Origin of the sequence: Nonomuraea sp. NPDC026600, assembly GCF_040638335.1 — a bacterium.
In the GTDB taxonomy this organism is placed as follows: domain Bacteria; phylum Actinomycetota; class Actinomycetes; order Streptosporangiales; family Streptosporangiaceae; genus Nonomuraea.
Genome location: NZ_JBEZYD010000007.1, coordinates 1 through 56161, shown reverse-complemented (window position 1 = coordinate 56161; position 56161 = coordinate 1). Strand labels below are relative to the sequence as shown.

The following is a 56161-nucleotide window of genomic DNA, read 5'->3' as shown; positions in this document are numbered from 1 at the left end:
CGATGAGGCGCGCAATTTCCTGATGGAGTCACGTCATGTCCAGACACTGGTGGGCACGTGCTGGGATGGCCGGCGGCCCCGGCGCGGGAGGGCGGTGTTCGAGTGGTCGCTGGTGAGGACGACGCGTTGATGACCGCGGACCACCCCCGTCCGCCCGATCCCACCGAGGCCGGCAGCGCCGCGGACTTCGTCCGGTCGCTGGTCCGGCTGAAGCAGTGGGCGGGCGAGCCATCCTTGAGCAGGCTGCGCTCTCTCGGCGGCCAGACGGTGACCTCGGATGGCGTCACGATCGACGCGTTGCCCAAGAGCACGACCTCGCAGGTGCTCCGGCAGACCGACAGGCTGCCGCGGTGGGATTTCGTGAAGGCCTTCGTCACCGCCTGCCTGCGTTACCGCGACTATCCGAGCGAGCTGGTTCCCGCTGAGCTCGAACGCTGGCGGGTGGCCAGGACCGCCTTGACCGAGCCGGTCGCTCGTACAGAGACCCTGGCGGAGGCGCCTGTGGCGGAGGCGTCCGCGGCGGATGCGTCTGTGGCGGTCACAGGGACCGAGGCTCACGTCGAGACCACCGGGAGGGACCCGGCCGTCGAACTCCTGGCGCGGCGCGTGGCCCGGGAGGAGGACAGGGCGCGTAAAGGGCTGCTCGGCGGCTACAGCATCGCGCCGGTCTCGTTCGCGGCGCACGCGGACCCGATCCGCCACGACGACGCCACCGGCGAGGTGAAGGACGACCTGCACTCGATCGGGACGTTCTTCAGCGGGCTGCACCCGCAGCGCCTGCTGGTCGTGGGCGAGTCAGGAGCGGGCAAGACGGTGCTCGCCATCGAACTGGTGCTGCGACTGCTGGAGCCCCTCCTGACCAGCGGCGGACGACCCGATCACCGGCAACTGGTGCCGGTACGCCTGAACGCCGCACGATGGACCTTGGGCAGCCCGTTCGAACCATGGCTGGCCGAACAACTGGTGCGGGACTTCGGACTCGCGGCCAAGGACGCGGAGCGGCTGGTGCGGGACCGCCAGGTGCTGCCGGTGCTGGACGGGCTGGACGAACTGGACCCCGAGCCGTCCACGGGACCGCCCCGCCGGGCGATCGGCCTGCTGGCCGCGCTCAACCGGTACAGCGACCTTTCCGGACGGCGACCGGGGGCGGTCGTCGTGACCTGCCGAGCCGACCGCTACACCGAGCTGTCCGAAGCCCGCGCCGGGCTCGACGACGCCACCCGGATCCATCTGCATGACCTGACCATCGAACAGATCAATGCGTACCTGCGCACCCGCTGGCCGGACGGCCATCCCTGCGACACGTACCGCGACGGCATCCATGCGGCCCTGTCCGGGACGTCGGGGACGGCCATCCGCACCGCCCTGGCCACACCGTGGCGGCTGTTGCTGACCGTCACCGCCGTGGAGTCCGGCGCCGATCCGGCCGAGCTGCTCCGCGCCGGCCCGGACCCCGACCCGCGGGTGGCGGCGGCGCGGATCGCCCGGAGGCTGCTCGACGCGTACGTCCCGGCGGCGACCGGACTGACCCCACGCACCGCCCCCGGCACGCCGTACCGTCCCGAACAGGTGCGGTCCTGGCTGGAGAACCTGGCCTCTCACCTGCGCTGGCAGGCCGCCTACACCGCCGAGACGGATCGGCCGCCGCCCGGTCTGACGCCGATCGACATCGTCCCGCACCTGCTGTGGCCGATCGGTGGCCGGCGGCTGGTCCGGGCGTTGCACTGTCTGTTCTGCGTGATCTTCGCCGTCATCGCCATGCTGGCGTTCTGGGCGGGGTCGGCGGTCGACCGGCCCGGTGACCCGCGCGACTGGCTCGACGTGGGGGAGGGGCTCACCTTGGCGCTCATGGCGGGCTGGGTGGGCATCGCCACCGGCCTGTCGCTGTCGCCGTGGCCGGCCGCCGCCGGTGGGCGGGCCAACGTTCCGCACCGGCGGCGCATGATCGGTGGTCTGCTCGGTGCCCTGGCGGGCGGCCCGATCGGCGTGCTCTGCGGCCTGGCCGGGTACGTGCTGACCGGCGGCAAGGTCTTCGACCCCGGGTTCGCCGTCGCCGCGGGGGCGGCTGGGGGTGGGGTGTTCGGGGCGGTCCTCGGATTGACCGCCGCCGCGCGGCGGGGGGCCGAGCGCATGTCCATATCCGAGGCGGTCCGTGCCGAGCCGGTCATCCTGCTGGGTTTCGGACTGTGCGGCGCCCTCACCGGACTGCCGCCGCTGCGCCTGGCCGGCGCCGGCCCGCTACCACTGGCCGCGGAGATCGCGGGGGCCTTCGCTCTGGCCTTCGCGCTCGGGGTCGTCTTCAAGATCGCCACGGGTGGCTGGAGCAAGGACGCGGAGCTGGCCCACCCGCGAGAGGCCCTGCGCCGCAACCCGATGATCGGAGTGGCCTTCGGCCTCACCGGCGGCGTCGCCGCCTTTCTCGTGTTCGTCATGAACCAGGGAGTCGTGGAGTCGCTGGCGTGCGCGCTCATCGGCGGGGTGACCTTCGGCCTCGCCTTCGGCGCGATCGCCTGGGCCCGCACCATGATCGGCCTGGTCGTCTCGGCCGCGCGTGGTGTGCTTCCGCTGCGGTTGTGGGCCTTTCTGGACTGGGCGTGCGAGGCACGGTTGCTGCGCGTCAGCGGCGCCACCTACCAGTTCCGGCACCGCGAACTCCAGGACTTCCTGGCCCCGCCGGAGGACGACTGAGACCGCTGTCCTTCCGGCGCGGCCGTGATCTCCATGCGGTCCCGGATCGCCGATCCGGGACCGCACTCGTTTCAGCGCAGGTAAGAGGCGCCGTTGAGGTCGAGCACCGTGCCGCTGACGAACTCCGCCTCGGCCGAGGCGAGATAGCGCACCGCCGCCGCCACCTCCTCCGGCTGGGCGATCCGGCCGAACGGGCTCTGCGCCTCGACGCCGGCCCGGCTCTCCTCGGTCAGGATGGCGGCCGCCATGTCGGTCTCGACGAACCCCGGCGCCACCGAGGAGACCGCGATGCGATGCGGGGCGAGCGCGATGGCCAGCGACTGGCCCATCGCGGTCAGGCCGGCCTTGGCGGCGGCGTATCCCGGCGCCTGCGGCTCACCCCGGTAGGCGCCGCGGGAGGCGACGTTGACGATGCGTCCGCCACGGCCGCGCTCCACCATGTGCCGGGCCACGCACCACGAGACGTTCGCGGCACCGATCAGGTCCACGTCGACGGTCCTGCGCCAGGTCCGTTGCCAGGAGGCGTAGTCCATGGTCAGCGGATCGTGGAAGAGGTAGACGGCGGCGTTGTTCACGAGCACGTCGATGCCGTCGAGGGCGTCGATCGCCGCCGAGACGAACGCGGCGACGGCGTCCGGATCCGCTATGTCCCCCTGGACGATGGCGTGGCCGTCGCCGTCGAGCGCCGATCTGGTCTCCTCCGCCTCGTCAAGGGAGTTCCGGTGGTGGATCGCGATCCGGTCGCCTCCGGCGGCGAAGATCTTGGCGACCTCGCGGCCGATCCCACGCGACGATCCGGTCACGAGTACGCCTCGGCTGTTCACGATTGACCTCTTTCACCCACAAGCTGCTGTCTGCCCTGCAGATTAGGGGCATGCCTCGGGCTGCTTCGCAGCGGTCCCGGCGGGCGGCACAACGCCCCCGTTTTCTCGGAGGCGTTGTGCCGTGAGCGACTGCCCCCAGGACGTAGGGGCGAGCCCTGAGGCCGGAGGGTCAGCAGCTGGCGAGCATGCTGCTGAGCGCCGTCTTCTCCGCGCTGTCGAGGCTCAGGCTGTAGTACCACTTGACCTGGATCCAGGATCGGGCGTAGCGGCAGATCTCGGCGGTGCGCGGCGGCTGCCACTCGGCCGGGTCCTTGTCGCTCTTGGACTGGTTGACGTTGTCCGTTTTACCGATCGCCCTCGGTTCTATCTATGTTTTGACCTGCTGGTTCACGTCGCGGACGTGTGTGTCGTGTGTTTGCAGCCAGTTGTCGGCGTACGGGCTCAACTGCGGAGCCACGTACAAGTAAACGGGGTCTGAGGAACATCGGAACCGATGATCGACAGTTCGCACGTGCGGGCGCTCAAGGGCGGCCCAAAAACTGGTCCGAGCCCGGTCGACCGCGCCAAGACGGGCTCGAAGCACCATGTCATCGCCGACGGCAACGGCATCCCGCTGGCCGTCAGTCTCACCGGCGGCAACCGCAACGACGTCACCCCTTGCCGCACTGGTTTCGCCGCCTACGCATCCGCTGGGAAGTCCGCGACGACATCCACGAGGCCTTCATGACTTTGGCCGCCGCGATCATCTGCCGGCGACGCCTGGTCCGCTGATCTCTTTGTAAGGACCTATAGAGCCACGCATCGCCCGGCCCAGCACCCAAAACAAGATGACCCCCTCAGTGCCTGTGCTGGCGCGAGAGGTCAGTGATAGCTGGTGCCGAATATTGAGATGCTGACGCATAAGTGGCTCTGCTACCGTCATTCTCATGCTTGATCCGGAGTTCCCGATTCTCGGGACGGAACCTCTCGCGGTGGAGCTGGCCAACACCCTCTACGGCATGGGGAACCAACAGATCGACTTCTTGCGGCATCCGCAGTGGATCGACCAATGGTTCGCGCTGGTGGCCGGGCAGCACACGATCGCGGGGGCATCGGTCGCGATGGGCGATGAAGCCGAGCGCGTCCGAAAGTTACGCGACGGCGTGCACTCCTTGCTGTCGACGGCCATCGACCGGCGAGCCCCTGAGGCGGTGATGGTCGAACGGGTCAACGGCTTCGCGGCGGCCTCGCCGACCTACCTGCAGCTGGAGTGGGCCGGCGCTGATGAGCCGGTTTCACGGTGGCGGGACACCACCGCCGACAGCACCGCGGCGCTCGGCCGTATCGCCACCTGCTGCATCGAAGTGCTGGCCGGGCCTTCGGCGGGCAACCTACGACGCTGCCAAGGCCCGGGCTGCTCGCTGATCTTCGTGAAGAACCACTCACGTCGGAAGTGGTGCCACCCCTCATGCGGCCACCGAGACCGGCAGGCCCGCTACTACCGTCGCCATCTCACCCCTGGAGCGTCCTGATGATCACATGGCGTCGACTCGACGAGCAAGACTTCCCGCTCCTGCAGCAGTGGCTGGAACAACCGCATGTGGCTCGCTGGTGGAATCACCAGACCTCGCTGGAGGCGGTGGCGCGCGACTTCGGTGGCATCGCCAAAGGAGAGGAACCGGGGGAGAATCTACTAGTTTTCCTCGACAGCCGACCGCTCGGCCTGGTCCAGCGATCGCTCCTGGCCGACTATCCGGAGTATCAGGCCAAACTGGAAGCCATCGTCGCCGTTCCCGAAGGCGCCATCACCATCGACTACCTGATCGGCGATCCGCAGCAGGTCGGCCAGGGCATCGGAACGGCGATGATCCGCTCGATCATCGAGCGAACCTGGGAAGAACTCCCGGCCGCCACCTGCGTTCTGGTCCCCGTCTCGGCGGCCAACCGCGCATCCTGGAGGGCACTGGAGAAGGCCGGGCTACGTCGGGTCGCAGAAGGCGACCTCGAGCCAGACAACCCCATCGACGACCGAACCCACTACCTGTATCAAGTCGATCGAGCAACGCAGCCGGACTGACCAGGACACCGCTCCCACAGGCGGTCAGACACGAAGCAGGAAGCTACGCGCCCTTCCACAGGATGAACTCGGGCGATCACAGCCGTCGCCGGGCCATCACATCATTTTGTTAGGAGCCCTAAGCCCTGTCCGGGCAGGTCATCGCTGTGCAGCCTTGCGACGGCCCTGCTCTCGAAGGATCGACCGCAGATACCAGCTGCGGCACTCGGCCCTGACCCACGCGGCCGAGGACGGTGCCAACACCTCCACCCTGCTGGCCTACTCCGGGCATACCTCGGTCGCCTCGCTGGCTCGCTATGCCCGGGTCTCGCGCGCTGGCAGGTCGAGCGCGACCCCCCGCGCAAGCGGTGAAGCCGGCGGTATCGACGGAGGCCAGGAGTCGTGTCCAGAGAGTGCGCCGTCGCCCAAACACAAGATCATTGAGGTGGTGTCGCCTCGTGCTCAAGCGCTGTGGTTTTGACGGCCTGCTCACTTACTCGGGTCGGCCTACTGGTGGGGCCGACCCGAGCAGCAGTGAACTTTGTGGTACATAACGCGCGTTACCGTCGCTACGGGCGGGGCGGCTGTAGCGCGGTTCTGGCTGGGATGACCGAGGCGGCGACGGCGAGCAGGAGGCAGATGCCGATGACCGCGCCGATGATCGGCCAGGGAAGGATCATGCCGACGGTCATGCCGATCATATTGGTCAGCCCCGTGGTGATGCCGACCAGCGCCGTCACGGCCACCGCGATGCCGAGCAGCGCGCCGATCGCGACCACCAGGGTCGACTCCAGGGCGACGGTCCGCAGCACCTGGCCGGTGGTCGCGCCCGACAGCCGCAGCACGCGCAGATCGGTTGCCCGGTTGGCGGTGGCCATCAGCAGCGTGTTGGCGATGGAGATGGCGCTGTAGCCCACCGACAGCCCGACCAGGATGAGCACGAAGACCCAGACCAGCTCGTCTTCATGTTCCTCGATGCCGGCCATCCGGTCGGTGACCTTCTCGATGACGGCTCCGGTGTCCGCCGGGACAGCAGTGGGGATGGGGAGGTAGACGGGCTCGGTCAGTGCTGATGGATCGTGGTCGCGTACAGTCTGGCGGGTCAGCAGGATGTCGGCCGGGGCCTCCTTGAGGACCGCGACCACGGTGAGCCGCAGGCTCTGTCCGTCCTCGAACGCCACCGGCGCGGCGGTGCCGACGCGCCAGCCGCGCTCGCGAGCGGCCCACTCGGCCACGGCCATCGTCTGGCCGCCTTGTAGGTTCTGCAGGTCTCCGGCGATCACGTCCGCCTTGGTCCGGCCTGCCACGCCTGCCGCGCTGAAGGGTCTGTCGCCTGTGTAGACGGTGGTCGGCAGCGTGGAGGAGGAGCCGTGCGCGGCCGAGACCACGGCGTCAGTGAGGCCCGGTGTGTCCTGCGGCGCGAGCACCCACTCCGCCTGGACGGCAGCGGCACGGCGCAGCCCGTTGGCCCCGACGTTGGTTTCCACCATTCCGGTGACCAGCACCGCGAAACCGACCGTGACCAGCACCGGCGCCGCTGTCGAGGCGGTGCGCCGCACAGCGGTCAGTGCGCTCTGGCGCACCAGCATGCCGATCGCTCCGCTGCGAACCGGCCACGACACGGCGCGCACGAGCGGCGGTATGACCGCGGGCGCGAGCAGCGAGAGCCCGACGATCAGCGTCCCCGCCGCGTAGAAGGAGTACTGGATCACGCTGTCGGACTCACCGGCGATGAAGACACCGAGCACCACTCCCACGAGGGTGAACAGCGCTCCGAACACCCACCGGCCGGCCGTCATCGGGCGTTCGTCCACCACGGCCTCGCGCAACGCCTCCAGCGGCACCACCTTCGCGGCCCGTCGCGAAGCCGCCCATACCCCGAGCTGGGCCACCACCAGCCCGGCGGCGAAGCATGCCAGCATCGGCCACAGCCGGGCCTCCACAGCAAAACTCCGCGGTTGGAATCCCAGATCGACGAGGGTCTGGCCGAAGCCGGGAGCGCACACCGTACCGACAGCGACCCCGGCCGCGGCGGCTGACACGCCGATCACCAGCGCCTCGCCGTGCATCAGGGCGCGCATCTGGCGCGGGGTCGCGCCCACCGTCCGTAGCAGCCCCAGTTCCCTGCGCCGCTGCACGACGCCGAACGCGAAGGTGGAGGCCACGATGAACACAGCCGTGAACGCCACCAGGATCGCCATGCCGCTGAGGATCTGGTAGCCGAACCACCGTGTCTGAACGTCTGCCACAGGTTCGGTCGCCGATCGGGCCTCACCGCTCAGGACCAGCCCCTTGGCGCCGACGACGGCTCGGGCCGCACGCTCGATCGCCGCGACGTCTGCACCGGCTTCGGCCACCAGCCCGATGACCCGCACCCCGCCGGTCCGCGCCTGGGCGAAGTAGTAGCCGGGGCTCGCGACCGTGCCGGACACCGAGTAGGACGCCGGTCCGGTGGCGGTGAGCACCGTCACCTGCCGGCCGGGTGCCAGCCCGAGCGCGCGGCTCACGACGACCTCATCGGGGCCGGCCGGGGGCTTGCCGGCGGCCAGCCGGTACGGTGCGAGCGCGGCGCTGGGCCACAGGTATCCCTGGGTGTCACCCGCGACGGGTTTGCCGCCGATGACCGCCTGGGCGTAGAAGGTCCGGTCGGGTACGGCCGCCGCCACCCTCGGGATCCGGCCGAGTCGCTCGGCCAGGGACCGGGCCTGCTCCGGTGGCCAGGGCTTGTCCGGGTAGAACAAGCCGTTGGCCTCTCCGCCGGTGGAGGGTGTCTTGACCAGGACGGCGGCCCCTGCGTACCGGGCGGGAACCTGAGGTTGGGCGGAGGCGAAGACGAGTCCCGTCATGGACAGGATGCCGACCGCCAGACCGAGCGCGAGGAAGGTGCCGGCCAGGCTGCCCCAGCGGCCGCGCGCCAGATCCCAGGCCAGGGCGAGTGAACCGCCACCGCGCCACCGGCGGCCTGTCGCGCCCTGGACCCGCCGCGCTGATACTTGTTTTTGGGCCCGCTTCAGCATGCCGCTGCCTCCAGGCTCGCCATCCGCGCCGCGATGGTCTCCGCGCCGGGGCTTCCGGTGAGCTCGTCCACCACCCGGCCGTCGGCCAGGAACAGCACCCGGTGGGCGTACGCGGCTGCGACCGGATCGTGCGTCACCATGATCACGGTCTGATTCTGGTGTTCCACGATCCCGCGCAGCAGCTTCAGCACGGATCGGGAGGTCGTGGTGTCCAGGGCGCCGGTCGGCTCGTCGGCGAAGATCACCGCGGGTTTGGTGACGAGAGCACGGGCGATCGCCACGCGCTGCTGCTGGCCGCCGGACAGCTCACTGGGCCGGTGCCTGGCCCGCTCGGCCAGCCCGACCTCGGCCAGCGCCGCACGCACCTGCTCCACGCCGGGCCGGCGCCCCGCCAGGCGGAGGGGGAGGGCGACGTTCTGCTCCGCGGTTAGGGCGGAGACCAGGTTGAAGGACTGGAAGACGAACCCGACCCGCGCGCGGCGCAGCAGCGTCAGCTCGTTCTCCGTCAGCGCGCCGAGGTCCGTGCCATCGATGATGACTTTGCCGTCGTTGGGCCGGTCCAGCCCGGCGGCGCAGTGCAGCAGCGTGGACTTTCCCGAGCCAGACGGGCCCATCACCGCGGTGAAGGTGCCCGGCGCGAATCCGGTGGTCACGGCGTCCAGCGCTGCCACCGCTTGGTCGCCGGAGCCGTACACCCTGCTCACCGACCACAACTGGACCATATCTGTCGATGTCATGCCTCGATCCAACCGGCGCGGAGATCTTGGCACATTGGTGCTGAGGCGAGAAACGCCGGTAGACCCAGCACTACCTCCGGTCCAGGACGCTCCGGGTGACCAGCCCCGGGAGACACGCTAAATGCGGCGTCACTGTCGAGTCCACGCAGCCAATCCGTGGCTGAATTGCGAGGTGGCTGGCCTGTCAGCCGTTTATCTCATCGCCATGGACATCGCCGGGGTCTCCCAAGGGCCGCAGGCCTCCGGGCAGGTCGGGCAGGGCGAAGGAGTAACAGCCCAGCACGTTCTTATCTGGACAATCGCTTGGGATGACCTTGGAGTCTCTCCTCTTTGACGCGTCTTCGTCGCATACGTTGACCCACATCCCTGCTGCCGCAAGGCGTGGAGGCCGAGATGCGGGTCATCAAGGAGCGAGACGGCGGGATCGTCCGCCGGGTGCGACTGGTCGACGATGAGGGAGAGCTGGTGGGGCCGGTCTGCCGGTTCCTGGATCACCTCCGGAACAGGGAGTTCTCGCCGAACACCCTGACCGCGTACGGATACGACCTGAAGTACCTGCTCACCTTCCTCGATCGGGAGGGCTTGGACTGGCAGGACTTCCGGGCGCCGCACATGCTGGCTTTGCTGGCGTTTCTGCGGCGGGGGCGAGCGCGCTTAGGAAGGCGCGCGAAGCTTCGTCGGCCGACCGCATGTTCTGCCCGGTGATCAGAGAGCCGTGGACCACGACGTGCGAGGTGAATTCGGCCGCCTCCTCGAACTCGGCGCCCAGTTTCATGAGTCGCTCCTGCAACAAGAACGGCACGAGAGCGTCGCGTTCGAGTGCGGCCTCCTCCTGGTTCGTCAGTGCCGTCACCTTCCGACCCTCGACAAGTGGTCGGCCGCTCACCGGATCGACCCCGCACAATGCGGCGACACCGTGGCACACCGCGGCGACGGGCTTGCCCGCGTTCAGCGCCGCGGCGATGAGGCCACCGATCACGGGATTATCGGGGAAGTCCCACATCCCGCCATGGCCACCTGCGAAAAAGAGGCCGTCGTAGTCAGTCGTTGCCGCGTTCCGCAGGGGCAGCGACGCATGCAGTAGCGCTCGCGCGTAGACATCCTTGTTCAACCTCCGCAAAGCCACCGTCTCGACGCCCTCGCCGAAGCTCAAAGGATCGACCGGCGGGTCGCCACCAAGTGGTGATGCGACGACGACCTCGACGCCAGCCTCCTTCAGTGCGTAGTACGGCGACGCGAACGTCTGCAACCCCACGCCCGTTGCCTGCCCTGTCGAGCCCAGTTGCCCGTGAGACGTCAGGATGACGAGAACTTGTGACACCTGACGATCTCCTTCCGTGCTGCAAAGAGCACGATTACCAGTCGAGCGCTTCATGAGAGTGGCTCAGTCTTCGGCTTGTTGATAACGAATCTGCAACGTGTCCAGATAAATGTTCACGTGGGCGTGGATGAAAGGCGACAGGCGGGCCACATCCGCATCGTTCACGGTGAACCCCTGTGCCCGTAGTTTGGAAACCCCGCTCCTGAGCCTCCGCCCGCCTACTCGTACGCACCTCTGCACTTCAAGAAGTACGCCGACACCGGGGGACTGTACGGTTAACTGGACACACCCGACACCACCACCCCCCAATCCGAACCGGCCTCCGGTCAGAGGAAGTCTCTCCAGAAGGGGACGACTGTCGGCGGAGTCCAGTTTGGTTCGATGTCGAGGCTGGCTCCGCCGAACTCCTGCCGAATGTAGTCGAAGAGGTCGGTGCCGTAGTAGATGATGTCTGTTTGGTGCATCGACAAGACTGGGTGTCCGTAGGATCCTCGCCCGGCTGGCAAGTATCGGTGGCTGAAGATGGGGACCATGCGCGGGACTTCGCTGAGTTTCAGGCGGGCTGCACTAATTGCTTCGGCTTGGTCGTTTGGCCGTTCGCCTCAAGTGTGGTGCCAGTAGCCGTGCTTGACGTCGAAGAGAGCGCCATCCACCGGCCAGTTCAGCCTTTTGCGCAGTTCATCAGGGTCACCATTGCGCCAGTCGGGCCAGGGTGTTTCGCTCTGGAACACTCCCGGCTCGGGCGGAGGGGAGCCGGTCGGCAGCCCTGCGGCGAGGAACGCTCGGTGATCGTCGGAGAATTCGAAGCCATACTGGTGCTCAATGCGGGCGAACTCCGCGTCGGTCAGCCCTGGCTCGATCGGCCAGAGTCCCGTCTGGGCCAGCCGGTGAGCTGCGTGTGTGCCGAGCGCGGAACCTGCGGTGCTGATCACTCGGGAATCGTAGCCGGGTCTTCGAGCAGCCGAGCTTCAAGATCCGCGATGCGTTTGTCGAGGAAGCGGTTGTTGGAACGGGAGGCTGCGAGCTTCTCCTCAAGATTCCGGTTCTTCTGGGAGAGGTCGCTGACCTGTCGCTTCAGGTCGGCGTTCTGGGTGGCGATGCGTTGCGCGGCTTGTTCGGTGTAATCGGCTTCGAGGTCGCGGATCTGGCCCAGAAGCAGACCGATCCGGTCTCGTTGAGTGCCGATCTCTCGGTGCGCCATGCTGAGAGCATCTTCGGCGTTGAGGGCGCGTTCCCTCCAGGAAGCTTCGATTTGGGCGTCGCGGCTTGCTCGGTCTTGGCCGCGCTGATCGCCAGCGGTGGCGAGCGCGGTCTCCATGAGCGTTCTGGCATCAGGGTTTTGATAGAGGAAGGAGCGAGATACATCAGCTCGGCGGGCAACGGCTGGGTAGGTGATCGGGGTGCGTTCGCGCTGCATGATCCGCAGGGCTTCTTTGATCGCCATGAGCTTGGTCTGGATGTGCTGCTGGCGGGCCTGATTAGCGGCGCGGGTCCTTGTGCTGGGGGTCACGGGGTGTCCTGTCGGGTGCCGATGGCGGCTAGGTCGGTGGTGCGGAAGCCGGTGCTCCAGAGCCGGTGGAAGTAGTCCTGAGGGCGGCGCAAGTCGAGGGCGAGGGCGTCTTCGAGGAGACCGAGGCCGGCGAGGGCTTGCTCGAGGCCTTCGATGGCGCGGCGGGTGGGTTCGAACTGCTGGTGAAGCCAATCGGCCATCTCGTCGGTGGGCGCGCGTTCGGCGAGTGAGTGCCACTGGTCGCGTTTGCGCCGCCAATAGAGCAGGTCAGCGCCGGTCATGACGAACTTGTCGCAGTTCTCGCAGTCGAGCTTCCAGGGACATACGCCGCCGTCGACGACGACCTGGAAGGTGCAGATGCCGCCGTCGGTCGGAGTGCTGCGCCGGTTCAGGTCGATGACGAGCGCCTGTGCTTGCTCGGGCGGGAGCAGGGTTACCCCTTCGGAGAGGAGTTCTCCCGGAAGGCCAGCGCCGGGCCCGGAGACCCAGACGTGCTGCAGGACGTCGTCGATCTCTGAAAGGGCGACTTTGGCGTAGTGCTCGGTCATCCGCTCCGAGACATGGCCGAGGAAGCGCTTGATGTGGTGCAGGCCGGCGCCTGCGGCGAGCAGCTTGGTCGCGAGCGTGTGCCGGGCTTGGTGCGGGACAACTTGTCTGCCGAGATCCAGTTCAGCGACCCAGTCTCTGAAGGTCTGGTTGAACCAGTTGGCGGAGACCGCCCGTTCGCCGCGCGGGTTGCGGGCGTTGGAGGAGAAGAGTGCCAGCCGCGGCCGCTCCTGTGGCATCGGTGCTCTGCCGAACCGTCTCACGAACAGGGCGGTGGTCTGCTGCTGCCGCTCTAGGACCCTTTGGTGGGCGTATTCGGGGATGCGAATGGCCTCGTCGTAGTTCCCGACCTTGGTCTGGTCGTGCCAGAGCAGCGGGACTCGGTTCACTCTGCGCACGCAGTCGAGCCGTAGTTCGCGGACTTCGCTGGCCCGGCGCCCGGTGGCCACGATCAGCGTCCACATGTCCCGCATGCCGCGGTCGGCAGGATCGTGAGTATCGAGCTTCGCCAAGTTGACGGGGTCGGCCAGTGCCTCTGCGATGTCGTCACTAAAGGGGCTGCGTGTGCGAGGGGTGGTCTTCACACCGCTCGGGAATGCCCTGATGAAGCTCCGCTTCAGCCCGCGCGAGTCGCATTGGTCTTGATCAAGCACCCAGCGGAAGAGCTTCCTGAGGTCATCGAGGATGCGTTTCTGCGTGACCTCGGTCATCGTGGTGGGCTTCTTCTGGCTGGCGGTCGCCAGGGAGGTAAGGCGGTCTCGGGAGCGTCGGCGCATATCGGCTATGAATCGGTGAACGTCGTCTTCCTCTAGTAGCCGAGGGTCAAGGCCCCGGTTCTCGGCCGCCATATCGAGGAAGGCTGCGAGTTCTTGGCACGCTCGGCGAAGTGTGTGGAAGAAGGTCGCGGCGCGGGTGGAGCTCGGGGACCGAAGTGTGTCAGCGAAATAGTCCCAGAGGAGGTCACGAAGCCATCGCTGCGGCAGCATCGTCAGATCGAGTTCTGGGGCAAGGCGCGTGGGGCGCCGGCCGAAATGATCGAGCTGGAGGTAGCCCGCTTCGCGGGTGTCCGCGGGGGTGACGTAGATGATCCGTAGTTCCCGGCGGATTCCCTCTATCATCTGCTGGTGGTCGCGCCGGGTGATCCTCGCCGTGTCGAGCTGGTCAAGGGACCTGGCCGATCGGCATTCGGCGATGACGCCCTGAACGACCTGGAGATGCCAGTTGCTGCGGTCGCTCCGGCGGGCATGGCTGAACAGGCTCCACCGCAGCTCGGCCTGCATCAGCGGATGCATTCCCCGCAGGTTGAGGACACCGAGGCGGGTCGGCGGGGGTGTGGTGCGGCACCAAGTTCGAAAGGCTGTCTCATCGTCAAACTGAACCGGGGTCTTGAGCCCGTACCGGTCGAAGTTCCAGAACCATTTGGCGGGCAGCTCTGCCGCGCCCGGTCGCCCCATTCGATGGTAGAGACCGTAGTGATCTTCACAAAGGCCGAGCGGGTTGAAGGCGAGATCATCGCAGGAGGCCACCAGGCAGTTCCCGTAGGAGGGGAGCGGTTTTTGGCGGGAGATCCACTCGTCGAAGTCGGTGTCGGCGGTGCTGGAGCGCTTGGCGCTCGCCCAGTTGTTACTGTGCCGGAAACACAGCCGCCGCTGGCGTCGTTGAGCTGGCCGGGCGCACTGCTCGACCAGGCAGTTCCCCGGTGAGGTAAGCACCAGCGCTTCGCGTGGTAGTGCGGTCTGTAGAAACTTCTCCAGTTGTCCGCCCTGCTCGGCAAGGGCAGCCCACTCTTGCCCGTGCGCCGAACACAGCCCCTTGCCGATCTCGGAGACTCGCTGGCAGTCGGCCACCCGGCAGCCCCAACCGTAGTCCGGGTGGTTCGGCGGGATATGGATGACGTCGTCGCGCAGCAGCGGCTCGAAATCTGGGCCGTTGATCAGGGCCGTGAGCAGTTCCAGCCGGTCTCGGGACTCCCTCGCGGGGTTCAGGACCGGCAACAACGGCGATGAGAAGGTCATCTCTCGCCCCAGACCGTCTGCAGCGCCGCGGTGAGGGCCGGGTCGTGGATGTCGATGTGCGCGTAGATGTCAGCGACTGTCGCGGTCGATGCCCAGCCTCCGGCGTCCCGGGCGATGAGCAGATTGCCGTCCGCGGCGTCCAGGACGTTCGTGGCGAACTGGTGCCGGCACTGGTGCGGCGTGATGTGCCCCAAGCCGGCCCGCCTACTCATGCGGGCGAACATGCCGCGGGCGGCGTCCGCGGTCCAGGGGTCGCCTCGACCCAGCCCGGTCAACTGGACCAGCAGCATCCCATGATCCGCGGCCGTTGGATATTCGCTGGTCATGTAGTCGAAGTAGGTGTGGATCATCGCTGGGCTCACGCGTTTGATCAGCCCGCCCGTGATGACACCGTCCTCGAGCGCCCAGGGGTACTTGGTCTTCGCACTGGCCTGATTGCGGTTCCCGCGGCGATGGCAGATGTGAGTATGCGGCACTCGGGCTTGGGCGCAAGCAGCGCGTTCACGCAGATGCAGGTCGGCCAGGTGCAGACCACAAAGCTCGCCGATCCGAAACCCACCGTCCAGCAGCCAAGTGACCACCATCCGATCCCGGGCCGTGGTCGCGTTCGCCAGCAAGGCATCACGGGCACCGTCCGGCAGGAGCTTCGGATGACGCCGCCGGCGAACCTTCGGCGCCAGCGGGTTGGCCGGTGCCGACCTCTTCACATGCCCAAGCAGTGCCCGGTTCCGGTCAGCACGGCTTGGAAGACGGGTCAGCGCCAACTGGCGACCGAGCTCTGCGTTGCTTCCCAGCACTGCTAGGTCCAGATAGAAGCCCTTCAAGCAGGCGGCCGCAGTCTTCAACGTCTCGTGCCCGTACGGACGCTTGCCGATCCTCCAGGGCACTCCGAGCGGCCCGTTGACCTGCGCACCGACGAGCCCCATATATCGCTCAAGATCGCGCAGCTGGACCGACCCCAAGTCCAGAGCCTCGCGCTCCAACCATCTCAGGTGATCCACCAGCAGATAAGCGTAGGTCCGTTGCGTGCCCGATCCATCGTGCTTCTGCAGAAACCTGTCGGCCTCCCCGTACACCGCCCCGTCCGGCCACAGGATCGTCCACGACCGCCACCCACCCCGCCGCATCAGAACCTGAACCCGCAGATCCCCGATAACCCGTCGATGCCCCATGCAACCTCTCGCCTCACACGTTCCGTACGCCAAACGCCACAGTGGTTACTGAGGGTGATGGCCTTCTCGCAGGCTGTTCTACGAACGTGGCATACGCCCGACAGGGCGGTGGGAAAAGTCCGTCACGGCCCACAGTTCGGGGCCGCCCAGGTCGTTGGCGTACGTCTGCCGCTGGGCGGTCGTCCATGCCCATGCCCCCGAGGCCCATGCCTCGGCCAGGGGGACCATGTGGTCGATGTCCACGTCGGAGGCGGCGGTCCAGGTCGCGCCGTCGTAGGGGCTGTACCAGCTGCCGGAGACGGCCGCGCAGGCGGAGTTGGTCACCACGTTGGTGCCGTCCCGCTTGAGGACCTCTTCGCGGGTGTTGCAGGTCCCGCTCTGGGTGATCCAGTGCGGGAACAGGTCGCGGTCGTACGTACTGCTGTGGGATTCGGCGGCCACGGTCAGGGTCGCGAGCCGGGAGGCCGCGGTGGCGGCGGACGGGATGTTCGGCGGGATCGCCGCGGCCGGCTGCGTGGTGATGGCCAGGGTCAGGACGGTCGCGCAGGTGATGCTGAAGGAAGCCGATAACGCACGCTTGAGGTGCATGAGGGGTGGCCCTTCTGCCGCCGTCCTCGGACGGGAGCAACTGCCTCGTCGGGGGCGAGGAGGGCGGGCACCTTGACGGTGACAGCGTCCGGTTGGTCCATAAATGGTGAGGTTTGCCGAGCGACAAAGCGGGCGTTGGTCTATTCCTGACACTGGCCGTCATGGCGCCGCCGCCAGGCGCGTCAACGTGCGCGGCTGCTTGCGCCGGACTTCCGGTTTCTGCCTGAAAGTTTTCGCTGAAGTATTGCAAGCGCCCGAAACGCGGATGTAACGTCACGCGGCAACAGGCCACATCTCCTCATCCCCCCAGGAGTTCGATCATGGCCCACCTCGACCGACGCCGATTTCTCCAGCTCAGTGCCCTGGCCGCCGGTGGGGCCGCGATGTCCGCCTGCGGTGGTGGAGGCGCCGCCCCGGCGGCCGCTCCGGCGGGCCCGACCGGTACGGCCGCCACGGGCAACGTCACCGTCTGGAGCTGGCAGGGCCCGGCCGCGATGATGAAGGAGCTCGTGCCCGGCTTCCAGAAGCAGTTCCCCGGCATCAAGGTCGACGTTCAGGACATCGGCAATCCGGCCATCTGGGACAAGATCACCACCGGGATGGCCGCGGGCGGTCAGGGGCTCGGTGACGTCCTGCACATCGGCGTCGACTATCTGCCCGCCTACATCGAGAAGTTCCCCGGCGGCCTGGCCGACCTCGTGCCGCTCGGCGCCGACCGGCACAAGGCGGAGTTCGCCCAGGGGATGTGGGAGACCGTCAGCCGCGACGGCAAGGTCTACGCGCTGCCATGGGAGGCCAACTCGGCCGGTTTCTACTACCGGGCCGACCTGTTCGAGAAGGCCGGGATCGACGGGGAGGCGCTGCGGAGCTGGGACGAGGTCATCGAGGCCGGGGTCGAGCTCAAGAACAAGGCCGGCGTCCAGTTGCTCGGCATCGACAAGCCCGCCTCCCAGGCCGACTCCGCCAACTTCTTCCAGATGCTGCTCCAGCTCCAGGACACCTTCTACTTCGACATGCAGGGCAACATCACGCTCGACACGCCGCAGGCGGTCACCGCGATGACGATCATCAAGCGGCTCAACGACGCCGGTCTGGTCGCCGACATGTCGGGCGGCTGGAACACGATGATCAGCTCGCTCAAGAGCGGCGAGGTGGCGGTCCAGTCCATGCCCACCTGGTTCGGCGGTGTCGTCGAGGAGAACGTGCCCGAGCAGAAGGGCAAGTGGAAGGTCCGCCTCCCGCCCGCCGTCACGTCGGGCGGCAAGGTGTCGGCGACGGTCAACTCCACGCACCTGGCCGTGGCGGGCACCAGCAAGGTCAGGGAGGCCGCGTACGCGTTCGCCGAGTTCGTGCTCACCCGGCCGGAGAGCCAGGTCGCGATCTACCGCGGCAAAGGCATCGCACCCGCCCTCATGTCGGCCTACGACGACCCGGTCTTCCACGAGACGTCCGCGTTCTTCAGCGGCCAGAAGAAGGGCGAGGTCTTCCTCGACGCGCTCAAGCGGCCCTCCTACGTGACCAACTACTCCGCCGACTACCCCCGCGCGCTCAAGGCCGTCACGGACGCCCAGACCAAGGTGCTGCTCAAGGGCGCCGACCCGGCCACCGTGCTCAAGGAGGCCGCCGACCTGATCGCCCAGCAGACCGGGCGCAAGGTGCTGCGATGACGGCCGTCACTGAGCGGGTGGCCACCGTTCCGCCGGGCCATCGCGTGCCCGCCCGCGGGTGGCAGGGGAGGAGGCTCGCGCCCTACCTGTTCGTGCTGCCGGCGCTGGCCCTGTTCGCGACGTTCAAGCTGTACCCGATCGTGTGGTCGTTCTGGCTGAGCCTGTTCAGGACGGATGGCGCGCTGCAGACCTTCGCGGGAGCGGCGAACTACGAGCGCCTGGCCGCCGACCCGCTGTTCTGGACCGCGCTGCGCAACACCGGGGTCATCCTGCTCGTCCAGGTGCCGATCATGCTGGCGCTGGCGATCGGGCTGGCGGTGGCGCTCAACTCGCGGCTGCTGAGGTTGAAGGGGTTCATCAGGCTCGGGTTCTTCATGCCGATGGTCACCGGTCTGGTCGCGTACGGGCTGCTCTTCGCGGTGCTGCTGAACCCGCAGTTCGGCCTGGTCAACTGGGTGCTCGGGCTGATCGGCCTCTCTCCGGTCCCGTGGCTGACCGACACGCTGTGGGCCCGCATCGCCATCGGCCTCGCGCTGACCTGGCACTACACGGGCTACAACGCGGTGATCTACCTGTCCAGGCTGCAGGCGCTGCCGCAGGACCACTACGACGCGGCCGCCGTGGACGGAGCCGGTGCCTGGAACAGGTTCCGGCACGTCACGCTGCCGGGACTGCGCCCGGTCATCCTGCTCACGCTCATCCTGTCCACGATCGGCACGCTCCAGCTCTTCGACGAGCCGTACGTCATGACCAACGGCGGCCCCGACAACAGCACGCTGACCGTGGGCCTGTACCTGTACAACAACGGCTTCAAGTACTTCGACTTCGGCTACGCCTCGGCCATCGCCTACGCTCTCGCCGTGATCATCGGGCTGCTCGGCATCGCGCAGTTCCGCTTCCTGGGAGACCGGTCGTGACCCGCCGGGTGATGCTCACGTCGTCACTGCTGATCACGGTCACCGTGGTCCTCGCGCCCTTCTACTGGCTGGTCGTCGCCAGTACGCACAGCACGGCCGAGGTGTTCGGCAACCCGCCGCCGCTGCTGCCCGGCGGGCACGTGCTGGACAACCTGGCCACGCTGGAGTCGACCGTCGGCTTCAGCAGGGTCGTGCTCAACTCCACCCTGATCGCCACCGTCTACACGCTGCTCGCGGGGCTCGTGTGCACCATGGCCGGGTACGGCTTCGCGAAGTACCGCTTCCGCGGCAGGGAGCTGTTGTTCGGGCTGCTCATGCTGGGCCTGGTCATCCCCAGTCAGGTGACGCTGGTGCCGCTGTTCAAGATGATGCTGGCGCTCGACTGGCTCAACACCTACCAGGCGATCATCCTGCCCAACCTGGCCCTGCCGTTCGGGATCTTCCTGATGCGGCAGTCGATGTCGGCGCTGCCCGACGAGCTGCTCTCGGCCGGGCGCGTCGACGGCTGCGGCGAGCTGCGGCTGTTCTGGCGGGTGGTGCTGCCGCCGATGCGGCCCGCGCTCGCGGCGCTCGGCATCTACCTCTTCCTCTACCAGTGGAACGACTTCGTCTGGCCGCTCATCGCGCTGCGCACGCGTGACGCCTACACGATCCCGCTGGCCATCGCGTCCATGCAGGGCGCCAACGAGACCGACTACGGCGCGATCCTCGCGGGCACCGCCGTCGCCGCGATCCCGATGGCGATCCTGTTCCTGCTGCTGCAACGCCATTTCATCTCCGGACTTCTCGCGGGAGCTGTGAAAGAGTGAGCGTCACGACCGCCGGGCTCGCGCCCGCGCCCACCGAGCCCCTGCTCGACGACGTACGGCTGGCCGTCCTGACGCACACCCCGGGCGCCACGGTCCGTCACGAGTGGTCGGCCGATGCGCTGGAGATCCACTCCGACGGCGACCTGGAGATCAGGCTGTCGGTCCCGCTCGGCGACGCGGCCGGCTTCTGGCACCCCGACGCCCAGTGGGCCCGCACGATCGTCGCCGACTGGGCGGGGCTCGCGCGGGTCTCGCTGGTGAGCGGCGCCGTGGCCGGCTGCCTGTACGACAGCGGCGGCGCGTCCATGCTGGCCTTCGCCGCACTGGACCCGGTGCCCGAGACCACCATGCGCTACGGGGTGTCCGAGGAGAACAAGACGTTCGTGGTCCACCTGCGCGTGCCCGCGGGACGCTCGCCGTACCGGATGGCCTTCGCCCGCACCTCGCCGACCGTCGCGACGGCGCTGCGCGAGCTGCGTGGCGCGCTGGGAACCGGGCCGGTCACGGTGCCGGAGGGGGCGCGGGTGCCGGTCTACTCGACCTGGTACGGCTTCACCCAGGCGGTCGAGGCGCCGGCCGTGGAGGCGGAGGCACGGCTGGCGGCCGAGCTGGGTTGCGGGACGATCATCCTGGACGACGGGTGGCAGGAGCTGGGCAACCGGCGCGGCTACCACGGCGTGGGTGACTGGCGCCCCGATCTAACGAAATTTCCGGACTTCGCGGGGCATGTCATCCGAGTCCGTGAGATGGGGCTGAACTACGTCGCCTGGGTGGCCCCGCTGCTGCTCGGCCTGGAGGCCGAGTGCTTCCCCGCACTCGCCGCCTACGCCCCCGAGACCGGGGGAGTGCCCGGCGCGCATGTGCTCGACCCGCGCATCCCCGAGGTCCGCGAGCACGTCGTGCGGACCTGCGTCAGGCTCGTCCGGGAGTACGGGCTGGACGGGCTGAAGATCGACTTCCTGGACAGGGCGATGGCCTACGCGGGCACGCCCTCGCCGGGCGACGTCGCCGACGTGGGCACCGCCATGCGGGCCCTGCTGACCGAGCTGGTCGCGGAGGTCGAGGCGGTGCGGCCCGGCGCGCTGATCGAGCTCCGCCAGCCGTATGTGGGGCCGGGCATGACGCCGTTCGGCAACATGCTCCGCGCCAACGACTGCCCGGCCGACTCGGTGGCCAACCGGGTGCGGACCATCGACATCGGGCTCCTGGCCGGGTCCGGCGCCGTACACGCGGACATGCTCATGTGGGACCCCGCCGCGCCTGCGCGAGCCGCCGCCCGCCAGTTGATCGGCGCGCTGCACTCGGTGCCGCAGATCTCGGCGCGGCTGGGCGAGCTGAGCGGCGAGCACCGCCGGATGGTGGCGTTCTGGTTGCGGCGCTGGCGGGAGCTGCGGCCGGTGCTGCTGGACGGTCAGGTCGAGCCCGGCCGCCCGGACGAGCTCTACCCGGTCGTGAGCGCCTCGCTCGGCGACCGGTGCGTGATCAGCGTGACCGCCGACCGGGTGGTCACGGTCGACGCCGCCCGGCACGCCAAGATCACCGTGGTCAACGGCACCGCGTCGGACCGGCTCGTGCTGGAGGTCGGCGGCGGGGCCTTCGATGTGGCCGCGGTCTTCCGTGCGGACGGCTCCAGGGTGGACGACTCAGCGGCGGACGGCTCTAGGATCGAGCCGTCGGACCGGCGGCTGGGGCCGGGCCTGTGCGTGCTCGGCGTTCCGCCCTCGGGGCAGGCTGATCTGGAGGTGACGCGGTGAAGATCGGCATCACCGAGGTGGCGGCCATGGCCGAGGTGAGCGAGGCCACGGTCAGCCGGGTCGTCAACCGGCGCGCCGGGGTGTCGGCGAAGACCCGCGAGGCGGTGGAGCGGGCCATGGCCGAGCTGGGCTACGAGCGCTCCACCCGCGGCCAGCTCGTCGCGGTGATCACGCCATGGCTGTCCAACCCGTTCTTCACCGATGTGGCCGAGCTCATCGAGGCCGCGCTGGCACCGCACGGGCTCAGGGGAGTGATCTGCCCGGCTCTGCCCGGCGGCATCCAGGAGCGCGAGTTCGTCGCCGCGCTGGCCGAGCACGGCGTGGCCGCGGTGGTGTTCCTGTCGGCCAGCAACACGCTCGACGACGCCGATCCCGAGACCTGCGACGTGCTGGCCGCGCGGCGCATCCCGTTCGTCGGGGTCAACGGCGGGTTCGACGGGCACGAGATGCCGGTGCTGTCCACCGACGATCGCATGTCGGCCGAGCTGGCCGTCGACCACCTCTGGACGCTGGGCCACCGCAGGATCGGGCTGGCCTCGGGTCCCGCCGGCAACCGGCCGGCCGACCGGCGGGTGGCGGGGTTCCGGGCCGCACTGGAGCGCCGGGGCGTCGAGGACACCGGCTCGCTGGTGGTCAGGCAGCACTACACGGTCGAGGGCGGCCAGTCGGCGACGGCCGAGTTGCTCGGGCGCGGCGTGACGGCGGTCGTGGCGGCCAGCGACTTCATGGCGCTCGGCGCGATCAGGGCGGTGCGCAGGGAGGGGCTCCAGGTGCCCGGTGACGTGTCCGTCGTGGGGCACGACGGGTCGATGATCATGGAGTTCGTGGATCCGCCGCTGACCACCGTACGCCAGCCGATCGACCGGCTGGCCAAGGAGGTGGCGCGGAGCGTCATCGCGCTGGTGGGCAACCGCGAGGTGCCCAAGGGCGAGCTGCTGTTCACTCCGGAGCTGGTGGTGCGGGGGTCCACCGCGCCACCGCGCCGCTGAAATCATTTGTCCTGATATTTCGTCTTTTTGCGGCCTGTTAGTTCATCCGATCATCGGGAGAATCCATGAAGTGGAAGGCCTTATCCGTCGCCATCGGCTCCTCGTTGCTCGCCTCAGTGGCCCTGACCCCCGCGGTCGCGGACCCCGCAAGGGGGCCGCTGATCGTCGTGAACCCCGGCTTCGAGCAGGACGCCGCGGGCTGGACGTTCACCGAGGGCACCGGCGTGGCCACCAACCGGCCGCACGGCGGAGCCAAGCTCGTCTACCTCGACTCCGGCGCAGGCAAGAGCATCAGCCAGACCGTCACCGCGCCCGCGGCGGGCAGCTACTCGATCTCGGCCTGGATCGCCACCGGCGGCGCGGCGGGCACGTTCACCGTCAGGCGCAACGGCGCCGACGCGGGCACCGTCACCCTGCCCAGCCGCTCGACCTACACCCGCTACACGATCTCCGACGTGGCGGCCGCCGAAGGCGACCGCATCGAGATCGTCTTCGGGTCCGGCTCGGGCTGGGTGAACGCCGACGACGTCATGGTCTCGCCGGGGGCCACCGCCGACCCGCGCGTCACCTCCTCCAACGCCGAGATCGTCGAGCTGTTCGCGTGGGCCAAGGCCAAGGCCGGCGGCTGGGTGCACCAGGACGGCGTCCCCGGCCTGCTCAACGTGGACGAGCGGGTGCCCGGCGGCACCGGCGAGGGTGTCTACGCCGCCACCTACTGGGCCGGATACGCCCATCGCACCGGCTACTACTCGCGCGACTTCGCCCACCAGCTGGCCGGAGCCCACATCCTGGGCCTGGACCAGGAGAACAAGAACATGCTCCGGTCCTTCGCCGCCTCGGCGACGGAGGAGCACAAGTACTACCCGGTCTGGGCGCTGAACTTCGACGCCAAGACCTACCTGGCCATCGACTACCGCTCGCCCACCAACTTCGTCCGCGAGGTGCCCGCCACGTTCGAACTGGTGGAGAAGGCCAACCAGGCGTTCAGATGGACCGGCGACCGGGCCTACCTCGACGACCCGGTGTTCTGGTCCTACTACCAGCGGGCGACCGACGACTTCGTCACCCTGCACGACGGCCAGCTCCCCAACGGTTCCGTCAAGGTCGCCGAGGGCACGGGCAAGGGCATCTTCCAGGGCGCGGCCAGCTACAACGAGGTCAGCGGCGAGCCGCTGGCCGAGGCCGGCGACGCGATCGGCGCCCAGTACCAGGCGTACAAGGCCCTGGCCGATCTCGCCCTCGACAGACTCGACCTCAAGACCTCGCTCAAGGCGGCCAAGCAGGCCCGCGACCTCAAGGCGTACTTCAACCAGACCTGGAGCGTGAAGCCGGGCTCCGATGAGTTCGTCCGCGCGTACACGGTCGACGGGACCCCGCTGACCGGCTTCGGCAAGGAGAACAGCTGGTTCATGCCGATGAAGGGCATCATCGACGCCGGGCCGCGCAACGACGCCTACCTCGACTTCGTCGACGCCGAGGCGAGCGGCGCGGGCCGGCCGCGCAACATCGAGGCGATCACGTACCTGCCCGACACGTTCTTCAGGCACAACCGTGACGAGACCGCCTGGAAGTGGATGAGGTACGTCTACGAGCAGCGCGAGACCAGGCACGTCAACAGCCGCCAGGGGCTGAACGGCGACTACCCGGAGGTGCCGTTCACCCTGGTCGGCCAGACCGTCGAGGGGCTCATGGGCATCCAGCCGGACGCGCCGCGGCACACCGTCGCCACGCAGTCGCGGCTGCCCGCCGACATCGGCTGGCTCCAGGTGGCCGACGTGCCCGTGGGCGACGGCACGGTGACCGTACGGCACGACGGGCACACGTCCACGACGTTCATCAACGGGTCGCGTACGCCGCGCCTCTGGGAGGCCCGCTTCGAGGGCGGGCGTCCGTGGCTCGAGGTCAACGGCCACCGCGTCCCGGGCCTGCCCAAGGTGATCGACGGCATCAGGTACACCGTCGCCCTGGTCCCGGTGCCCGGCGGCCACACCGCCACCGTCAAGATCGTGAGCTGAAGCCCGTCTCTCCGGTCATCAGAGTGCCGCAGCCGTCGACCCCCGTACGATCAGCTCGGTGGCGAGTTCGACGTGGTGAGAGTCGATCTTCTCGCCGGCCGCCAGGCGCAGCGCCGTACGCACGGCGACGCCGCCCATCTCGCGCAGCGGCTGGCGGACGGTGGTCAGCGGCGGCGAGGCCATCCGGGCGAGCTGGGTGTCGTCGAAGCCCGCCACGCTGAGGTCCTCCGGGATGCGCAGGCCCCGCGCCCGGGCGGCCTCCATGACCCCGAGGGCCGTCTCGTCGCTGCCCCCGAAGATCGCCGTCGGCACCTGGGCCAGGTCGAGCAGAGCCGCGCCGTTGACCACGCCGTCCTGGTAGCGGAAGTGCCCTGTCCGTACGTAGCCGGGGGGCACGGGCACCCCCGCGGCCTCCATGGCGGCGCGGTAGCCGTGCATGCGGGCCTGGTTGCAGGCCGCGGTCGCCGGGCCGCCGACATAGGCGATGCGCCGGTGCCCCAGAGAGAGCAGATGCTGCGTCGCGGCGAGGCCGCCGGCGAAGTTGGTGGAGCCGATGCTGGTCACGCGGGTGCGCGGCAGGTTCAGCGGGTCGATCAGGACCAGCGGCAGGCGTGCCCGGGACAGGGCGGCGAGCTGCGCGGAGGTCAGTTCGCTGGTCACGGCGATCAGCGCCCCCCGCCCGGCGGCGATCAGGTCGCGGGCCCACGCGGCGGTACGGTCCTCACCTCTCCGGATGCTGAGGACGATCCCGACGCCGACCTCGGCCCCGGCTTCGACCGCGCCTTGGATGATCTCGGTGGAGTACGCGGTGAAGTCCGCGTCGAACTGCACTTCGATCGTGGCGCTCCCGGTCGCCTCGACGCGGCGCGGTGCCGGAGCGACGTAGGCGTGCTGCTGCAGCAGTGACTGCACCAGGGAACGGGTCGCCGGCGCGACGTCGCTGCGGCCGTTGAGCACCTTGGAGACGGTCGCGACGGACACGCCGGCCGAGGCCGCGACGGTGGCCAGCGTGGCCCGCCTAGGACTGGCCGGCATCTCGGCCCCCCTGCTCGCCCGTAGCCTCGCCCGTTGCAGGGCCCACCTCCACGGGCGTGACGAGCCGCCGGCCGCGGCCGACGATCCGCAGCGGGCCGGTCAGCCGTACGACGGCGCGGCACGGCAGGTCGGCCGCGGACGTGCCGACGAGCACCTCGACGTCCCCGGGCTCGACGATCCGCCGCAGGTCACGGCCGGTGAAGGCGGTACGGTCCGCGTGTACGCGGAAGCGCACGTCCGTGCTCGTACCGGGCTCCAACCGCACCCGCGCGAACCCGGCCAGCTGCCGCACCGGCCGGGTGACCTGAGCGAGAACGTCGTGCAGATACAACTGGACGACCTCCTCGCCCGCCCTGCCGCCGGTGTTCCGGACGCGGACCGACACGGTGAACTCGCCGTCGGTGGGCACCTCGGCGTCGCTGACGCGCAGCTCGCCGACCTCGAAGGAGGTGTACGAGGTGCCGTACCCGAACGGGAACAGCGGAGTCGGGTCGAGATTGCTGATGCCGTGACTGTTCGCGCCCAGCGGCGGCTGCAGGTAGGTGCCCGGCTGCCCGCCCGGCCCGCGGGGTATCTGCATGGGGAGCTTGCCGCCCGGCTGGACCCGGCCGGAGAGCACGCCGGCGATCGCCGCCGCACCTTCCTCGCCGGGCATGAACGCCTGAACGAGCGCGGCGGCCCCAGCGTGCACCTCACCCAGTGCGTACGGGCGGCCCGAGACGACGACCACGACGACCGGCGTCCCCGTGGCGGCGAGGCCGGCCAGCAGGTCCTCCTGCACCCCGGGCAGCCGGAGATCCTCGGCGTCGCAGCCCTCGCCCGAGGTCCCGTGCCCGAACAGGCCCGCCAGGTCGCCCACGACGGCGATGCACAGGTCCGCCTCACGGGCCGCGTCCGTCGCGGCGGCGAAGCCCGAGCGGTCCTCGCCCCGCACGTCGCAGCCGCGTTCGTGGACGATCTCGGCCCGCGGCAGTTCGGTCCGCAGGGCGTCGAGGAGGCTGGGCGCGTCGATGCCGAGCCCGAGGCCGGGGTGGCGGGGCAGGACGTGGTTGGGGAAGGCGTAGCACCCCATGAAGGCACGCGGCTCGGCCGCGGAGGGTCCGACGACCGCGATGCGACGCGGCTCGTCCGCGCGCAGGGGCAGCGTGGTGCCGCCGTCGAGCAGGATGATGGACCGCTCGGCCATCTCGCGGGCCAGCGCCCGGTTGGCCGGCGAGTCCAGGTCCACGGCGGCCGCCGCGGCCACCGAGCCTTCGGGCGTCCAGTCCTGATCGAGCAGCCCCAGTTCCACCTTCTGGGTGAGCAGGCGGCGCGCCGCCCGGTCCACCAGGGACTCCGGCAGCTCGCCCCGGCGCACCCGCTCGACCAGGTGCCCGCCGAAGCCGAGGGTGTCGGGGAGTTCGACGTCGACGCCCGCGGTGAGCGCCAGGACGCCGGCCTCGTCGGTGTCGGCGGCGACCTCGTGCATGGTCGCCAGAAACGGGACGGCCCAGTAGTCCGAGACGACGGTCCCGGTGAATCCCCACTCCTCGCGCAGCAGGTCGGTCAGCAGCCAGGAGTCGGCCGCGGCCGGGAGGCCGTCCACGTCGGAGTAGGAGTTCATCACCGAACGCGCGCCGCCCAGAACGATGGCCGTCTCGAAGGGAGGCAGGATCATGTCCATGAGCTCGCGGCGGCCCATCGGGACCGGACCGTGGTTGCGGGCCGCGCGCGAGGCCGAGTATCCGGCGAAGTGCTTGAGGGTGGCGATGATCCCGGAGCTCTCCAGGCCGCGGACATAGGCGGCGCCGAGCATCGCGACGAGGTAGGGATCCTCGCCCATCGTCTCCTCCACCCGGCCCCAGCGGTAGTCGCGCACGACGTCCAGCACGGGGGACAGGCCCTGGTGCGCGCCCACGGCACGGATGTCCCGCCCGATGGCGGCGGCCATCCGCTGTACGAGCTCGGGGTCGAACGTCGCGCCCCACGCGATGGCCGCGGGATAGACGGTCGCGCCGTAGGTCGTGAACCCGGTCAGGCACTCCTCATGGACCAGCGCCGGAACGCCGAGCCGGGAACCTTCGACGACCACGTGCTGGAGCCGGACCACCTCTGCGGCGCCGTCCGCCGCGGTCACCGGCCCGCTGCCGAAGATACGGGTCAGGTGACCGAGCCCGTGACGGCTCGCCTCCTCAAGGGGAATGGTCCCGGACGCGGCGAACACGTCCTGCATGGGCGCCACATTGAGGCTCGCCTCGGGGTCCGGATCGGGCTGGTCGGTGAGCTGCATGTCGTTGCCGACCCACCGGCTGCCGAGCTGGCCGACCTTCTCCTCCATGGTCATCTCCGCAAGGAGGGCGTCGACGCGCTCGGCCACAGGGAGCGTCCGGTCCTGCCACGGACGCAGGATCCGGTCCGCCGCGGGGGTCCGATCTACCGCTGTCATCTGCCGCTCTCCTTAGTCCCGCAATGTTTCGCAATGTTTCGACGCCGGCGAATGATCTTTACGCGCAGGAGTCGCCGGTGGATTACTGGGTCTTGACACGTCAACAGCAGAAATCTAGATTGACGGCCGCGCGGTCATTTCGCAAATGTTTCGAGAACCTACTTATGGGCGGATTGGGGGGAGAGGCATCCGGGGGTGCTGATCCACGACCGCCGGCCACCGCATCCGATGATCAACGAGCCGCGGCGCAGCCCCCGGCATTCGAGTACGGAGATCAGCGTGGAGTCCAGGAACACCTCTCGCCGCACCTTCCTCAGCCTCTCGATGGGCCTGCCCCTGGGCGCCGCGCTCGCCGCCTGCGGCAGCTCCGGCCCGACCCGCCCCGGCGCCGCCAGCGGTGGTGGCACAAAGGCCACTTATTGGTATCTCTCCACGCAGCCGCAGGAAGGCATCCGCACCGCTGCCATGGAGCGGTTCAACAAGGCCAACCCCAATGGTCAGATCGCCGGGACGACCTTCCAGAACGACGCCTACAAGACGAAGATCAAGACGGCGATCGGGGCCGGCCAGGCGCCCACCATCATCTGGGGCTGGGGCGGCGGTGGCCTGCGCAGCTACGTACAGGCCGGCCAGGTCGAGGACCTCACGTCGTGGTTCGGGCAGAACGCCGCGGTCAAGGACCGGTTGTTCCCGTCCTCGTTCGGGGCCGCGACGGTGGACGGCAAGATCTACGCGATGCCGTGCGAGACCGTGCAGCCGATCGTCCTGTACTACAACAAGAAGCTCTTCGAGCAGATCGGTGCCCAGCCGCCGCAGTCCTGGGGCGACATCATGGACCTGGTGCCCAAGTTCAACGCCAAGGGCATCGCGCCGTTCTCCCTCGGCGGGCAGTCCCGCTGGACGAACATGATGTGGCTGGAGTTCCTCTTCGACCGCATCGGCGGCTCCGAGGTGTTCCAGGCCGTGTTCGACGGTCAGAAGGACGCCTGGTCCAACCCGGCCGCCATCGACGCCCTGACCAAGATGCAGGCCCTGATCAAGGCCAACGGGTTCATCAAGGGCTTCTCCTCGATCACCGCGGACTCCAACGCCGACCAGGCGCTGCTGTACACCGGCAAGGCCGCGATGATGCTCCATGGCGGCTGGACGTTCGGGAGCATGTCCACCGACGGCGGCGACTTCGTCTCCGGCGGCAGCCTCGGCTACATGAACTTCCCGCCGGTCGACGGCGGCAAGGGCGACCCCAGCGACACGGTCGGCAACCCCGGGCAGTACATGTCGATCTCCTCCAAGGCGAGCCCGGAGCAGAAGGAGATCGCCAAGAAGTTCTTCACCACGGTGCTCTCGGACGAGGAGGTCAAGGCGTGGGTCGGCGTCGGCTCGGTGCCGATCGTCAAGGGCGCCGACAGCGCGTTCGCCGGCTCCAAGGACGCGGAGTGGCTGAAGTTCGTCTACGGCATCGCCAGCAACGCCAAGACGTTCGCCCAGTCCTGGGACCAGGCGCTCAGCCCCACGGCGGCTGAGGTGCTGCTCGACAACATCGCCAAGCTGTTCCAGCTGTCGATCTCACCGCAGCAGTTCACGACGAACATGAACGCGGTCATCGGCAAGTGACCGCGCTCCCGACCTCCCACGGGCAGGGGACACCGCGGGCCGGCACGCGAGGGGCCCGCAACGGGTCCCTCGCGTGGTTGACCGTTCCGGCACTGGTGTTCTTCGTCGGCTTCGGGGTCGTCCCGCTGATCGGGGTCCTCGCGCTCAGCTTCACCACCTGGGACGGGATCGGCGACATCCAGTTCTCGGGCTTCACGAGCTGGCGCGCCGTCCTCGCCGACCCCGGCCTGCCGCACGCGCTGTACGTGACATTCCTGATCATGGCCCTGTCCTGGTTGGTGCAGACACCGGCGAGCATCCTGCTCGGGGTGTTCCTGGCCGGCGCCCAGCGCTACCGCGCGCTGCTGTCGGTGCTGTACTTCATCCCGCTCCTGCTCAGCTCGGCGGCCATCGCGATCACGTACAAGGCGCTGCTCGACCCGAATTTCGGACTCGGCGCCGGACTGAAGATCGGGCTGCTCACCCAGGACTGGCTCGGCAGGCCCGGCCTCGCCGTCGGCGTCGTGGTCTTCGTGGTGTCCTGGCAGTTCATCCCGTTCCACTCGCTGATCTATCAGGGCGGCGTACGGCAGATCCCGCGGTCGATGTACGAGGCCGCGGAGCTGGACGGCGCGGGGCGGATCCGCAAGTTCTTCAGCATCACCCTGCCGCAGCTGAAGTACACGATGATCACGTCCTCGACCCTCGTGGTCGTCGGCTCGCTGACCTTCTTCGACCTGATCTTCGTGCTGACCGCGGGCGGTCCGGGCGACGCCACCCGGGTGCTCGCCCTGGACATGTACAAGCGGGGATTCCAGGCCAACCTCATGGGCCCGGCCAGCGCGATCGCCCTCATCCTCGTCTTCGTGGGCCTCGTCCTCTCGCTGTTGCTCCGCCGGCTCGGCGGCGGCAAGTCCGACACCAGCCAGTTGGAAGGCGCTTGACATGGGGACGACCCTGACAGCACGCCCTGAGCGGACCCGCGCCCAGCAGCCCCGGCACGAACGCCGCACGGTCGCCCGTCACTGGAACTGGCTGGGCGGCGCGACCGGGTGGCTCTGGCTGGTGATCGTGGTGGTGCCCATCTACTGGATCGTCATCACCAGCTTCAAGACACAGAGCAACTACTACGCGACGAACCCGCTGGCGCCACCGGGGGAGCCGACCCTGGCCAGCTACCGGATGGTCATCGAGTCCGACTTCGTGCAGTACTTCGTCAACAGCCTCATCGTCACCATCGGCGCGGTGGTCCCCGCGGTCACCGTCTCCTTCATGGCGGCCTTCGCGATCGTGCGGGGCGGCTCCGGCAGATACCTGCGGTCGGTGAACTCCCTGTTCCTCATGGGCCTGGCCATCCCCTTGCAGGCGACGGTCATCCCGATCTACCTGATCATCATCCGGCTGCACCTCTATGACACCCTGCTGGCGATGATCCTGCCGTCGATAGCCTTCGCGATCCCGCTGTCGGTGCTGGTCCTGTCCAACTTCATCCGCGACGTCCCCAAGGAGTTGTTCGAGTCGATGCGGCTGGACGGCGCCAGCGAGTGGGGGACGCTCTGGCGCCTGGCGTTCCCGCTGTCCCGGCCGGCCGTGGTGACGGTGACGATCTACAACGCACTGACGATCTGGAACAACTTCCTGCTGCCGCTGATCCTCACGCAGAGCCCGGACAAGCGGACCCTGCCGCTGGCTCTCTGGTCCTTCCAGGGCCAGTACAGCATCAACGTGCCGGCGGTGCTCGCCTCGGTCGTCCTCACCACCCTGCCGATCCTGACCCTGTACATAGTGGGCCGCCGCCAGCTCCTCAGCGGCCTGATGGCCGGGTTCGGCAAGTGACCATCACTTTTGTCCGGCGCGCGGCGCGTCCAGGAACGCCGCGATCCGCGCCGCGCCGGTGCGGGCGAGCCAGGTGCGGAAGTCCAGCAGCCCGGGGTGCAGCTGGCGGGCGAGGGAGATGTCGGCTCGGTAGCCGCGTTCGTTGAGCCACTCGTAGGCGTACGCGAAATCCTCGCCGGCCAGGTCGATCGTGCGGCCGATCCACTCCTGCGGCCCGGCGAAGGCCCGCGCGGTGAACAGGCCGAGGTCGTCCACGGCGATGATCTGCTGCCGCACACCGGCCGCGTGCGCGGCCTCGGCGACGTTGACGCCCCAGCGGACCTCGTCATCGGCGGCGAAGCCCGGCGCGGTGCCGGGGGAACCGACGGTGGGCTGGACGCTGAACACGCCGTATGCGCCCTCGGCTGCCGCGATCAAAGTGGCGACGTCCTCCATGTCACCGCGTACGGTCCGCGCGCCGGCCGCCTCCAGAGCCCGCGCCGGTGCGGCGTCCGGGTCCCGAGTCAGCGCCCGGATCCGCCAGCCGTCGGCGAGCAGTCGCTTCGTCACAGCGCGGCCCTGCAGGCCGGTCGCCCCCACCTGCCTGTCGTGTCCACGGTCTCTCCTCAGATTGAAACGGGGTGGTCCCCCGTTTATGGGGCATTACAATATGGAGGACCGCCCCATTTAGTAACCCGCTGGAGGAACCCGTGTCCCAACCTGGCACCGGGCGGTCGCCCCGCGCTGACGCGCGCCGCAACCGCGACCGGATCCTCGCCGCGGCCGGAGCCGCCATCGCCCAGTACGGGGCCGAGGCCTCCCTGGAGGAGATCGCCCGGCGCGCCGGAGTCGGTTCGGCCACTTTGCACCGGCACTTCCCCTCGCGTCAGGCGCTGTTGGAGGCCGTCTTCCGGGACCGGGTGGCCGGCCTCTGCGCGAAGGCGCGCGACCTGGCCGCCGCCCAGGACCCCGGGCCCGCGCTGGTCGCCTGGCTGCGTGCCGTCGCCGCGCACGCCACCGCCAACCGGGGGCTGGCGGCGTCACTGATCCGCGGCGCCCGCGAAGGTGACCCGACCTGGGGTGCCACCTGTCACACCATGATCGTGAACGCCGGCGACGAACTCCTCGTGAGTGCTCGCCGGGCAGGCGCCGTACGCCCCGGCATCGCCATCGCCGATCTCCTCAAACTCGTCAACGCCATCTCCCTGGCCGTCGAACAGGAACCCGACGGCACGGCCGAGGCGGACCGCCTGCTCGCCCTCGCCATCGACGGCGTGCGCCTCCCGAAAGGTGAGTGCCAGGACCTCTGATGACCCCTCATTCCGAATACCGGACGTGAAGTGCGGTAAACTTGAGTGACCGAGGACATCTCGTGCGTTGGCACTCGGGTCAGCGTCGCCCACGGCGATCGACCATTCGCGGGTTCTTTCGAGGCCTGGATAGGCCCGGCCACCATGACGCCATCGCTTCTCGCTCAGCTCGCTCCGCTGAGCACCGCCGCTTTCGCGCTCCCCACGATCGACCGCGCGGTCCGGCTCAACCTGGATCCCCTACTCGATCGCCGAGCCGCTGTGGATGGAACGTGGTGCCGCCCCGCCCTACCGGATGCCACAGCGACAACCAAGGGGAGAACATCATGACCATCACTCACGCCATCCCGCATCCCAGAGCCGGCCGAACATCGGCCGAGACCACGGTCCACCTGGCCGGCGAGATCGACATCTTCACCAGCAAGGCGCTGCGCCAGAGCCTGATGGCCGCACTGCTGACCAGCACGAGCACGCTCGTCATCGACCTGTCGGAGGTGTCGTTCTGCGACACCGTCGGCCTGGGCATCCTGGTCGGCATCCAGCACCGCGCCCGGGCACAGGGCGTCACGCTCGTCCTGGCCGGGCCCCGCCCGTACATGACCAGCCTCCTGCACCTGTCCGGCCTGGACCGCACTCTGCCGATCGCGCTGTAACCCGATACGCGCAGGGGGCCACCGAGGCCGGTGGTCCCCTTCCCCCATGGTGTCAGTCGGCGAGGTAGCTGATCGACTGGACGTCGTACCCCCGATTGACCGAGCCCTTCAGGTGCATCAGCATGGCGCCGCCATCGTAGGAATAGGCGCAGGAATAGCCCATCGTCTCCTTCGTGCAGCCCTGGAAGTAGTACGTCACGCCCTTGGGGTCGTACTTGGTGCGGAAGAGCCTGGTGACCACCTTCTGGGTGGCGACCTCGAGGCCGAGGTTGCGGTCGCCCTTCTGCCACGCCGTGAGCAGGTGCTTGGCGACCACCGCCGGCTTGGTCACGTGGCGCGACTGGTAGACCGTGGTCACCTTCGGCCCGGAGACGATCATGAGCAGGCCGTTGAGCCCGCCCGGCACTCGGACGCTGGTGTGGATGAACCGGCACGCGTTGCCCACACAGCCCGCGAACTCGTCGGGCGCGCGATAGGCGTAAGAGAAGATCGACTTGACCGCCGAAGGCGTGGCCACCTTCGCGGCCGCCGCGCGGTCGCGCCGCAGCCACGCGTGGAGCAACGCGTTGGACACCTTCGCCGGAGTGGCCGCCGGAGCCGTCGCGTCAGGGGCCGCCGCGTTCGCGTTCGCGCTCGCCGGAGAGGATGTGACCAGCAGCGCGGCGACCGCGGTCGCCGCGCCCGCACCGAATAACCATCGTCGTGACATACCGGCGACGCTAACGACCCTCGCTTGCACGGAGGTTGATGCCCACTTGGTGGCAGAGCATGGGGCGCTCGCCAGGCGGGTCCTAGCTCGATGGAGTGTCCTGAGCGAGCCAGCGGCGGGTGAGGTCGCGGATGGCTTGGCGCCACGGCTGGGGTTGATCGCCGGAGGCGATCGCGTCGCCGGCACTGTGCAGGATGGCGAACAGCAGGGTCGCCGCGATTTCGGGGGATACGGGGCGGAAGACGCCCTCTGCCATGCCGCGGCTCAGCACCCTTGCTATGGCGGTGACGATATCGAGGCGGTCGTCGATGGGGGCGCCGGCGGCCGTGTGAAAGATGGCGTGGTGCAGGCCGCCGGGCTGGGCGATGGTGTCGATGGCGGCATCGCATTCGGCGTCGACGGTGGCCCACCAGTCGATCGGGTCGGTGGTTTCGGCGAGTCGGCGGAACCGGTCCACATAGTTCCGCAGGACCCGGTCTCGGACGGCGACCAGCATCTCTTCCCAGGAGGAGAAGTAGACGTAGAAGGTGCCCTTGGCCGAACCCGCTTCAGCCGTCACGGCCTGGACCCAGTTGGTCACTTCCTGGCCGGACTCCAGGAGCCGGATGGCCGCGTCGATCAGCTCGCCGCGCCTGGCCTCGGGGGAAAGACGTCGACGACTCCTGGAAGTGACCACGGCGACAGGCTAACCGACGGTGAGGGGCAAGTCGGACCGCTTCTCAGCCGGCACGATGTCGGCTCGCTCCGGTGTGGGCGATGCGGAGCTCGCTGACGCCACGCAGGTTGAGATGCTCGCGGTACGGCGGGTCGGCGATGAGCCGGGGGTTCTGGACGCGTTGGGCGAATCCGGCCAGGGCCAGGCGGCCTTCGAGCCTGGCCAGCGGCGCGCCGAGGCAGAAGTGCGGGCCGAACCCGAAGGCCAGGTGACGCACCTGGGTGCGGTGCGGGTTGAAGCTGTCCGGGTCCGGGTTCGCTCCCGGGTCCCGCTGGGCTGAGGCCAGCAGCAGGATGATCATGCTGAGTTTGGGGACGTCCACCTCTCCGATGCGCATGTCCTCGGCGGCTATGCGGGCGGTGAGTTGGACAGGTGGGTCATAGCGCAGAATTTCCTCGACGACCGCGGGTGCCAGGTTCGGATCGGCGCTGAGTGCGGCGAGGTGGTGGGGGTGCCGTAGGAGGGCGAGCACGCCGTTGGCGATGAGGTTGACCGTCGTTTCGTGGCCGGCCACCAGCAGCAGCACGATGGTGGAGACGAGTTCGTCGTGGTTGAGCGCGTCCGCGCCGTCCTTGGCGGCGATGAGGTCGGAGATCAGGTCGTCCTTGCGTGGGCTTGTACGCCTTTCGGCGATGAGCTCGTTGACGTACCTATGCATTTCGGTCATTCCGGGTACCCACTCCGGCGTCTCGCCATCGGCGTCGGTGGCGTTCGACAGGCCGTCCACCAGGCGGGTGAGCTGGGCGGACCACTGCTGGAACAGCGGCTCGTCCGCCACCGGGACGCCGAGCATGCGGCAGATCACCGCCACCGGCAGCGGGTAGGCGAAGTCGGTGAGCACGTCGAACGTGTCGCGTTCTAACGCTCGATCGAGGAGATCGTCTACCAACCGGGTGATGGACGGCTCCATCCGGGCGATGGTGCGGGCGGTGAACGCGCTGCTGACCAGCCGCCGCAACCGCGTGTGGTCCGGCGGGTCCTGGGAGAGGAACCAGGGCTGGTGCACCGAAGACGGCGCGTCGGGGGGATAGAGGCGGTCCGCCTGGTCGGCGCCATTGCGCCGCCAGCGCTCCGCGCTGAGTCGCGGGTCCCGGAGCAAGGTCTCGCACTCGCCGTACCGGGCCACCACCAAGGTCGACATCTCTTCGATCCACACCGGGCCGAGACCGCGGAGATCGGCGTAGATCGGGTACGGGTCGGCTCTCGACGCCGGGTCGAGCAGCTTGCCGATCAACTGGAAGCCGGACATTTCCTTGTCGTGCGCCTCTGACATCTACACTCCCTGGGTGCGTGATATTGACCTCAGGTCATTAGTAATTGACCTGAGGTCAATATGTCAAGGCGGGACGATCACAAGGAGTGAGTGGGTGAGCTTCGCGAGGCAGGTCCCGGCTGAGCGAGGAGCCCGTACGGCTCCTCGCTCAGGACTGCGGGATCAGCGGACCGAGACGTCGTTGAAGACGTTGATGGCGCCGTCGCCGTGGTTCGCCGACTTCGCGATGATGTCGGTGGGGGCGTTGTTGGCGAAGGCGCGGTGGCTGTAGGCGCCGATGATGTAGCCCCAGCCCCTGCTCACCTGTAGGTCCTGCAGCCAGGGGCCGCCGCTGGCGCCGTGGTGCATGTCGCAGTTGATCTTGATGAGGTCGTCGAAGGTGCCGACGCGGCTGGTGTTGCCGAAGCAGTACCACAGGTCGTTGCCGGAGAAGTCGGTGCGCTGGTAGCCGTCCTGCGGGAAGCCGAAGGTGTTGACGCCGGTCCACGCCTGGCCCTGGTTGAACTTGTAGCCCTGCGAGCCCGTCCAGTCCTGCAGGTTGCCGTGGGCGGCTTGCGAGTTGAACGCGATGGCGGCGATGTCGTAGTGCAGGTTTCCGCTGTCCTGCCAGCCGACGGTGGTGTTGGCGTACTTCCAGGTCCACCGGCCCCACGGCTCGCTGTTGTTGTCGGCGTCGGGAACGAAGATGAAGTTGCTGAAGTAGTTGCCGGAGCCGCCTCCGCCGGCGTGGATGCAGTGGCCGGCCGTCCACACCGTGCCCCTGTTACTGGCGTTGATGACGCTGCCGGAGCAGTAGCCACCGGTGCCGTCGTTGCGCGTGTAGTAGATCTTGCCGATGGTGACGGCGGGCATGCTGCCCTGCCGCCCCCAGCGTTCGGCGACCTGGCCGGCCAGCAGGCCGGTCTTCGGGCCGGCCGACGGGCTGAGCTTCTTCGTGGGCAGCGAGCCCTCGGAAGCCTGGCCCGGCAGAACGTTCTCGACCTGCTCCTGAACCTGCTTGACGTCCATCACCGGCACCGGCTCCGGCGTGGCCGCGCGCATGCGTTCCTTGGTCCAGAAGTCGAGCAGGCTCTGGGTGCGGGCCTTGTTCACCACCCCCGTCGCCGGGGCGGACGGCTTCTCCGCTGCGGCGGAAGCCTGTGTGGAGACGGTCGCGCTCATCCCCGAGACGGCCAGCAACGTGGCTAAGACGATTGCGGCGTGCCTTGAGCGTGGCTGCATGATCTTCCTTTCTGAAAGCGAATTCGACGAACTTTTACATATTGAGTACGGACCCGCCGGTTGGGAAGAGTAATGTCGCTATTTTTTTGCGGGTGAATGAGGCTGTCGCGCGCCGCGTGATAGGGAAAGTCGATCGGCGGGGATTGTCAAGTGAATTCTTGTCGCCATCGCCTTGGCATTGCGGCTGAGCCCTAAAGCGGGTGCAGGTCAGGTGCGCCTGAAAGGGGCGTTTTCCTGGTCGGAAAGGGTGCCCGGCCGCGGGTTATGGGCGGGGGAGAACGGCGGGATAAGTCCGGCGCGATAAACGCTCGGAGCCGGGCACGACGGCACCGGCCTTCACGGCGTTCTGCTCTCGGTGGAATTGCCGGTCGGCGTCGGCTTGGACGCTTCCGTATGTGGAATAAGAGCCGGCCTCTTATCCCGTACGTATCTGCGCCTCTTCGACCAGCGGGAACGCTGGTGGATTTCGCGATCGGCCTGGCGAGTGACGCGCGGCCGCGCGATGTCGTCCACGGCCGGCGGGGCGGCCAGCGACCCCCTGGTGATCGCTGGCTGCCTTTCTCGGAGCGAGCGGTGCGCTGCCGGCGTCAGGAGTGGACGGCGCGGATCTCCGTGACGGTGAACTCGTCGACGATGTGCTGGTTCTGCAGCAGGAACCCGACCATGCCCGCCACCGCCTCCGAACCCAGAGCGGCCCGTATCTCTCCGCTCAGGAGGTAGACCAGGGGAGTCGAGGGCTGGTCGAGCGCGAAGCGGCGGCCATGGCGGTGCACGTCGTGCAGGGCCCTGATCGGGATGGGCCGCGCCGAGGTGAACCACACCGCGACCTCCCACAGCGGCAACGCCGGATCGGCGTCGGCCGAGAGCTCATAGCACGCGACGCACCCGTGCCCGGCGTGCTGCCCGTGCGGGCAGGTCCACTGGGCGATGTCGGCGCGGCTCTGATCGTGGCTGCTCAGGATCGCCGCCTGAGTCACGCGACGGCGCGCCGATCGGGGCGGGTCCCCGGACGAGGGAAAGTAGTCGTTGACGATGATCGGGTCCCTTCGTTCCCACATTCCGATCCAACGAGCCTAGCTCCCACGCGACCCTCCGAGACGGCCCCGCGCCCGGAGCCGCCCAATTGAACAATAGGTATTTATTGTCGGCCGCCTGTACACCTCCCCGGGCTGGTGCCGGCCTTCACCGCATCACCGTCTCAGCCCGTTGAGAGGGGCCGGCGGCTCTCCAGATCGGGGAGGAGCACGGTGCTCTCCTGCTCGCGCGGGTCGGTGCGGGCGAGGACGACTTCGGCGGGCTGGCTGTCGCTGAGGTTCACGGGCATGTGCGGTGTGCTGGCGGGGATGTAGATGAACTCCCCTTGGCGCGCTTCGAGGTAGTGCTGCAGGTTGTCGCCGTACCAGGCGCCTACGGAGCCCTTGATGACGTAGATGGCGGTCTCGTGATGGTCGTGCTTGTGGGCTCGGCCGCTGCCGGAGGGCGGGATGGTCTGCAGGTGCATGCAGATGTTGCGCGCGCCCACGGTCTCGGCGGCGATTCCGGCGAAGAATTGAAGGTGCTGTTTGCCCTCGTACATCAGGGCGGAACGGATGACGCGGCAGTGGCCGTCCGGCTGCGGGGGGTGCTCCATGTCTGCTCCTCAGAGTCGGCCGAAGATCAGGTTGCCGGGTGCGTTCGGGTCGGTGCTGCGGTAGAAGTCGCGCTGTGCGGCGTGGATCTCGCTGATGTCGAGCTGCCCGCTGCCGTCGGTGTCGAGCTGGTCGAACACCTCGCGGCGCTCGTCGTCGGGCAGCGACGAGATGCCGGGGATGACGGCGAACTCCTGGTAGGAGAGCCGGCCGTCACCGTCGGTGTCGCAGACGGTGAGGACGGACTCGGCGATCCGGCCGGCGGTCGCCGCGTAGCCGCTCGTGCGGAACTCCTCGCCGGCGAGGTAGGCGGTGAACTCCGCGCGAGTGAGGCGCCCGTCGCTGTCGCTGTCGGCACTGTGGATCAGGGCGTTCCACATGCTCGCGTAGGCCGCCAGTACATCGCGGCCTTTGGCGGAGTCGGCCGGCTCGCCGAACGCCGCCAGGAATCTCGTGGCCGCGATCTGGAAGTCGTCCCTGGTGAGCACACCGTCGGCGTCGGCGTCGAACAAGGTGAATCGCTTGTCGAATTTCCGGGCGAGAACGTCGGGCACGGCGAAGGACACGACACTCCTCCAATGGGTGGGTGCATGGGCACCCGCACATTAACACTACTTAAAGTTAGCAACAATAACTCTTTGTGATGTACTCTGCCCGGCTTCGGCGGGGGTGCCGGCGAATGGTGGATCAGGCTGTCGCCGGTCCGTATCCGCGCAGGAAGGTATCGACCGCGGACCTGGCCACCGTGCGGATCTCGGCGGCCGGGACCTTGCGGGTGCCCAGGTGCGAACGCGCTTCCATCGGCCCGGTGAGCAGCGCCAGGAGCTGCTCCGCGGCCTGCGCCGGGTCGCACGGGCGCAGGCGGCCGGACAGCGAGAGCCGGGCCAGTCTGTCGGCCAGGGCTTCGCCGAGCCGGTTCGACGTGCGGCTCTGGACGGACTCGACCAGGTCGGGGAAGCGGGCGACCTGGGCGTACGTCAGCCAGCGCAGCGCCCGGGCGCGCTCGCCGCAGCACACCTGGAGCATCCGGTACGACACGTCCTCCAGGGTCGCGCGCAGGTCGTCGCCGGGGTCGCGCAGCCGGTCGGCGACGGCGAGGCTGTCGGCCGACACCGCGTCCGCCGCGGCTGTCAGCGCGTGCCGGAACAGGGTCTCTTTGTCGCTGAGGTGGTTGTACACGGTCGGCTTGGCGACGCCCGCCGCCTCGGCGATCTCCTGCACGCACGCCTGCGAGTAGCCCCGGCGGGCGAAGACGGTGAAGGCGGCGTCCAGTATCGCCTGCCGCTTGTCGATGCGCCCCCGCGAGGCCGTCGCTTCCGTCACACACCCCACCCTACCGTCGCGATGAACTCACGGGTTCATCTTTGTGGACGTGCGTGTATGTTGTCTCATCGGGTCATAAAAGTGAACCCGTGAGTTCAAAAGAGAGAGACGGTCATGATCGTCAACATCCTGCGGTTCAGCTTCAAGGACACGACGACGGAGGACGAGCGGGCCGAGGTCCTCGCGGCGATGAGACGTACGGCGACGGTCGACTCGGCCTCGTTCTCGGCCGTCGGCCAGGATCTCGGTGATCCCGCCGAGGGCTACACCCATGCCTACTGCGTGGGTGTCGCGGACCTGGTGGCGCTGGAGCGGTACATGCACGACCCGGTGCATCTCGAAGGGGACTTCGGGATCATTCCCCGAATCGCGCGGCTCTCGGCGGTTCGCCTGTCGGACGACATGGATCCCGGACTGGGTGGCAAGATCATGGCGATGCATCTCAAGAAGGTCGCGACGTACCCGGAGTGGGCCCGGCTCCTCGACACGATCCCCGACAATCAGATCGCGACCAGCGCCTGAGCCACCGCAAGGCCGGACGGGCTATTTCAAGGAGGTTGCCTTAATAAGGCAGGCGACTTAGGGTGAGTCGGGTCAAGTTCCCGAACTGGAGGACACGATGACTGCTGAGGCGATCCCCGACTTCCCCTTCGATCGGGCCACGGCCCTGGAGCCTCCGTCGGAGCTGGTCGAGCTCCGTGAGCAGTGCCCTGTGGCGCACGTCCGCCTGCCCAGCGGGGACACCGCCACCCTGGTGACCCGGTACGACGACGCCAGGGCGGTGATGGCGGACCCGCGCTTCACCCGCAACCTCGCCAGGGAGGGCGCCGCCCGGCTGTCCACCACGAAGGACGGCGGCCTGTTCAGCCGGCGCAAGATGGGCAGCGAGGACATCAGCGACGGGCAGGGGCACCTGCGGTGGCGGCGGCTGCTCAGCCGCTCGTTCACGGTCCGGCGGATGGAGGTGTGGCGTCCCAGGATCCAGGCGATGACCGACGAACTGCTGGACTCCCTCGTGGCCAAGGGTTCCCCGGGGAACCTGTCGGCCGCGCTGGGGCTGCCGCTTCCGGTGCGCGTCATCTGCGCGCTGGTCGGGGCGCCCAGTGAGGATCAGGACAAGTTCGCCCACTGGTCCCGCACCATGCTGACCCTGACGCGTAACACCCAGGAGGAGGTCGACGAGGCGTACCAGGGCTTCAACGCGTACGTCTCAGACCTGGTCGACCGGAACCGGGCGAACCCGGGAGACGACCTGCTCAGCGAGCTGACGCAGATCTCCGACAGCGAGGACGGCCGCCTCAGCCAGGCCGAGCTCATCGCCACCGTACGCGGGCTGCTGCTCGCCGGGCACGAGACGACCTCGAACATGATCGCGATCATGGTGGCGATGCTGCTCTCCGAGCGCGAGCGCTTCGAGGCGGTCATCGACGACCCCGAGCTGATCCCGGGCACGGTCGAGGAGGTCCTCCGCCTGGACAGCACGCTGTCCGCGATCGGCGGGGTGCCCCGGTTCATCACCGAGGACGTGAACCTGAGCGGCGTGGAGGTGCCCGCGGGGACGACCGTGATCCCCAACACGCCCGCCGCCAACCGGGACCCGCGCAAGTTCCCCGAGCCCGAGCGGTTCGACCCGCGCCGGGAGAACAACCAGCACCTCACCTTCGGCGCTGGACCGCACTTCTGCCTTGGCCAGCCCCTGGCCAGGATGGAACTCCAGGTCGTCCTGGGCACCCTGGCCAGACGGCTGCCGGGCCTGCAACTGCGGGACGCCCCCGAGGACCTTCAGTTGCGTACCGGAGGGATCTCCGGAGGGCTGCAGGACGTCTGGGTCACGTGGTGACCGGGGGATCCGTCATGAAGGTCAGCGCCGATCAGGACCTGTGCTGCGCCAGCGGGCTGTGCGTGATGAAGGCCGACCAGGTCTTCGACCAGCGCGAGGAGGACGGCGTCGTGATCGTGCTGGACGAGGCTCCACCGCTGGATCAACACGAGGCGGTACGCGCCGCCGCCGCGGCGTGTCCCACCTTGGCCATCCAGCTTTCGGAGTGACTTCAGGGCGACTCCGATGTGCTGACCGGGGCCAGCCACAGCCCGGTGATCGCGTCGATCAGCCCGGTCGCGGCGGCGTCCCACGTCGGGTGCGGGGTGACCGTGCCCTCCTGCAGCGCGCGTTCGCGCTCGGCGCACATGTGCACCAGCAGGTGCCGGAGCATGTCGCTGCGTTCGCGTCGTACCTGCTCGGGCAGGGCGGGTACGAGCCGGGAGATCCCGTCGAGGGTCTGCCGCAGCGACGGCGACGTGATCGTTTCGTCGGTGACGAGCTGGCGGAGGGCGGGGTCGGTGGTGATCTGGGCGGCGAACCGGGCGTACCAGGTCGGACTGCCCAGGTCGGCGAGGTGGTCGGTGACGGGACGTACGAGGCAGGCGATCCACTCGTGCAGGCCGGACGCCTCGGTGAGCGTCGCGAGCATCTCGGCGCGTCGCCGCTCCATCGGCGCGGTGTGCCGGCGGACGATCGCGAGCACGACATCGGTCTTCGTGCCGATGTGGTAGCCGACCGCGGAGTTGTTGGCCTGCCCCGCCGCCTCGCTGATCTGCCGGCTGGACACGGCCGCCACGCCGTGCTCGGCGAACAGCCGCTCGGCGGTCGTCAGGAGCAGCTCGCGGGTCTCGCCGCCGCGATCGGGCCTGGTCGTGGTCACTATCACCTTCCCACGGTAGTGGCAGCACCGTAGAGTGACCGCCTCGATTAAGTCAACTGCTTGACTCGATTGAGGCGGTCGCCTTACGGTTATGCTGGCCGCCGCATGATTCCGCAGATCACCGAGTGGACCGCGTGAGCACGGCGAGCAAGGGGGAGTGGTCATAGAGGGCACCCCATACCGCAACGATCGAGACAGGACGTCGATGACGACGGTGGTCCCCGGGACCCAGAAACAGGCGCCAGGCAGCGGCCTGACAGTGGCGGTGCTGGCGTTCGCCGGCATCGTGGTCGCACTCATGCAGACCCTGGTCATACCGCTGATCCCGCAGCTCCCCACGCTGCTGCACGCCTCCCCATCGAACACCTCGTGGGCCATCACCGCCACCCTGCTGGCCGGCGCCGTGGCCACTCCGGTGTTCGGGGGACTGGGTGACATGTACGGCAAGCGGCGCATATTGGTGGCCTGCCTGGGGCTGCTGGTGGTCGGGTCGGTCGTCTGCGCGCTCAGCGACTCGCTGACCCCGATGATCGTGGGCCGGGCCCTTCAGGGCGCGGCGGCCGGTGTCATCCCGCTGGGCATCAGCATCATGCGTGACGAACTACCCGCCGAGAAGCTCGGCTCGGCGATCGGGCTGATGAGTTCCTCGCTGGGCGTGGGCGGCGCGCTCGGTCTGCCCAGCGCCGCGCTCCTCGCGGAGCACATCGGCTGGCATGTGCTGTTCTGGGTCTCGGCGGGGCTCGGTGCCGTGGTCGCCGTTCTGGTGCTGGCCGTGGTGCCGGAGTCGCCGCTTCGCTCCGGTGGCCGCTTCGACGTGCTCGGGGCGGTCGGGTTGTCGGCCGGACTGGTGTGCCTGCTGCTGCCGATCTCCAAGGGCGGCGACTGGGGCTGGACGAGCGGCACCGTTCTGGGGCTGTTCGCCGCCGCCGTGGTCATCCTGCTGCTGTGGGGCCGGTGGGAGCTGCGGTCGCCGCGACCGCTGGTGGACCTGCGGATCACCGTCGGCCGCCGGGTGCTGCTGACGAACCTCGCCTCCGTCATGGCCGGCTTCTCGATGTTCGCGATGTCGCTGGTGCTGCCGCAGGTGCTCGGGATGCCGAAGGCCACGGGATACGGCCTCGGCCAGTCGTTGCTGGTGATCGGCCTGTGCATGGCGCCGGGCGGGCTGGTGATGATGGCCACGGCTCCGTTCGCGGCGCGCCTGTCGGCCGCGCGGGGCCCGAAGGTGTCGCTGATGGCGGGCGCGTTGGTGATCGCCATCGGGTACGGTCTGGGCGTCGTGCTCATCGGCGCGGTCTGGGAGATCATCGTGTTCACCTGCGTCATCAGCGCCGGGGTCGGCATCGCGTACGCCGCGATGCCCGCGCTGATCATGTCGGCGGTCCCCGCGTCGGAGACCGGCGCCGCCAACGGGCTGAACGCCCTCATGCGCTCGATCGGCACCTCCACCTCCAGCGCGGTGATCTCGGTCGTGCTGGCCAACATGGTCACCCCCTTCGGCTCCCACGAACTGCCGTCGCTCAACGGCTTCCGGGTCGCCATGCTCATCGGCTGCGGCGCCGCGCTGGCCGCGTTCCTGATCGCCGCGTTCGTCCCTGGTCGGCGCGATGCGGGTAGCCTGGCCCCGATGGCGGCCGCTGCCGCCTCCAGAGCGCGGTGAACCAGAACAGCGCGGTGCACTAGAACGAGGTCAGGGAACGGTCATGAAGGTCAGTGCGAAATGACACTCTCCGAGACGGCCGCCACGATCTCTCCCCGCTCCGCACTCGCCAGGGACAAGCTGATGCACACCGCGGAGCGGCTCTACGCGGAGCACGGGTTCGCGAACGTGTCGATCAGGAAGATCGGCGAGGAGGCGGGCCAGCGCAACAAGTCGGTGGTGCAGTATCACTTCAGCACCCGCGACGAACTCATCCACGCGATCCTGGCCCGCCACATGGCCGCCATCGAGAAGCACCGCATCTCGATGGTGGCCGCGCTCGGCGAGCCGGACGAGCTGTCCCTCCGGGACTGGATCACCTGCGTCGTCCAGCCGAGCATCGAACATCACATCGACCTGGGCACGCCGTCCTGGTACGGCCGCTTCCTCGCGCAGACCGTGGTGGAGCCGACCCTGCGCGAGTACACGATCCGGGCGCATCTGAACACCCCCTCGTTCCGCCGCCTCGAAGAGATCGGTTACCCGTACCGGCCGGACAAGGATCGCGAGCTGGTCGTCCAGCAGGGCGCGATGATCCGGCAGCTCATCGTGCACATGAGCGCCGAGCTGGAAGCCGACCTGGCGAGCGGCCGAGCCGACCACACCGCCGCGGAGTGGTCCTGGCGCCGGCTGGGCGACAACCTGATCACGGCCATCTACGGGCTCAGCTCCTCCTTGCTGGGAGACCGCCACTGAGTCTCGGGCATGGGCGGTGAATTGCCTTGTCCGCCACGACGGCAAGCGGTTAGGCTCCGTACAGCGAATGATCCTTTTGAGGAGCTGAGATGCCCGGTCAACCGAGCACGCGCTGACGTTCTAGGTCATTCCCGACCTGTCACCGCGTGCTGCACCCTGCGGCACAGCGAGCCTTCCCTGCCCAGGTCCTGTGGGACGGGCACCGTTCTCAAGGACACCCTGTGCCGTTCGTTTCTCCTGCCGTGCTCGCGCGCCCGCCAGTGCGAGGCCGTTAATGAAGGCATCCGAGCCGCCTCCGGCAAGCCTGTGGCATGACCGTGACTTCCGCAGGCTCTGGATAGGCCAGACCGCCTCCCAACTCGGAGCTCAGGCCGGCCAGGTCGTCCTGCCGCTCATCGCCGTGATCGCGCTCGGTGCCGGCACCCAGCAGGTCGGCATCCTCCGCGCCGTCCAGCAGGCGCCGATCCTGCTGCTCTCGCTCTTCGTCGGCGCCTGGGTGGACCGCCGGCGCTCGCGCGACGTGATGGTGCTGGCCGACGTCGGCCGGACCGTGGTGCTGGTGGTCGTGCCCGTGGCCCATCTCCTCGGCCTGCTCGACATGCCGCTGCTTGTCCTGGTCGCCTTCCTCGTCGGTGTTCTGAGTGTGTACTTCGACGTGGCCTACCAGGCCTCCCTCGTACGACTGGTGAGACGCGGCCGGCTCGCCCAGGGCAACAGCGCGCTGGAAGGCAGCAGGTCCGCCGCGCAGATCGCCGGTCCCGCGCTCGGTGGCGCGCTGGTCTCGCTCCTCACCGCGCCGATCGCCATCCTGGCGAGCGCGTTCTTCTTCGCCTTGTCCTTTCTGTCGATCCGGCGGATTCGCCGTCCCGAGTCGATGCCCGGTCCCGCTGTACGGCGGGTCCGCATGTGGCGGCAGATCCACGAGGGTCTGCACCTCATCGTCAGCAACCCCTTGTTGCGCGCCGTGGGGATCTCCTCGGCCCTCTTCCAGTTCTCCTTCGCCGCCCTGATGACCATCTACCTGCTCTTCCTGCCGCGCACGCTGCACCTGCCGGGCGCCGCTGTCGGGCTCGTGCTGGCGGCGATGGGTCCGGGCGCGCTGGTGGGTTCGCTGCTGTCGGCCAGGCTGCCGACGCGATACGGCTACGGCGTCGTGCTGGTGTCCGCCGCGCTGCTCGCCGATGGCGTGATGCTCTGCGTCCCCGCGCTACGCGGCTCCTCCGCCGGCACGATCGCCGCGCTCATGGCGGTCAACCTGCTGTTCGGCGTCTTCAGCCAACTGGTCGATGTCACCATCACGACGGTACGCCAGGCCATCACCCCCATCCCGATCCAGGGCCGGGTCGTCGCGACGATCAACTTCGTCGGCATGGGCCTGACTCCGCTCGGTTCCCTGCTCGGTGGCTATCTGGCCGGCGCGCTGGGGCTGCGCACGAGTCTGTTGGTGACCGCCGTCACGCTGGCACTCTCTCCCCTGTTCATGGCCCAGTCCCCCCTCGCCCGCCTGGGAAAGGACCTTCCCGGTATTGCGGGCGACCCCGACGGCTGATTCCGGGTCAGCTCGCGCTGCGCCAGTAGGCGAGTTGGTCGCTCGTGCTCTTGACCACCCGTGGCGCGGACTCACGCTGCGGCCAGATCTGCAGCAGATAGCGGTCGACGACAACGTCCGTCGAGGTGTCCGCTGCCGCGCCCTCGTCCATGTTCGCGGCGTGATAGCGCAACCGGTACCACCCCGGCCCCGAGGGCAGCTCGGGCAGATCGTGAACCCTTTCGCCTGCCCACTCGCACAGAGCGACCTGTCCGGCCTCGGACCGGAAGCTGATCTCCACGATGTCGTCGTACTCGTCGGTGTCCGCTCCCGGGTCGTGGTCGGCCACGGTCACCGAGAAGCCGACCGTGCCCGTGTGCAGCCCCGTTATCAGGAGGGCGTGCCCGTCCTCCACGCGGATGATCCCGACGGGGTGCTCGGGGTGGTCATCGGGAAAGGACCCTATGTTGCCGCCGGTGTCGTCGACGAGGTAGGCCTGCCGGTAGTGGACGTGGAGGCCGAACGACACGGTCCGCGTGGTGGTCATGGTCGGCAGCTTAAGATCATGAACTGACATTTCCGGCCGGCGCGAGGTGTCATGGACGTCAGATCCCAAGAGTGTCAGGCTGCGGCCCGTAGGTGTTCGTGCGCCCACTCTTCGAAGGTCGTGAGCGGGATACCGAGGGCCCGCGCGTACTCCGGGCGGGCAGGCCGGCCGCCACCGTGCGCCGGCACTTTCCCACCCGCCAAGCGCTGCTGGAGGCGGTTCTTCCGCGAACGGGTCGAGACCCTGTGCGCCCACGCCCGTGACCTGCCCGCCGCGCTCTCGCGCCGGGCCGCGCTGCTGGAGTGGCTGAGCGCCGTCACCGCGGACGCCGCATCCATCCGAGGGCTGGCCATCGCACTGATCCGAGAGACCGGCCCCGACGTGGCGCATGAGCACTGCTGCACGGCGCAACTCACCGAGGCGGGCGACCCACTGGTGCCAGGCCGCCACATCCGTGGGTCAACATCATCGGCTCGCGACAGGCCTAACGATCATCGTTATCCTTCGACGATGGCATTCCATTACCGATCGCTTGGCATGGCAACGCTCACGACAGCTGCTTTGCTCACCACACCCTCGATCGCGCAGGCGCACGAAGCGCCCACAGCTGCGGAGGATCGAGTCTTACGGGTCTACAACAACAACATCGAGAACCTGGTGAGAAACAACGCCGACGGCACGTGCACCCGAATCTCAGGCCCTGACCACCTCACGTCGATGCTCGTCGACGACAACGGCAAGACGGGCACCTCTGACGTGAAGGCTCCCGACCTCCTGATCGTGCAACAGGTGCGTGGTACTGGACAGGCCACGGCATACGCCGACCAGCTCGGGGCCAAGTTCGGCTATCCGGCGGGCACCTACAAGGCGCTCGTGGCCTGGGACGACCCCGAGGAGTGGGGCGGTTCGCACAAGTGCAGCCAGCAGGCGCTCGGCGACCTGAAGAAGAAGCAGACCAACGGGATCATCTACAACACCAGAACGCTGAGCCTCGCGGCGGGCGACGTCTCCAAGTACTGGAGCGCGGGCTGGTTGAAGCCCGGAACACCGTACAACGGCGGGGCCGGGTGCACGCTGTACAAGCCGCCGGACAGCGACGACGGCGCCACCAGCGAATACAAATGGAAGCGCACCAGCGCTCTCGCGGCGAGGTTCACGATCAAGGCAACGGGGACGACCGTCTTCGCCGCGACCATTCACCTCCCGGAACAGAACGGGGGGAACGCCTGCGCGGGCGCGGGCTACACGGGCATCGCCAACTCCGGCATCCACGTCGGCACGGACGCCACGAGCTTGATGAACGCGTCAACGATCCGCGTGATCGGGAGCGACGCGAATCGCACGAACATCGCCTCCACAACGCTCGGCGGTTTCGGCATGACCGGCTATGGAGCAAAGGCGACCAACGGGTCCAGGAAGATCGACTACCTCTTCGTCAAGGGCGCCGTGCGGCCGTCGAGCATTGATCACACGGTCGCCAGTACGAAGTCAAACCATCTCGCGCTGTACGGGTTCATCGAGTTCTGAACCCACCGCGCCAGTAAACGCTGGATCAGGCCAGATCGTCCCAGGGGCTGGTGGAGCTGAGGCGAAGAAGCGGAGCAGCGCCCCAGGAGCCGAGGAGCAGTCCAGTGGCGTTCCCCCGTGCGCGGGACGGGATCCGCCAGACGTCCGAGAGCTCAGGTGAGATGGAACCGCAGCACGCGAGCTTCCCACACCGGTGTGTCCCCTCGCCGGTCGCCTGACGGTAGCCGTCGAGCATGGCCAGGACGCCGGTGAGGGGCACCTCGGCGAAGTCGACTTGGTCCGTGCGATGCGCAGGACCAGGTCGACTCCGAGTGATCCATTGAGACACGTCACGTTGGATGAGGCGGAAGTGACTACGAAGCGGGGACCGGTGTTTGCGCCATCGAAGATGACAGTTTCCAGCCGAAGATCAACTGTCGCGAACGTGTTCCGAGGGTGTCTTCAAGGCCCTCTCGATCTTCGGCGTTGACGACGCCGGCTTCTCGTTGCGTGGGCGTGGGTCTGCGTGTCGCGATGCCAGGGCTTAAGAGACGAGCTTTCCCTGCCGTGAAGGAAACTGCTCTGGGCCGGGATGTCGGTCCAGAGCAGTCAGGCGAGTGCGGAGAGGAGATTCGAGGTTCAGGGGGTTATCGGGGGCCGCCGAGTCGCGGTGGGGCTAGTCGGCGATCCTGGCGTATTGGTAGCGGGTCTGGCCGTTCTCGTCTCCGGCGTGCTGGCGGCCGACCATGACCTCGTAGCCGCCCCCCTTGGAGTGGCTGTTGCTTTCCCTCTGGGCTTCGGTCCAGCGGTAGGAGGTCAGTTCGACGGTCCGTCCCCATGCGCTCAGGGAGGCGGTGGCGTAGCGTGTGCTCCCGTTCTCATCACCGGAATGCTGTCGGCCGATCAGGGCCTCGTTGGGCGGGGCGGAGAAGAACGAGTTGCTCTCCCTCTGGGAGTCGCTCCAGTTGGGCGCGCTCACCTGGACGAGTTGCCCGTCGATGAGGATGAGGCCGCAGTAGTAGGTGGTGTTGCCGTTCTCGTCGCCGTTGTGGGCGCGGCCGAGCAGGATCTGATTGGTCGGGCAGGTCACGGGGATGCCGGCCGATTCCTTCACCGTCTGGGTGTAGCCGTCGATGATGATGATTTCCGCTGCGTGGGCGGGATTGGCTGGCGAGATTCCGGCGAGGGTCAGGGTGAGGAGCGTGCCGGTGAGGACGGCGCGGGTCGGGCGGTTCTTTCGCATGCGGTCTCCGGTGCCAGTGCTGCCAGGCCATGGCAACATTACTTATAGTGACGATATGATTACACTATGTAGTCATGGCTTTGGCAATCCCGGCTGGCAACCCAGATCATCATTCGGAGGGGAAGAGATCCTCTCACCGCAGGGATGCCCGGACGCCTGCGGTGGTCTGCCAGGGACGAATGCCTTCGCCGGCCAGGAGCAGTGCGGCCTCGGGTAGGTCCAGGTTTTCGACGGTTTCGGGTGGGTGCAGGTGGTGGGGCGCGCCTGGTTCCCAGAGGGCGTACTGACGTAGATGACCGGCACCCGGTTGCCGAGGTAGATGGCCTCTGGGAGTGATAGTTGGCCTCGGGGTCGCCTGGGGGCAAAAGGCACAGGGTGCGAAGCCGGAGGCGGCAGGTACGGTGGTCCCCACGAGCCGGCCCGTGGGGAGAATCCGCATGACCAGCGATCAGCTCGCCGGCGAGATCATGGACGTCCTACCCCGTCGACACCGGCCTGCCCGCCCGGGGCCGGAGCCGGCCGGCGTGCTCGACGAGGTCGTCCAGGCGTGGGCCGGCGGGCAGCCGTGACGTTGGACGGGCTTGAGCTGGCCCATCGCCGCACCAGCGCCGTCGGCCTGGGCGGCGCGCCGCCGGCCCCGTTCGCCGGCGCCGCCGAGGTGGTCGGCTGGTTCGGCGCGCTGCAGTCGCAGGACTACCACCCGGCGAAGTGGGCGGTCGCCCAGCGGCTCGGCCCCGGCGTCACCGACGTGGACCTCGATCGCGCGTTCAACGACGAGGTCATCCTGCGCACGCACGTGCTGCGTCCGACGTGGCACTTCGTGGCCCCAGCCGACCTACGCTGGCTGCTGGAGCTGACGGCGCCGCGGGTGCACGTGCTCAACGCCTATGCCTACCGGCGGGGCGAGCTCGACGGCCCGCTGCTGCGCCGCACCACGGACCTGATCGCCGACGCCGTCGCCGGCGCGAACCACCTGACCCGCACCGAGATCGCGGCATTGCTCGCCCGGCACGGCATCATCGCGGAGCGGTTCCGGCTCGGCTACATCCTCATCCACGCCGAACTGGAGCGGGTGATCTGCAGCGGCCCGCTGCGGGGAAGGCAGCACACGTACGCGCTGCTCGACGAGCGGGTCCCGCGGGCGGCGAGCCTGGAGCGCGAGGCGGCGCTGGCCGAGCTGGTCCGCCGGTTCTTCACCAGCCACGGTCCGGCGACGGCGAAGGACCTGGCGTGGTGGTCCAGCCTCACGCGCGCCGACATCGCCACCGGGCTGTCACTCGCCGGCGACGCGCTGGAGAGCACCGACGTCGACGGCGTCACCTACTGGTTCGCGCAGGGGGACGCCCCCGCGCCGGCCGGGTGCCCATCGGTGCGGCTGCTGCAGGCGTACGACGAGTACATCGTCGGCTACAGGCAGAGCAGGCACCTGCTCGACCTCGGCGGCCTGGTGGCAGCGGCACCGGACAAGCTCGCCCTGCCGAACGGCGTCATCGTGGTCGACACGCAGGTGGCCGGCCGCTGGAGACGCACGGTCCGGGCCGACGCCGTCGTGCTCGAAGCGGCGCTGTACCGGCCGTTCGGCGCCGCCGAGACCGCCGCGCTGCAGGCCGCGGCCGACGAACTGGGCGTGTTCCTGGGCGCACGCGCTGTCGTCTCGGTGAGCCTGCTGTGAGCTTGGCCCCGGGCGGCTGGCCGCGACTGATCCGTCTGGGGTCCGACGAACGAGTGATCTCGTCGTCCTGGCTGGTTCATGAGGAGCAGGATCATCGCATCCACGGTCCCGAACGTCCATCAACCGGCGGAGGCATCATGCGCAAAGGCATTGTGGTCACGGCACAACCCGGTGTGGAGGAACTGGCCGCGCAGGCCGAGGAGTTGGGCTTCAGCAGCTTCTGGGTCTACGACACACCCATGCTCCACGGCGATCCGTTCGTAGCGCTGGGCTTGTGCGCGAAGGTCACCAGCCGTATCAAGCTCGGCGTCGGCGTGACCTCACCGGCGTTGCGGTCGATACCGGCCGCGGCGAGCGCGTTCGCCAGCCTCAACGCGCTGGCGCCAGGCCGGATCATCTGTGGCGTCGGCACCGGCAACACCGCCCGGCGCACCGTGGGAATGCCGCCAGCCACGACGGCTGAACTCGAGAGGTTCACCGCCGGGCTGCAGGACTTGTGCGCCGGAGGCACCGTCGAGTACCGCGAGGGTGACCAGGTCCGCAACATCCGGCTCCTGCATGCCGGGCAGCACGTGAACACCACCGACCCCATCGAGTTCCTGGTGGCCGCGACCGGTCTGAAGGCCGCCGCCGTCGCCGGCCGTCGCGGCACCGGCATCATCTCCTTCGGCCTCCTGGATCCTGCGGCCTGGAGCGCGTTCCACCACACTCGCCAGCAGGCCGCGGGCGCGCCTCGTGACGTCGACTCCTACGCCATGACCTCGCTGCACGTGCTCGACGAGGGCGAGGACCCCTACGGCGACGCGGTCCGGGACGCGACGGGTCACATCGTCATGTCGCTGTTGACCTTCGCCGCCGATGCACCCGCGTTCGCCGAAGGGCTCGGCGTCGAGGAACGCGACGCGGTGCGGTCACTCCTCGACCGGCGGGGCACCACGACCGTCGCGCCGGACCGGCACACCGCGCTCTACCCCCACTATCTGGGGCGCATCGCGCCGGCAGATCGGGACCTGATCCTGCCGTCGCTGATCGACGCGCTGGCCCTGGTCGGAACGCGGGACGACCTTCTCGCTCGCATCGCCACCCTGGAACAAGCCGGGGTCAACGAGATCGTCATTCAGCCGGTGATCGATCCATCGACGGAGATGGCCGAGCTCGCGAAGCTGACCACCTGAGCCGTTCGCCGACGGGCTCGCCTGTGGCCATCTATGGCGCCCAGAGGCCATCTACCGATCTCAGTGTGGCTGTGCACGATAGTTGGCCTCTGGGCACGATAGTTGGCCACAACGCTGGGCCTCGATACTGACCGGTGCGACCCCCAGCTATAGATGGCGGTCCCCAGGTCTTGTTGGCGGCTGGACGTCGACCGCTCTGGCGAGCGAGGCGCGAGATAGCATCACAGGCGAAGATCTCTTCGTGGACCACGTCATCGACCTCGATCAGGCTGCCGCCGAGATCACTGCACGCCTCCCCGCCTGGACTGCACGCGGGCTCAGCCCTGGACCGATCACCTGGCGAGATGAGACTGCACCCTGGCCTCAGCCGTTGGAGACCGACCGTGCTCTCGTCGCCGACCCGGACTCGATCGGCGTGCGCGTCCGTAGCGCCGACGAATGGGCCGAGGTGCAGATCGTCCTGTATCGCGGCGGCTGGGCAGACCTCGATGCACTGGCCAACGCTGAGGTCGCCACTGAATGCCGCAAATCACCACCCTGGAGAAGTTCGGTGCTCTCCTCGACTCCGCCACCACGCGCTTCCTCGACACCGGCTGGCCAACGGCCACCTGAGGGCAAGATCATGTCTGGAACCGTCAAGAGGACCTGGGAACTCCCGCCAACTATGTCTGGGAATCCAGGAGAACCCGCTGCTCGGCCATCTCCCAGCCGCCATCTATAACTGGGGGTCGCAACCGGTGCGACGCCCAGCCGTAGGTGGCGGACACGCCGTTGGCCTGCCTGGCCAGATGCGTGCTCTTCCCAGTTGTAGAGGCCTCCGAGGAGGCCGGTTCCGGTCCGCGTCCAGCTCTGACGACAGACCGGCGCCTGGCCCCCGGCCGGCCGCACCCGGTCGGGCCAGGCCGGCAAGCGATCACATGATGAGCATGAGCTTGCCGCCCGGCCGGCGGGACTGGCTGAGCTCGGCCGCCTCCTGGATCTGGTCGAGGGTGTAGGTGCGGGCGACCGATACGACCAGGACCCTTCGCCGGCCAGCCGGGCGAACTCGCCCAGCAGGTCGAAACGCAGGCCGATCTGGGCGATCCGGACGCCCAACCCGGCCGCGGCGGCGAAGTCCGAGACGGTGAGGACGCGGTCGGGGTCCCCGGCCAGCTCGATCAGGGCCGGCAGCGGGCCGCCGACGAGGGTCCGCTGAGTCCAGCGCGAAGAGGAGCAGCGCCCACCCCGCCCACCGCTCCGGGACCGGTCCCCGAGGAATGGGCGCACACTGGGCGCGTTCAGGACGTTCCGTCCCATCCGCAAGCGGAACTCAAGGAAGATCATGTCTGCCACGATCAGGACCGCCGCCCTGGCGGTGGCCGCGTCCCTCGCTCTCGTCCCCGCCGTCGCTCCCGCCGCCTTCGCCGCCGCCAAGCCCAACCTGCGTGCCTGCTACGACGGCAACTGCAAGATCACCATTACCAAGAAGGTCTCGTTCCCAGTCGACCCCAGCTTCGGCATCACCAGGCTGACCCTTTCCTTCAAGGCCGGCCGCGTCTACGTGAAGGACAGCGGGCCGGGCGTGCGAGGCTCGGGATACTTCGACGAAGGCGGATCGAGCACGATCAACGGCATTCTTATCTACGACCTGTCGGTGTCCAAGAAGAAGGCGGTGCTGGTGCTGGCGACGGGCTGAGACGCCCCGTGCCCCGGTGACCGTCCGGCTGGAACGTCCGGGGCCGTCCGTTCGTCATCTGAGAGGTGCGGACGCGCGGGCGATGGAGGCGCCTACCAGGTCGGGCAGGCCGCACTCCACGCGCTGGCCCAGGTGCTCGGCTTCCTCGGCTCGGCCAAGGGCGCGCCTCCACCTGGGACCTTTTGGGAGGTGGCCTGATCGCCGACGCAGTCGAGCACAACCGGCTGCGCTCCGCTGACGAGGCCGCCTGGCACGCCCAGCGGGCCCTGGACGTCTTCTCCCGCGAACTCGCCGACATCGGCGTCTCCGCACGCGTCCGGCTGCCGGAAGTGGACGCGCGGTGGTTCGTCGACACGTTCTTCGACAACATCATCACCGATGTGATGAAGCACCAGCGCACCGAGAACACCCGCGCCGAGGTCGAGCGGACGTTCCGATGGATCAAGGACATGGCGGTGCACCTGCGGCACCGAGACGCCGTTGTCCAGGCAACGATCGCAGCTGCTGGCCGGGCGGGAGGAATTGCTGCGCGGCTGAGGCGTCGAAGCGGGCGCCTTGGTATTCGGACGGGGCGGAGCTTCCTGGAGCCGGGAGACGTCTGCGGCCCGGCCGCAGACGCCCTGTTCACCTACGGTTCAGGGGATGTAGATGAGGAAGTAGTAGCCGGCCTGACGGTACCGGTCGCCTTCGTACCAGCGGCAGGGGGCGAGCCCGGTGTACTGGCCGTTCTCGGCGGCGTCCAGGAGGCCCACTTTGCAGTCGTCCATGGTCGCGTAGTGGCTGGAGTAATACCAGTCCGGCGGCAGCGGCGCCAGGACGTGCCTTTCGGCCGAGGCGGACGTGGGTGCGGCGCCGACCAGGACGGTGGCGCCCAGAGCTGTCGCGAGCAGGGCTGCGGCGGATAAATCACGGATCTTCACGGAGGCTCCTCGGCGGTCGGGGTGGGAGGACACCTTCAGATCAGCACTGATCGCCGGGAGTGGGAAGCCCTCCGTTTTCCATATCCCGGTCGTATGGCCCCCTGATCGGGGCTGCTCCGGCGCCTACGGCACCACCATCCTGCTCGTCGGCCTCGCCTGGTTCGCCATCGGTGTCACCATCGCGATCGTCGGGGAACTGACCCTGACCGAGTACCTCATCAAAATTTTCCTGCCGAGTTCGCCCGCGTTCCTGGATTCCATCGAACTTTCACGAGAGCACTGGCGTCACGCGGTTGCCCGAGAACAGATCGAAAACGACATCCATGACCTGTGGGATCGCTACTGAAGCGATCCGGCATCCCTTGTCGGCGTACGGGTTCCAGTGCAGAGCCAGGTACAGGTAAACGTGCAGAGTTGAACGGCGTGTCCGCTGTGTCTGCAGGGTGGTGATCTTGGAGTCTGCCGAGTGTTGGTGATCTTCACTTGGCGGGGTG

Annotated in this window: 55 protein-coding genes and 2 pseudogenes (1 of these 57 cut by a window edge); 29 read left to right on the top strand and 28 right to left on the bottom strand. The window is 68.5% G+C overall.

Going from position 1 to position 56161, the window contains the following annotated elements:
* Together AB0F17_RS18530 and AB0F17_RS18525 are read left to right on the top strand one after the other, a co-directional pair.
* Window positions 1-130, top strand: partial view of a hypothetical protein gene (locus AB0F17_RS18530; RefSeq protein WP_358024047.1) — the final stretch only. Its footprint begins 560 nt before the window's first position; 130 of the gene's 690 nt are visible here — the last part of the coding sequence; the start codon falls outside the window, past its left edge; it ends in the stop codon at window positions 128-130.
* Window positions 103-2688 carry an NACHT domain-containing protein gene (locus AB0F17_RS18525; protein ID WP_358024044.1) on the top strand — a complete coding sequence of 862 codons (2586 nt, stop codon included), beginning with the start codon at window positions 103-105 and terminating at the stop codon, window positions 2686-2688. Before AB0F17_RS18530 ends, AB0F17_RS18525 begins: the two co-directional genes overlap by 28 nt.
* A gap of 71 nt (window positions 2689-2759) precedes the next feature.
* Here the strand turns inward: AB0F17_RS18525 and AB0F17_RS18520 are convergent, their stop codons facing one another.
* Window positions 2760-3512 carry an SDR family oxidoreductase gene (locus AB0F17_RS18520; RefSeq protein WP_358024041.1) on the bottom strand — a complete coding sequence of 251 codons (753 nt, stop codon included), beginning with the start codon at window positions 3510-3512 and terminating at the stop codon, window positions 2760-2762.
* A 496-nt stretch (window positions 3513-4008) separates the two neighbouring features.
* Here AB0F17_RS18520 and AB0F17_RS18515 point away from each other — a divergent pair.
* From AB0F17_RS18515 to AB0F17_RS18505, 3 genes and pseudogenes are all read left to right on the top strand, one after another.
* Window positions 4009-4283 (top strand): annotated as a pseudogene (locus tag AB0F17_RS18515) (transposase); the annotation flags it as partial.
* Between the two features lie 155 nt (window positions 4284-4438).
* Entirely contained in the window at window positions 4439-5023 is a 585-nt protein-coding gene (locus AB0F17_RS18510; protein WP_358024038.1) for an ABATE domain-containing protein, read from the top strand.
* Window positions 5023-5568 (top strand): GNAT family N-acetyltransferase, encoded by a 546-nt coding sequence (locus AB0F17_RS18505; protein WP_358024035.1) that lies wholly within the window; start codon window positions 5023-5025, stop codon window positions 5566-5568. Before AB0F17_RS18510 ends, AB0F17_RS18505 begins: the two co-directional genes overlap by 1 nt.
* A gap of 548 nt (window positions 5569-6116) precedes the next feature.
* Here the strand turns inward: AB0F17_RS18505 and AB0F17_RS18500 are convergent.
* Entirely contained in the window at window positions 6117-8564 is a 2448-nt protein-coding gene (locus AB0F17_RS18500; protein WP_358024032.1) for an FtsX-like permease family protein, read from the bottom strand.
* Window positions 8558-9301 (bottom strand): ABC transporter ATP-binding protein, encoded by a 744-nt coding sequence (locus AB0F17_RS18495; protein WP_358024029.1) that lies wholly within the window; start codon window positions 9299-9301, stop codon window positions 8558-8560. Before AB0F17_RS18495 ends, AB0F17_RS18500 begins: the two co-directional genes overlap by 7 nt.
* A gap of 393 nt (window positions 9302-9694) precedes the next feature.
* Between AB0F17_RS18495 and AB0F17_RS18490 the strand changes: the two are divergent.
* Window positions 9695-9883, top strand: a pseudogene (locus AB0F17_RS18490) (site-specific integrase); the annotation flags it as partial.
* Here the strand turns inward: AB0F17_RS18490 and AB0F17_RS18485 are convergent.
* The 7 genes from AB0F17_RS18485 to AB0F17_RS18455 all read right to left on the bottom strand — a co-directional run bounded on the left by AB0F17_RS18485 (window position 9861) and on the right by AB0F17_RS18455 (window position 16453).
* On the bottom strand, window positions 9861-10676 hold the full coding sequence (locus AB0F17_RS18485) for a type 1 glutamine amidotransferase domain-containing protein (RefSeq protein WP_358024026.1): 816 nt from the start codon (window positions 10674-10676) through the stop codon (window positions 9861-9863). The pseudogene AB0F17_RS18490 and the gene AB0F17_RS18485 overlap by 23 nt on opposite strands.
* A gap of 272 nt (window positions 10677-10948) precedes the next feature.
* A complete protein-coding gene (locus AB0F17_RS18480) occupies window positions 10949-11086 on the bottom strand; it encodes a hypothetical protein (RefSeq protein ID WP_358024024.1) in 138 nt (45 codons plus the stop codon).
* Between the two features lie 138 nt (window positions 11087-11224).
* Window positions 11225-11554 (bottom strand): hypothetical protein, encoded by a 330-nt coding sequence (locus AB0F17_RS18475; RefSeq protein ID WP_358024021.1) that lies wholly within the window; start codon window positions 11552-11554, stop codon window positions 11225-11227.
* Entirely contained in the window at window positions 11551-12132 is a 582-nt protein-coding gene (locus tag AB0F17_RS18470; RefSeq protein WP_358024018.1) for a DUF6262 family protein, read from the bottom strand. Before AB0F17_RS18470 ends, AB0F17_RS18475 begins: the two co-directional genes overlap by 4 nt.
* Entirely contained in the window at window positions 12129-14693 is a 2565-nt protein-coding gene (locus AB0F17_RS18465) for a site-specific integrase (RefSeq protein WP_358024014.1), read from the bottom strand. The genes AB0F17_RS18470 and AB0F17_RS18465 overlap by 4 nt, the downstream gene beginning before the upstream one ends.
* The gene (locus AB0F17_RS18460; RefSeq protein ID WP_358024011.1) at window positions 14690-15865 is read right to left on the bottom strand and encodes a tyrosine-type recombinase/integrase; all 1176 of its coding nucleotides are present in this window, start codon (window positions 15863-15865) and stop codon (window positions 14690-14692) included. Before AB0F17_RS18460 ends, AB0F17_RS18465 begins: the two co-directional genes overlap by 4 nt.
* A gap of 78 nt (window positions 15866-15943) precedes the next feature.
* Window positions 15944-16453: a DUF1524 domain-containing protein gene (locus AB0F17_RS18455; protein ID WP_358024008.1), complete on the bottom strand. Its 510-nt coding sequence runs from the start codon at window positions 16451-16453 to the stop codon at window positions 15944-15946.
* Window positions 16454-16773: 320 nt separating this feature from the next.
* Between AB0F17_RS18455 and AB0F17_RS18450 the strand changes: the two genes are divergently transcribed.
* The 6 genes from AB0F17_RS18450 (at window position 16774) to AB0F17_RS18425 (ending at window position 24604) form a co-directional block, all read left to right on the top strand.
* Window positions 16774-18120: a sugar ABC transporter substrate-binding protein gene (locus AB0F17_RS18450; protein WP_358024006.1), complete on the top strand. Its 1347-nt coding sequence runs from the start codon at window positions 16774-16776 to the stop codon at window positions 18118-18120.
* Window positions 18117-19037, top strand: coding sequence for a sugar ABC transporter permease (locus tag AB0F17_RS18445; RefSeq protein WP_358024003.1), 921 nt, complete (start codon window positions 18117-18119; stop codon window positions 19035-19037). Before AB0F17_RS18450 ends, AB0F17_RS18445 begins: the two co-directional genes overlap by 4 nt.
* On the top strand, window positions 19034-19846 hold the full coding sequence (locus AB0F17_RS18440) for a carbohydrate ABC transporter permease (RefSeq protein WP_358024000.1): 813 nt from the start codon (window positions 19034-19036) through the stop codon (window positions 19844-19846). Before AB0F17_RS18445 ends, AB0F17_RS18440 begins: the two co-directional genes overlap by 4 nt.
* Complete coding sequence (locus tag AB0F17_RS18435) at window positions 19843-21600, top strand: glycoside hydrolase family 36 protein (protein WP_358023997.1); 1758 nt, start codon at window positions 19843-19845, stop codon at window positions 21598-21600. The genes AB0F17_RS18440 and AB0F17_RS18435 overlap by 4 nt, the downstream gene beginning before the upstream one ends.
* On the top strand, window positions 21597-22589 hold the full coding sequence (locus AB0F17_RS18430) for a LacI family DNA-binding transcriptional regulator (RefSeq protein ID WP_358023994.1): 993 nt from the start codon (window positions 21597-21599) through the stop codon (window positions 22587-22589). The genes AB0F17_RS18435 and AB0F17_RS18430 overlap by 4 nt, the downstream gene beginning before the upstream one ends.
* A 65-nt stretch (window positions 22590-22654) precedes the next feature.
* Window positions 22655-24604 carry a hypothetical protein gene (locus AB0F17_RS18425; protein ID WP_358023991.1) on the top strand — a complete coding sequence of 650 codons (1950 nt, stop codon included), beginning with the start codon at window positions 22655-22657 and terminating at the stop codon, window positions 24602-24604.
* Window positions 24605-24622: 18 nt separating this feature from the next.
* On the opposite strand, the gene AB0F17_RS18420 is transcribed toward AB0F17_RS18425, so the two are convergent.
* A complete protein-coding gene (locus tag AB0F17_RS18420; RefSeq protein ID WP_358023988.1) occupies window positions 24623-25639 on the bottom strand; it encodes a substrate-binding domain-containing protein in 1017 nt (338 codons plus the stop codon).
* Window positions 25623-28064, bottom strand: a complete 2442-nt coding sequence (locus AB0F17_RS18415) for a glycoside hydrolase family 3 N-terminal domain-containing protein (protein WP_358023985.1) — start codon at window positions 28062-28064, stop codon at window positions 25623-25625. The genes AB0F17_RS18420 and AB0F17_RS18415 overlap by 17 nt, the downstream gene beginning before the upstream one ends.
* Before the next feature lie 195 nt (window positions 28065-28259).
* On the opposite strand from AB0F17_RS18415, the gene AB0F17_RS18410 reads away from it, so the two are divergent.
* The 3 genes from AB0F17_RS18410 to AB0F17_RS18400 all read left to right on the top strand — a co-directional run bounded on the left by AB0F17_RS18410 (window position 28260) and on the right by AB0F17_RS18400 (window position 31493).
* Window positions 28260-29678, top strand: a complete 1419-nt coding sequence (locus AB0F17_RS18410; protein WP_358023982.1) for an extracellular solute-binding protein — start codon at window positions 28260-28262, stop codon at window positions 29676-29678.
* Window positions 29679-29755: 77 nt separating this feature from the next.
* Complete coding sequence (locus AB0F17_RS18405) at window positions 29756-30601, top strand: sugar ABC transporter permease (RefSeq protein ID WP_358023979.1); 846 nt, start codon at window positions 29756-29758, stop codon at window positions 30599-30601.
* A 1-nt stretch (window position 30602) separates the two neighbouring features.
* The gene (locus AB0F17_RS18400; RefSeq protein ID WP_358023976.1) at window positions 30603-31493 is read left to right on the top strand and encodes a carbohydrate ABC transporter permease; all 891 of its coding nucleotides are present in this window, start codon (window positions 30603-30605) and stop codon (window positions 31491-31493) included.
* A gap of 3 nt (window positions 31494-31496) precedes the next feature.
* Here the strand turns inward: AB0F17_RS18400 and AB0F17_RS18395 are convergent, their stop codons facing one another.
* Window positions 31497-32072, bottom strand: a complete 576-nt coding sequence (locus AB0F17_RS18395) for an NmrA family NAD(P)-binding protein (protein ID WP_358023973.1) — start codon at window positions 32070-32072, stop codon at window positions 31497-31499.
* 110 nt (window positions 32073-32182) lie between these two features.
* On the opposite strand from AB0F17_RS18395, the gene AB0F17_RS18390 reads away from it, so the two are divergent.
* Both AB0F17_RS18390 and AB0F17_RS18385 read left to right on the top strand, forming a co-directional pair.
* Window positions 32183-32782, top strand: coding sequence for a helix-turn-helix domain-containing protein (locus AB0F17_RS18390; RefSeq protein WP_358023971.1), 600 nt, complete (start codon window positions 32183-32185; stop codon window positions 32780-32782).
* 326 nt (window positions 32783-33108) lie between these two features.
* Entirely contained in the window at window positions 33109-33435 is a 327-nt protein-coding gene (locus AB0F17_RS18385) for an STAS domain-containing protein (protein ID WP_358023968.1), read from the top strand.
* 52 nt (window positions 33436-33487) lie between these two features.
* Here the strand turns inward: AB0F17_RS18385 and AB0F17_RS18380 are convergent, their stop codons facing one another.
* The 8 genes from AB0F17_RS18380 to AB0F17_RS18345 form a co-directional block, all read right to left on the bottom strand.
* Entirely contained in the window at window positions 33488-34144 is a 657-nt protein-coding gene (locus AB0F17_RS18380) for a hypothetical protein (RefSeq protein WP_358023965.1), read from the bottom strand.
* Window positions 34145-34226: 82 nt separating this feature from the next.
* Window positions 34227-34820: a TetR/AcrR family transcriptional regulator gene (locus AB0F17_RS18375; RefSeq protein WP_358023962.1), complete on the bottom strand. Its 594-nt coding sequence runs from the start codon at window positions 34818-34820 to the stop codon at window positions 34227-34229.
* A gap of 43 nt (window positions 34821-34863) precedes the next feature.
* The gene (locus AB0F17_RS18370) at window positions 34864-36132 is read right to left on the bottom strand and encodes a cytochrome P450 (protein WP_358023959.1); all 1269 of its coding nucleotides are present in this window, start codon (window positions 36130-36132) and stop codon (window positions 34864-34866) included.
* A 162-nt stretch (window positions 36133-36294) separates the two neighbouring features.
* Complete coding sequence (locus tag AB0F17_RS18365) at window positions 36295-37353, bottom strand: hypothetical protein (protein WP_358023955.1); 1059 nt, start codon at window positions 37351-37353, stop codon at window positions 36295-36297.
* A 587-nt stretch (window positions 37354-37940) separates the two neighbouring features.
* Window positions 37941-38411 (bottom strand): hypothetical protein, encoded by a 471-nt coding sequence (locus AB0F17_RS18360; RefSeq protein ID WP_358023952.1) that lies wholly within the window; start codon window positions 38409-38411, stop codon window positions 37941-37943.
* A gap of 140 nt (window positions 38412-38551) precedes the next feature.
* On the bottom strand, window positions 38552-38983 hold the full coding sequence (locus tag AB0F17_RS18355; RefSeq protein ID WP_358023950.1) for a cupin domain-containing protein: 432 nt from the start codon (window positions 38981-38983) through the stop codon (window positions 38552-38554).
* Between the two features lie 9 nt (window positions 38984-38992).
* Window positions 38993-39547 (bottom strand): hypothetical protein, encoded by a 555-nt coding sequence (locus AB0F17_RS18350; protein ID WP_358023947.1) that lies wholly within the window; start codon window positions 39545-39547, stop codon window positions 38993-38995.
* 121 nt (window positions 39548-39668) lie between these two features.
* Window positions 39669-40304 carry a TetR/AcrR family transcriptional regulator gene (locus tag AB0F17_RS18345; RefSeq protein WP_358023944.1) on the bottom strand — a complete coding sequence of 212 codons (636 nt, stop codon included), beginning with the start codon at window positions 40302-40304 and terminating at the stop codon, window positions 39669-39671.
* Between the two features lie 114 nt (window positions 40305-40418).
* On the opposite strand from AB0F17_RS18345, the gene AB0F17_RS18340 reads away from it, so the two are divergent.
* The 3 genes from AB0F17_RS18340 (at window position 40419) to AB0F17_RS18330 (ending at window position 42353) form a co-directional block, all read left to right on the top strand.
* Entirely contained in the window at window positions 40419-40826 is a 408-nt protein-coding gene (locus tag AB0F17_RS18340) for a Dabb family protein (RefSeq protein WP_358023941.1), read from the top strand.
* A gap of 97 nt (window positions 40827-40923) precedes the next feature.
* A complete protein-coding gene (locus AB0F17_RS18335) occupies window positions 40924-42144 on the top strand; it encodes a cytochrome P450 (protein WP_358023938.1) in 1221 nt (406 codons plus the stop codon).
* Between the two features lie 14 nt (window positions 42145-42158).
* Window positions 42159-42353: a ferredoxin gene (locus AB0F17_RS18330; protein ID WP_358023935.1), complete on the top strand. Its 195-nt coding sequence runs from the start codon at window positions 42159-42161 to the stop codon at window positions 42351-42353.
* 2 nt (window positions 42354-42355) lie between these two features.
* Here AB0F17_RS18330 and AB0F17_RS18325 read toward each other — a convergent pair whose 3' ends face one another.
* Window positions 42356-43012: a helix-turn-helix domain-containing protein gene (locus AB0F17_RS18325; protein ID WP_358023932.1), complete on the bottom strand. Its 657-nt coding sequence runs from the start codon at window positions 43010-43012 to the stop codon at window positions 42356-42358.
* Between the two features lie 199 nt (window positions 43013-43211).
* Between AB0F17_RS18325 and AB0F17_RS18320 the strand changes: the two genes are divergently transcribed.
* The 3 genes from AB0F17_RS18320 (at window position 43212) to AB0F17_RS18310 (ending at window position 46950) form a co-directional block, all read left to right on the top strand.
* Window positions 43212-44666: an MFS transporter gene (locus AB0F17_RS18320; RefSeq protein WP_358023929.1), complete on the top strand. Its 1455-nt coding sequence runs from the start codon at window positions 43212-43214 to the stop codon at window positions 44664-44666.
* A gap of 60 nt (window positions 44667-44726) precedes the next feature.
* The gene (locus AB0F17_RS18315) at window positions 44727-45401 is read left to right on the top strand and encodes a helix-turn-helix domain-containing protein (protein ID WP_358023926.1); all 675 of its coding nucleotides are present in this window, start codon (window positions 44727-44729) and stop codon (window positions 45399-45401) included.
* 274 nt (window positions 45402-45675) lie between these two features.
* Window positions 45676-46950, top strand: coding sequence for an MFS transporter (locus AB0F17_RS18310; protein WP_358023922.1), 1275 nt, complete (start codon window positions 45676-45678; stop codon window positions 46948-46950).
* Window positions 46951-46957: 7 nt separating this feature from the next.
* Here the strand turns inward: AB0F17_RS18310 and AB0F17_RS18305 are convergent, their stop codons facing one another.
* Complete coding sequence (locus tag AB0F17_RS18305; protein WP_358023919.1) at window positions 46958-47476, bottom strand: hypothetical protein; 519 nt, start codon at window positions 47474-47476, stop codon at window positions 46958-46960.
* 74 nt (window positions 47477-47550) lie between these two features.
* The gene (locus AB0F17_RS18300; RefSeq protein ID WP_358023916.1) at window positions 47551-47829 is read right to left on the bottom strand and encodes a hypothetical protein; all 279 of its coding nucleotides are present in this window, start codon (window positions 47827-47829) and stop codon (window positions 47551-47553) included.
* 28 nt (window positions 47830-47857) lie between these two features.
* Here AB0F17_RS18300 and AB0F17_RS18295 point away from each other — a divergent pair, with 28 nt between their 5' ends.
* Window positions 47858-49003 (top strand): hypothetical protein, encoded by a 1146-nt coding sequence (locus AB0F17_RS18295; protein ID WP_358023913.1) that lies wholly within the window; start codon window positions 47858-47860, stop codon window positions 49001-49003.
* Window positions 49004-49658: 655 nt separating this feature from the next.
* Here AB0F17_RS18295 and AB0F17_RS18290 read toward each other — a convergent pair.
* The gene (locus AB0F17_RS18290; protein WP_358023911.1) at window positions 49659-50225 is read right to left on the bottom strand and encodes a hypothetical protein; all 567 of its coding nucleotides are present in this window, start codon (window positions 50223-50225) and stop codon (window positions 49659-49661) included.
* A gap of 437 nt (window positions 50226-50662) precedes the next feature.
* Between AB0F17_RS18290 and AB0F17_RS18285 the strand changes: the two genes are divergently transcribed.
* The 4 genes from AB0F17_RS18285 (at window position 50663) to AB0F17_RS18270 (ending at window position 54747) form a co-directional block, all read left to right on the top strand.
* The gene (locus tag AB0F17_RS18285) at window positions 50663-50794 is read left to right on the top strand and encodes a hypothetical protein (protein ID WP_358023908.1); all 132 of its coding nucleotides are present in this window, start codon (window positions 50663-50665) and stop codon (window positions 50792-50794) included.
* A complete protein-coding gene (locus AB0F17_RS18280; RefSeq protein WP_358023906.1) occupies window positions 50773-51897 on the top strand; it encodes a winged helix DNA-binding domain-containing protein in 1125 nt (374 codons plus the stop codon). The genes AB0F17_RS18285 and AB0F17_RS18280 overlap by 22 nt, the downstream gene beginning before the upstream one ends.
* A 137-nt stretch (window positions 51898-52034) precedes the next feature.
* Complete coding sequence (locus AB0F17_RS18275) at window positions 52035-53072, top strand: LLM class flavin-dependent oxidoreductase (RefSeq protein WP_358023902.1); 1038 nt, start codon at window positions 52035-52037, stop codon at window positions 53070-53072.
* A gap of 1321 nt (window positions 53073-54393) precedes the next feature.
* Complete coding sequence (locus AB0F17_RS18270) at window positions 54394-54747, top strand: hypothetical protein (RefSeq protein WP_358023899.1); 354 nt, start codon at window positions 54394-54396, stop codon at window positions 54745-54747.
* Between the two features lie 92 nt (window positions 54748-54839).
* Here the strand turns inward: AB0F17_RS18270 and AB0F17_RS18265 are convergent, their stop codons facing one another.
* A complete protein-coding gene (locus AB0F17_RS18265; protein WP_358023897.1) occupies window positions 54840-55139 on the bottom strand; it encodes a hypothetical protein in 300 nt (99 codons plus the stop codon).
* Between the two features lie 243 nt (window positions 55140-55382).
* Window positions 55383-55667: a hypothetical protein gene (locus AB0F17_RS18260; RefSeq protein WP_358024978.1), complete on the bottom strand. Its 285-nt coding sequence runs from the start codon at window positions 55665-55667 to the stop codon at window positions 55383-55385.
* Between AB0F17_RS18260 and AB0F17_RS18255 the strand changes: the two genes are divergently transcribed.
* On the top strand, window positions 55588-56013 hold the full coding sequence (locus AB0F17_RS18255; RefSeq protein ID WP_358023895.1) for an S-4TM family putative pore-forming effector: 426 nt from the start codon (window positions 55588-55590) through the stop codon (window positions 56011-56013). The two genes, AB0F17_RS18260 and AB0F17_RS18255, sit on opposite strands and share 80 nt — an antisense overlap.
* On the opposite strand, the gene AB0F17_RS18250 is transcribed toward AB0F17_RS18255, so the two are convergent.
* Window positions 55936-56161, bottom strand: a 226-nt coding sequence (locus tag AB0F17_RS18250) for a hypothetical protein (protein WP_358024976.1), incomplete at its 5' end; no start/stop codon positions are given. The genes AB0F17_RS18255 and AB0F17_RS18250 overlap by 78 nt on opposite strands.

Excerpts from the sequence above, each read along its gene's own strand:
- AB0F17_RS18495 (WP_358024029.1), bottom strand. The coding sequence starts at position 9,301 with ATGACATCGACAGATATGGTCCAGTTGTGGTCGGTGAGCAGGGTGTAC.
- AB0F17_RS18370 (WP_358023959.1), bottom strand. The coding sequence starts at position 36,132 with ATGTCAGAGGCGCACGACAAGGAAATGTCCGGCTTCCAGTTGATCGGC.
- AB0F17_RS18320 (WP_358023929.1), top strand. The coding sequence starts at position 43,212 with ATGACGACGGTGGTCCCCGGGACCCAGAAACAGGCGCCAGGCAGCGGC.
- AB0F17_RS18500 (WP_358024032.1), bottom strand. The coding sequence starts at position 8,564 with ATGCTGAAGCGGGCCCAAAAACAAGTATCAGCGCGGCGGGTCCAGGGC.
- AB0F17_RS18270 (WP_358023899.1), top strand. The coding sequence starts at position 54,394 with ATGTCTGCCACGATCAGGACCGCCGCCCTGGCGGTGGCCGCGTCCCTC.
- AB0F17_RS18420 (WP_358023988.1), bottom strand. The coding sequence starts at position 25,639 with ATGCCGGCCAGTCCTAGGCGGGCCACGCTGGCCACCGTCGCGGCCTCG.
- AB0F17_RS18330 (WP_358023935.1), top strand. The coding sequence starts at position 42,159 with ATGAAGGTCAGCGCCGATCAGGACCTGTGCTGCGCCAGCGGGCTGTGC.
- AB0F17_RS18465 (WP_358024014.1), bottom strand. The coding sequence starts at position 14,693 with ATGACCTTCTCATCGCCGTTGTTGCCGGTCCTGAACCCCGCGAGGGAG.
- AB0F17_RS18455 (WP_358024008.1), bottom strand. The coding sequence starts at position 16,453 with ATGCACCTCAAGCGTGCGTTATCGGCTTCCTTCAGCATCACCTGCGCG.
- AB0F17_RS18360 (WP_358023952.1), bottom strand. The coding sequence starts at position 38,411 with ATGTGGGAACGAAGGGACCCGATCATCGTCAACGACTACTTTCCCTCG.
- AB0F17_RS18300 (WP_358023916.1), bottom strand. The coding sequence starts at position 47,829 with ATGGCCAGCCCTCGGATGGATGCGGCGTCCGCGGTGACGGCGCTCAGC.
- AB0F17_RS18385 (WP_358023968.1), top strand. The coding sequence starts at position 33,109 with ATGACCATCACTCACGCCATCCCGCATCCCAGAGCCGGCCGAACATCG.
- AB0F17_RS18365 (WP_358023955.1), bottom strand. The coding sequence starts at position 37,353 with ATGCAGCCACGCTCAAGGCACGCCGCAATCGTCTTAGCCACGTTGCTG.
- AB0F17_RS18285 (WP_358023908.1), top strand. The coding sequence starts at position 50,663 with ATGACCAGCGATCAGCTCGCCGGCGAGATCATGGACGTCCTACCCCGT.
- AB0F17_RS18485 (WP_358024026.1), bottom strand. The coding sequence starts at position 10,676 with ATGAAGCGCTCGACTGGTAATCGTGCTCTTTGCAGCACGGAAGGAGAT.
- AB0F17_RS18355 (WP_358023950.1), bottom strand. The coding sequence starts at position 38,983 with ATGGAGCACCCCCCGCAGCCGGACGGCCACTGCCGCGTCATCCGTTCC.
- AB0F17_RS18415 (WP_358023985.1), bottom strand. The coding sequence starts at position 28,064 with ATGACAGCGGTAGATCGGACCCCCGCGGCGGACCGGATCCTGCGTCCG.
- AB0F17_RS18505 (WP_358024035.1), top strand. The coding sequence starts at position 5,023 with ATGATCACATGGCGTCGACTCGACGAGCAAGACTTCCCGCTCCTGCAG.
- AB0F17_RS18305 (WP_358023919.1), bottom strand. The coding sequence starts at position 47,476 with ATGACCACCACGCGGACCGTGTCGTTCGGCCTCCACGTCCACTACCGG.
- AB0F17_RS18310 (WP_358023922.1), top strand. The coding sequence starts at position 45,676 with ATGAAGGCATCCGAGCCGCCTCCGGCAAGCCTGTGGCATGACCGTGAC.
- AB0F17_RS18275 (WP_358023902.1), top strand. The coding sequence starts at position 52,035 with ATGCGCAAAGGCATTGTGGTCACGGCACAACCCGGTGTGGAGGAACTG.
- AB0F17_RS18450 (WP_358024006.1), top strand. The coding sequence starts at position 16,774 with ATGGCCCACCTCGACCGACGCCGATTTCTCCAGCTCAGTGCCCTGGCC.
- AB0F17_RS18380 (WP_358023965.1), bottom strand. The coding sequence starts at position 34,144 with ATGTCACGACGATGGTTATTCGGTGCGGGCGCGGCGACCGCGGTCGCC.
- AB0F17_RS18315 (WP_358023926.1), top strand. The coding sequence starts at position 44,727 with ATGACACTCTCCGAGACGGCCGCCACGATCTCTCCCCGCTCCGCACTC.
- AB0F17_RS18480 (WP_358024024.1), bottom strand. The coding sequence starts at position 11,086 with ATGCACCAAACAGACATCATCTACTACGGCACCGACCTCTTCGACTAC.
- AB0F17_RS18335 (WP_358023938.1), top strand. The coding sequence starts at position 40,924 with ATGACTGCTGAGGCGATCCCCGACTTCCCCTTCGATCGGGCCACGGCC.
- AB0F17_RS18510 (WP_358024038.1), top strand. The coding sequence starts at position 4,439 with ATGCTTGATCCGGAGTTCCCGATTCTCGGGACGGAACCTCTCGCGGTG.
- AB0F17_RS18400 (WP_358023976.1), top strand. The coding sequence starts at position 30,603 with ATGGGGACGACCCTGACAGCACGCCCTGAGCGGACCCGCGCCCAGCAG.
- AB0F17_RS18290 (WP_358023911.1), bottom strand. The coding sequence starts at position 50,225 with ATGCGAAAGAACCGCCCGACCCGCGCCGTCCTCACCGGCACGCTCCTC.
- AB0F17_RS18340 (WP_358023941.1), top strand. The coding sequence starts at position 40,419 with ATGATCGTCAACATCCTGCGGTTCAGCTTCAAGGACACGACGACGGAG.
- AB0F17_RS18425 (WP_358023991.1), top strand. The coding sequence starts at position 22,655 with ATGAAGTGGAAGGCCTTATCCGTCGCCATCGGCTCCTCGTTGCTCGCC.
- AB0F17_RS18445 (WP_358024003.1), top strand. The coding sequence starts at position 18,117 with ATGACGGCCGTCACTGAGCGGGTGGCCACCGTTCCGCCGGGCCATCGC.
- AB0F17_RS18460 (WP_358024011.1), bottom strand. The coding sequence starts at position 15,865 with ATGGGGCATCGACGGGTTATCGGGGATCTGCGGGTTCAGGTTCTGATG.